This is a genomic window from Kumtagia sp. (genome assembly GCF_059502445.1).
Map to the genome: position 1 here is coordinate 110373 of NZ_JCACER010000101.1, position 56715 is coordinate 167087.

At 63.0% G+C, this 56715-nt stretch carries 55 protein-coding genes and 3 pseudogenes (2 of these 58 running past the window's edge); 15 read left to right on the plus strand and 43 right to left on the minus strand.

Features of this window, described 5'->3' with window-relative positions:
• On the minus strand, positions 1 to 121 hold the beginning of the coding sequence (locus AC5JDC_RS26495) for a helix-turn-helix domain-containing protein (RefSeq protein ID WP_495846126.1). Its footprint begins 131 nt before the window's first position; 121 of the gene's 252 nt are visible here — the first part of the coding sequence; the start codon lies at positions 119 to 121; the stop codon falls past the left edge of the window.
• 279 nt (positions 122 to 400) lie between these two features.
• Here AC5JDC_RS26495 and AC5JDC_RS26500 point away from each other — a divergent pair, with 279 nt between their 5' ends.
• Entirely contained in the window at positions 401 to 847 is a 447-nt protein-coding gene (locus AC5JDC_RS26500; RefSeq protein WP_495846128.1) for a hypothetical protein, read from the plus strand.
• Positions 848 to 910: 63 nt separating this feature from the next.
• On the opposite strand, the gene AC5JDC_RS26505 is transcribed toward AC5JDC_RS26500, so the two are convergent.
• From AC5JDC_RS26505 to AC5JDC_RS26525, 5 genes are all read right to left on the minus strand, one after another.
• A complete protein-coding gene (locus AC5JDC_RS26505; protein ID WP_495846130.1) occupies positions 911 to 1312 on the minus strand; it encodes a single-stranded DNA-binding protein in 402 nt (133 codons plus the stop codon).
• 864 nt (positions 1313 to 2176) lie between these two features.
• Positions 2177 to 2593: a hypothetical protein gene (locus tag AC5JDC_RS26510; RefSeq protein ID WP_495846132.1), complete on the minus strand. Its 417-nt coding sequence runs from the start codon at positions 2591 to 2593 to the stop codon at positions 2177 to 2179.
• Between the two features lie 193 nt (positions 2594 to 2786).
• Complete coding sequence (locus tag AC5JDC_RS26515; protein WP_495846134.1) at positions 2787 to 3755, minus strand: DUF2493 domain-containing protein; 969 nt, start codon at positions 3753 to 3755, stop codon at positions 2787 to 2789.
• 295 nt (positions 3756 to 4050) lie between these two features.
• Positions 4051 to 5088 carry a DUF7146 domain-containing protein gene (locus tag AC5JDC_RS26520; protein WP_495846136.1) on the minus strand — a complete coding sequence of 346 codons (1038 nt, stop codon included), beginning with the start codon at positions 5086 to 5088 and terminating at the stop codon, positions 4051 to 4053.
• Complete coding sequence (locus tag AC5JDC_RS26525) at positions 5089 to 9438, minus strand: strawberry notch-like NTP hydrolase domain-containing protein (protein ID WP_495846138.1); 4350 nt, start codon at positions 9436 to 9438, stop codon at positions 5089 to 5091. It abuts the gene before it with no gap.
• Positions 9439 to 9927: 489 nt separating this feature from the next.
• On the opposite strand from AC5JDC_RS26525, the gene AC5JDC_RS26530 reads away from it, so the two are divergent.
• The 3 genes from AC5JDC_RS26530 (at position 9928) to AC5JDC_RS26540 (ending at position 12672) form a co-directional block, all read left to right on the plus strand.
• Entirely contained in the window at positions 9928 to 10932 is a 1005-nt protein-coding gene (locus tag AC5JDC_RS26530) for a serine hydrolase domain-containing protein (protein WP_495846140.1), read from the plus strand.
• A gap of 222 nt (positions 10933 to 11154) precedes the next feature.
• The gene (locus AC5JDC_RS26535) at positions 11155 to 12246 is read left to right on the plus strand and encodes a DUF7256 domain-containing protein (RefSeq protein WP_495846142.1); all 1092 of its coding nucleotides are present in this window, start codon (positions 11155 to 11157) and stop codon (positions 12244 to 12246) included.
• 180 nt (positions 12247 to 12426) lie between these two features.
• Positions 12427 to 12672, plus strand: coding sequence for a hypothetical protein (locus AC5JDC_RS26540; RefSeq protein WP_495846144.1), 246 nt, complete (start codon positions 12427 to 12429; stop codon positions 12670 to 12672).
• Positions 12673 to 12788: 116 nt separating this feature from the next.
• On the opposite strand, the gene AC5JDC_RS26545 is transcribed toward AC5JDC_RS26540, so the two are convergent.
• The 10 genes and pseudogenes from AC5JDC_RS26545 to AC5JDC_RS26590 form a co-directional block, all read right to left on the minus strand.
• The gene (locus tag AC5JDC_RS26545; protein WP_495846146.1) at positions 12789 to 13205 is read right to left on the minus strand and encodes a hypothetical protein; all 417 of its coding nucleotides are present in this window, start codon (positions 13203 to 13205) and stop codon (positions 12789 to 12791) included.
• A 66-nt stretch (positions 13206 to 13271) separates the two neighbouring features.
• Positions 13272 to 13835 carry a hypothetical protein gene (locus tag AC5JDC_RS26550; RefSeq protein WP_495846148.1) on the minus strand — a complete coding sequence of 188 codons (564 nt, stop codon included), beginning with the start codon at positions 13833 to 13835 and terminating at the stop codon, positions 13272 to 13274.
• A gap of 154 nt (positions 13836 to 13989) precedes the next feature.
• Positions 13990 to 14412: an antirestriction protein gene (locus tag AC5JDC_RS26555; RefSeq protein ID WP_495846150.1), complete on the minus strand. Its 423-nt coding sequence runs from the start codon at positions 14410 to 14412 to the stop codon at positions 13990 to 13992.
• Positions 14413 to 14627: 215 nt separating this feature from the next.
• The gene (locus AC5JDC_RS26560; protein WP_495846152.1) at positions 14628 to 14792 is read right to left on the minus strand and encodes a hypothetical protein; all 165 of its coding nucleotides are present in this window, start codon (positions 14790 to 14792) and stop codon (positions 14628 to 14630) included.
• Positions 14793 to 15214: 422 nt separating this feature from the next.
• A complete protein-coding gene (locus tag AC5JDC_RS26565; protein ID WP_495846154.1) occupies positions 15215 to 15511 on the minus strand; it encodes a hypothetical protein in 297 nt (98 codons plus the stop codon).
• Positions 15508 to 15768: a DUF6117 family protein gene (locus tag AC5JDC_RS26570; RefSeq protein WP_495846156.1), complete on the minus strand. Its 261-nt coding sequence runs from the start codon at positions 15766 to 15768 to the stop codon at positions 15508 to 15510. The genes AC5JDC_RS26565 and AC5JDC_RS26570 overlap by 4 nt, the downstream gene beginning before the upstream one ends.
• A 70-nt stretch (positions 15769 to 15838) precedes the next feature.
• Positions 15839 to 16300 (minus strand): UCP036055 family protein, encoded by a 462-nt coding sequence (locus AC5JDC_RS26575; protein ID WP_495846405.1) that lies wholly within the window; start codon positions 16298 to 16300, stop codon positions 15839 to 15841.
• 98 nt (positions 16301 to 16398) lie between these two features.
• Entirely contained in the window at positions 16399 to 18528 is a 2130-nt protein-coding gene (locus AC5JDC_RS26580; protein WP_495846158.1) for a ParB/RepB/Spo0J family partition protein, read from the minus strand.
• A 134-nt stretch (positions 18529 to 18662) separates the two neighbouring features.
• A pseudogene (locus AC5JDC_RS26585) lies at positions 18663 to 18902 on the minus strand (LysR substrate-binding domain-containing protein); the annotation flags it as partial.
• 57 nt (positions 18903 to 18959) lie between these two features.
• Positions 18960 to 19922, minus strand: a complete 963-nt coding sequence (locus AC5JDC_RS26590; RefSeq protein WP_495846160.1) for an ArdC family protein — start codon at positions 19920 to 19922, stop codon at positions 18960 to 18962.
• Between the two features lie 248 nt (positions 19923 to 20170).
• On the opposite strand from AC5JDC_RS26590, the gene AC5JDC_RS26595 reads away from it, so the two are divergent.
• Entirely contained in the window at positions 20171 to 20452 is a 282-nt protein-coding gene (locus tag AC5JDC_RS26595) for an HU family DNA-binding protein (RefSeq protein ID WP_495846162.1), read from the plus strand.
• Between the two features lie 575 nt (positions 20453 to 21027).
• Here the strand turns inward: AC5JDC_RS26595 and AC5JDC_RS26600 are convergent.
• A complete protein-coding gene (locus AC5JDC_RS26600; RefSeq protein WP_495846164.1) occupies positions 21028 to 21606 on the minus strand; it encodes a GNAT family N-acetyltransferase in 579 nt (192 codons plus the stop codon).
• Between the two features lie 287 nt (positions 21607 to 21893).
• Here AC5JDC_RS26600 and AC5JDC_RS26605 point away from each other — a divergent pair, with 287 nt between their 5' ends.
• The 4 genes from AC5JDC_RS26605 to AC5JDC_RS26620 all read left to right on the plus strand — a co-directional run bounded on the left by AC5JDC_RS26605 (position 21894) and on the right by AC5JDC_RS26620 (position 25322).
• Positions 21894 to 23768, plus strand: coding sequence for a putative bifunctional diguanylate cyclase/phosphodiesterase (locus AC5JDC_RS26605; RefSeq protein WP_495846166.1), 1875 nt, complete (start codon positions 21894 to 21896; stop codon positions 23766 to 23768).
• Positions 23769 to 23842: 74 nt separating this feature from the next.
• On the plus strand, positions 23843 to 24205 hold the full coding sequence (locus AC5JDC_RS26610; protein WP_495846407.1) for a hypothetical protein: 363 nt from the start codon (positions 23843 to 23845) through the stop codon (positions 24203 to 24205).
• Positions 24148 to 24429: a hypothetical protein gene (locus AC5JDC_RS26615; RefSeq protein ID WP_495846168.1), complete on the plus strand. Its 282-nt coding sequence runs from the start codon at positions 24148 to 24150 to the stop codon at positions 24427 to 24429. The genes AC5JDC_RS26610 and AC5JDC_RS26615 overlap by 58 nt, the downstream gene beginning before the upstream one ends.
• 92 nt (positions 24430 to 24521) lie before the next feature.
• Positions 24522 to 25322: a class I SAM-dependent methyltransferase gene (locus AC5JDC_RS26620; protein WP_495846409.1), complete on the plus strand. Its 801-nt coding sequence runs from the start codon at positions 24522 to 24524 to the stop codon at positions 25320 to 25322.
• A gap of 138 nt (positions 25323 to 25460) precedes the next feature.
• Here the strand turns inward: AC5JDC_RS26620 and AC5JDC_RS26625 are convergent, their stop codons facing one another.
• The 5 genes from AC5JDC_RS26625 to AC5JDC_RS26645 all read right to left on the minus strand — a co-directional run bounded on the left by AC5JDC_RS26625 (position 25461) and on the right by AC5JDC_RS26645 (position 29084).
• Positions 25461 to 26048 carry a helix-turn-helix domain-containing protein gene (locus tag AC5JDC_RS26625; protein WP_495846170.1) on the minus strand — a complete coding sequence of 196 codons (588 nt, stop codon included), beginning with the start codon at positions 26046 to 26048 and terminating at the stop codon, positions 25461 to 25463.
• 52 nt (positions 26049 to 26100) lie between these two features.
• Positions 26101 to 26628 carry a hypothetical protein gene (locus AC5JDC_RS26630; protein WP_495846172.1) on the minus strand — a complete coding sequence of 176 codons (528 nt, stop codon included), beginning with the start codon at positions 26626 to 26628 and terminating at the stop codon, positions 26101 to 26103.
• Between the two features lie 19 nt (positions 26629 to 26647).
• Positions 26648 to 27226 carry a PIN domain-containing protein gene (locus tag AC5JDC_RS26635; RefSeq protein ID WP_495846174.1) on the minus strand — a complete coding sequence of 193 codons (579 nt, stop codon included), beginning with the start codon at positions 27224 to 27226 and terminating at the stop codon, positions 26648 to 26650.
• Complete coding sequence (locus AC5JDC_RS26640; RefSeq protein ID WP_495846176.1) at positions 27216 to 27662, minus strand: MerR family transcriptional regulator; 447 nt, start codon at positions 27660 to 27662, stop codon at positions 27216 to 27218. The genes AC5JDC_RS26635 and AC5JDC_RS26640 overlap by 11 nt, the downstream gene beginning before the upstream one ends.
• A 66-nt stretch (positions 27663 to 27728) precedes the next feature.
• Positions 27729 to 29084 carry a tyrosine-type recombinase/integrase gene (locus AC5JDC_RS26645; RefSeq protein WP_495846178.1) on the minus strand — a complete coding sequence of 452 codons (1356 nt, stop codon included), beginning with the start codon at positions 29082 to 29084 and terminating at the stop codon, positions 27729 to 27731.
• 726 nt (positions 29085 to 29810) lie between these two features.
• Between AC5JDC_RS26645 and AC5JDC_RS26650 the strand changes: the two are divergent.
• Positions 29811 to 30065 (plus strand): annotated as a pseudogene (locus tag AC5JDC_RS26650) (IS630 family transposase); the annotation flags it as partial.
• Between the two features lie 219 nt (positions 30066 to 30284).
• Here AC5JDC_RS26650 and AC5JDC_RS26655 read toward each other — a convergent pair.
• The 18 genes from AC5JDC_RS26655 to AC5JDC_RS26740 form a co-directional block, all read right to left on the minus strand.
• Positions 30285 to 31454 carry a M20 aminoacylase family protein gene (locus tag AC5JDC_RS26655; protein WP_495846180.1) on the minus strand — a complete coding sequence of 390 codons (1170 nt, stop codon included), beginning with the start codon at positions 31452 to 31454 and terminating at the stop codon, positions 30285 to 30287.
• A gap of 41 nt (positions 31455 to 31495) precedes the next feature.
• Entirely contained in the window at positions 31496 to 32434 is a 939-nt protein-coding gene (locus AC5JDC_RS26660; RefSeq protein ID WP_495846182.1) for an ABC transporter permease, read from the minus strand.
• Entirely contained in the window at positions 32427 to 33440 is a 1014-nt protein-coding gene (locus AC5JDC_RS26665; protein ID WP_495846184.1) for an ABC transporter permease, read from the minus strand. Before AC5JDC_RS26665 ends, AC5JDC_RS26660 begins: the two co-directional genes overlap by 8 nt.
• A gap of 94 nt (positions 33441 to 33534) precedes the next feature.
• Positions 33535 to 35241, minus strand: a complete 1707-nt coding sequence (locus tag AC5JDC_RS26670) for a peptide ABC transporter substrate-binding protein (RefSeq protein WP_495846411.1) — start codon at positions 35239 to 35241, stop codon at positions 33535 to 33537.
• 70 nt (positions 35242 to 35311) lie between these two features.
• On the minus strand, positions 35312 to 36331 hold the full coding sequence (locus AC5JDC_RS26675) for an ABC transporter ATP-binding protein (protein WP_495846413.1): 1020 nt from the start codon (positions 36329 to 36331) through the stop codon (positions 35312 to 35314).
• Positions 36321 to 37337 (minus strand): ABC transporter ATP-binding protein, encoded by a 1017-nt coding sequence (locus AC5JDC_RS26680; RefSeq protein WP_495846186.1) that lies wholly within the window; start codon positions 37335 to 37337, stop codon positions 36321 to 36323. Before AC5JDC_RS26680 ends, AC5JDC_RS26675 begins: the two co-directional genes overlap by 11 nt.
• Before the next feature lie 168 nt (positions 37338 to 37505).
• The gene (locus AC5JDC_RS26685; RefSeq protein ID WP_495846188.1) at positions 37506 to 37964 is read right to left on the minus strand and encodes a GNAT family N-acetyltransferase; all 459 of its coding nucleotides are present in this window, start codon (positions 37962 to 37964) and stop codon (positions 37506 to 37508) included.
• The gene (locus AC5JDC_RS26690; RefSeq protein WP_495846190.1) at positions 37961 to 38374 is read right to left on the minus strand and encodes a MaoC/PaaZ C-terminal domain-containing protein; all 414 of its coding nucleotides are present in this window, start codon (positions 38372 to 38374) and stop codon (positions 37961 to 37963) included. The genes AC5JDC_RS26685 and AC5JDC_RS26690 overlap by 4 nt, the downstream gene beginning before the upstream one ends.
• Positions 38371 to 38784: an FAS1-like dehydratase domain-containing protein gene (locus tag AC5JDC_RS26695; protein ID WP_495846192.1), complete on the minus strand. Its 414-nt coding sequence runs from the start codon at positions 38782 to 38784 to the stop codon at positions 38371 to 38373. Before AC5JDC_RS26695 ends, AC5JDC_RS26690 begins: the two co-directional genes overlap by 4 nt.
• Positions 38784 to 39587 carry an ABC transporter permease gene (locus AC5JDC_RS26700; RefSeq protein ID WP_495846194.1) on the minus strand — a complete coding sequence of 268 codons (804 nt, stop codon included), beginning with the start codon at positions 39585 to 39587 and terminating at the stop codon, positions 38784 to 38786. The genes AC5JDC_RS26695 and AC5JDC_RS26700 overlap by 1 nt, the downstream gene beginning before the upstream one ends.
• Positions 39584 to 40594 carry an ABC transporter permease gene (locus AC5JDC_RS26705; protein WP_495846196.1) on the minus strand — a complete coding sequence of 337 codons (1011 nt, stop codon included), beginning with the start codon at positions 40592 to 40594 and terminating at the stop codon, positions 39584 to 39586. Before AC5JDC_RS26705 ends, AC5JDC_RS26700 begins: the two co-directional genes overlap by 4 nt.
• A complete protein-coding gene (locus AC5JDC_RS26710) occupies positions 40513 to 41532 on the minus strand; it encodes an extracellular solute-binding protein (protein ID WP_495846198.1) in 1020 nt (339 codons plus the stop codon). The genes AC5JDC_RS26705 and AC5JDC_RS26710 overlap by 82 nt, the downstream gene beginning before the upstream one ends.
• A 12-nt stretch (positions 41533 to 41544) precedes the next feature.
• Positions 41545 to 42660, minus strand: coding sequence for an ABC transporter ATP-binding protein (locus tag AC5JDC_RS26715; protein WP_495846200.1), 1116 nt, complete (start codon positions 42658 to 42660; stop codon positions 41545 to 41547).
• A 39-nt stretch (positions 42661 to 42699) separates the two neighbouring features.
• The gene (locus AC5JDC_RS26720; RefSeq protein ID WP_495846202.1) at positions 42700 to 44124 is read right to left on the minus strand and encodes an amidohydrolase family protein; all 1425 of its coding nucleotides are present in this window, start codon (positions 44122 to 44124) and stop codon (positions 42700 to 42702) included.
• Positions 44125 to 44126: 2 nt separating this feature from the next.
• Complete coding sequence (locus AC5JDC_RS26725) at positions 44127 to 45803, minus strand: class I adenylate-forming enzyme family protein (RefSeq protein ID WP_495846204.1); 1677 nt, start codon at positions 45801 to 45803, stop codon at positions 44127 to 44129.
• On the minus strand, positions 45800 to 46645 hold the full coding sequence (locus tag AC5JDC_RS26730; protein WP_495846206.1) for a MaoC/PaaZ C-terminal domain-containing protein: 846 nt from the start codon (positions 46643 to 46645) through the stop codon (positions 45800 to 45802). The genes AC5JDC_RS26725 and AC5JDC_RS26730 overlap by 4 nt, the downstream gene beginning before the upstream one ends.
• Positions 46645 to 47544 (minus strand): SDR family NAD(P)-dependent oxidoreductase, encoded by a 900-nt coding sequence (locus tag AC5JDC_RS26735; RefSeq protein ID WP_495846208.1) that lies wholly within the window; start codon positions 47542 to 47544, stop codon positions 46645 to 46647. Before AC5JDC_RS26735 ends, AC5JDC_RS26730 begins: the two co-directional genes overlap by 1 nt.
• A gap of 291 nt (positions 47545 to 47835) precedes the next feature.
• Complete coding sequence (locus tag AC5JDC_RS26740; protein ID WP_495846210.1) at positions 47836 to 48552, minus strand: TetR/AcrR family transcriptional regulator; 717 nt, start codon at positions 48550 to 48552, stop codon at positions 47836 to 47838.
• Between the two features lie 256 nt (positions 48553 to 48808).
• Between AC5JDC_RS26740 and AC5JDC_RS26745 the strand changes: the two genes are divergently transcribed.
• The 5 genes and pseudogenes from AC5JDC_RS26745 to groEL form a co-directional block, all read left to right on the plus strand.
• Positions 48809 to 49966, plus strand: coding sequence for an acetyl-CoA acetyltransferase (locus AC5JDC_RS26745; protein ID WP_495846212.1), 1158 nt, complete (start codon positions 48809 to 48811; stop codon positions 49964 to 49966).
• Positions 49959 to 50363 (plus strand): Zn-ribbon domain-containing OB-fold protein, encoded by a 405-nt coding sequence (locus tag AC5JDC_RS26750; RefSeq protein WP_495846214.1) that lies wholly within the window; start codon positions 49959 to 49961, stop codon positions 50361 to 50363. Before AC5JDC_RS26745 ends, AC5JDC_RS26750 begins: the two co-directional genes overlap by 8 nt.
• A gap of 40 nt (positions 50364 to 50403) precedes the next feature.
• Entirely contained in the window at positions 50404 to 51558 is a 1155-nt protein-coding gene (argE, locus tag AC5JDC_RS26755; RefSeq protein ID WP_495846216.1) for an acetylornithine deacetylase, read from the plus strand.
• Positions 51559 to 51581: 23 nt separating this feature from the next.
• On the plus strand, positions 51582 to 52796 hold the full coding sequence (locus tag AC5JDC_RS26760; RefSeq protein WP_495846415.1) for an NAD(P)/FAD-dependent oxidoreductase: 1215 nt from the start codon (positions 51582 to 51584) through the stop codon (positions 52794 to 52796).
• Positions 52738 to 53155: pseudogene (gene groEL, locus AC5JDC_RS26765) on the plus strand (chaperonin GroEL); the annotation flags it as partial. The gene AC5JDC_RS26760 and the pseudogene groEL, both read left to right, overlap by 59 nt.
• A gap of 480 nt (positions 53156 to 53635) precedes the next feature.
• On the opposite strand, the gene AC5JDC_RS26770 reads toward groEL, so the two are convergent.
• The 3 genes in view from AC5JDC_RS26770 to AC5JDC_RS26780 are tightly spaced (at most 45 nt apart) and all read right to left on the minus strand, a layout consistent with a single transcriptional unit that may run on beyond the window.
• Complete coding sequence (locus AC5JDC_RS26770) at positions 53636 to 54457, minus strand: ATP-binding cassette domain-containing protein (RefSeq protein ID WP_495846218.1); 822 nt, start codon at positions 54455 to 54457, stop codon at positions 53636 to 53638.
• A gap of 10 nt (positions 54458 to 54467) precedes the next feature.
• Complete coding sequence (locus AC5JDC_RS26775; RefSeq protein WP_495846220.1) at positions 54468 to 55325, minus strand: ABC transporter ATP-binding protein; 858 nt, start codon at positions 55323 to 55325, stop codon at positions 54468 to 54470.
• A gap of 45 nt (positions 55326 to 55370) precedes the next feature.
• Positions 55371 to 56715: the 3' portion of a M20/M25/M40 family metallo-hydrolase gene (locus AC5JDC_RS26780; RefSeq protein ID WP_495846222.1), read on the minus strand. Its footprint extends 74 nt past the window's final position; 1345 of the gene's 1419 nt are visible here — the last part of the coding sequence; the start codon falls outside the window, past its right edge; it ends in the stop codon at positions 55371 to 55373.

Genomic DNA, 56715 nt, shown 5'->3' on the forward strand with positions numbered 1-56715 from the left:
GATCATTTGCCGACTCCATGCGCTTAAGCGCAGTCAGCGAAACCTTGGCCCTGTCCGCGAGCATCTCCTGTGTCCAACCCAGCAGTGCGCGCGCGGCCCGTGTTTGTCGGGCGGTGATCATGCATGATCACCTCCACCGGCACTAACCGTCACGCCAGAACTACGGCTATATTAGTCGTAGTTGAAGGGGAAGGCGAGCCATAATCGGTGTTTAAGGCCACGCAATGCAGCGAGCGAACTCCGACTGATTCGGTTGCCCTGCGATCGCCATGGGCTGATCCAGCCCGGTATCGCAGACACGCGGCGAACATGTCCAATTCGACGAACGGTCATTACCGGTCGAATCTCGACAATGCCCCATTTCTATACCAGGGACGAACCCGGCATTGGAGAGGTTTGAATGCGTGTTCTTTCTAAAGCAGTAATGTTGACCACCAGCATAGCAGCCATGCTGGTGTTGATCGGTTGCGGTTCAGCGCAAGAGACGACACTGGCCGAGGCCGAACTGGCCACGCCCAAGGTGGTGATGGAGTCGGATCCTCCTCCATCCTTCACCTATTGGGCGCCAGAGAACTCAACAATCCGCAATCATCCGCGCATTTCGGGTGTCTGGATCGCCGAGATCGAAGGGCAGCGGACGCGCTACTATTACGGCGACCAGTGCCGGGCCTCCCAGTTCCAGCACCTGGTCGGGCAGTCGCTCGATGCGCTGCCCGGGAAGCCGGCTGATGCGATCTGGCGTATGGCGTGCTCGACTTGCGCGGTGACTTCGGATCTCGACCGCGAGCGAATGAATGTGTCTTACGACAACGACTCGCGTCTGATCACCAGCATCTCTTGCGGGTAAGAGCCGGGGTGAAGAGTAAATGAAGACCCGGCGGCTTGCGCCGCCGGGCTTCCGGCACCCGCGTCAGAACGGGATGTCATCGTCGTCGATGAACTTGCCGTCGTCGTTCTGGGTCTGCTTGGCCCGGCTGAGGAAGTCCACCGTCTCGGCGATGATCTCGCAGCCGTAGCGATCAACGCCCTGCTGATCGGTCCACTTGGTGTAGTGGATGCGGCCGCGGACCAGAACCTTCATGCCCTTCTCGCAATGCTCCTGGATCGTCTTGCCGAGGCCGTTGAAGCAGGTGATGCGGTGCCATTCGGTGTCCTGCACCCGGTAGCCGTTCTCGTCGCGGACAACCTTGCCTTCCGAGTAGCGTGGGCGCGAGGTGGCCAGCGTGAAGTTGGTGATGTTGGTGCCGCCCTGGGTGGTGCGGGTTTCGGGGGCCTGGCCGATGTTGCCTGCGAGGATGACGATGTTCTGCATGGTAGTTCTCCGTTGCTTCATCCGGAGGGACCGTCCCTCCGATGATGCCCGGCCAAGACCGTCGGGAGATGCCTGCACTGACGCTGCGCGTCAGCTTGACCCGTAAGGCCCGGAGTGGAGCGGGCAGTCGCGCTTGCGCGACAACACGGTCCGGAGCCGCGCGGGTTGCGGTCAGAAACCGTACGGGATTAGGGGATCAGTCAGGAGGAGGGATTGGTCCTTCAGAGAAGCTCAGGAAGGAGACGACAGCAGACCCTTCGTCCTCATCAGCGACATGGGCTATCTAGGAGCCCTCTCTCACCACACTGGCGGTATCGCCAATTTCAACACGCGGCCGACCACTTCGCGATCACCACCAGGTTCGGAGCGCAGTTGTTTCAGCACAGGAGCGGTGATCGGGTGGACGCCGATTGAATGGAACCAGCGTCATTTCAACGGACGAGGCATCGCGCCAGCTTGCGAGAAGGTCATCAAGGACCGCCGACCGACCCGCCCACCATGAACGAGACCGGCCATGACAGGGCTGACCAGCAGCCTGGGTAAGATCCGTCGCGAGAACTGGTGTCGCCGCCAGACAGATCAAGGAAAGCGGTGCGGGTCAGGCAAGGACAATATGGCTGATCATGGCGTTGCGACTGAACGAGGTGTCGGAAACCGCGATGCTGCGAGCGCTGGGTCCTCTCATGCTGGAGACGGATCGGGTTGCCGCTAGAACTGCGGTGCTCGCGAAACGCCGCGGAGATCGTGCGTAGCGTCTCTTTTGTCTGCTGGTCGGACAACGAGGAGGCGTGCTCGACCGGCGGTAGCTCGCACCGGCACGTTGATCGTGATGGCTGTGTCGTCGGCTTGCCAAGCCGCGAACGTTCAGCGCGAATATACCGCCGTACCGAGGCCGTTGAGATTGACCATTGCGGCAATGCCGACGATCAATCCGCTGGCGCCGCAGAGCATGTTCAGAAGTATGGCGGAGTCGATGGCATTTTTCGCAACGCCGTGGACCAGGGCATAGCCGGCAATGCAGGCAGGCACGGCGAAGACAGCGAGCGCGATGAGGCGAAGGAACGGGTTCCTGGCAAAGCCGAGAACCGCGATCACCAGTCCAACCGAAAGCAGTCCGGCGCCGATGGCGGCCAGCCCCGACATGACGAAGCCGGCATCGGTTGCATAGACGTACTGGAACGCCGTGATCCCCACCATGACGGGCAAGGCGTAGGTGGCGAAGTTAAAGGCGATCACGCAAAGCGCGATCGACAGAGAGATGGCGAGCAGGATCAGGGTCATGGAAGCCTCCACAGAAATGGTTGTGGGTTACGACAGGTTGCAGCGGATACATTCCGCCTGCGACTACGCTACTGGCCGGTTCTCCAAATATGACGCTCAAAACAACAGATCGATGCACCCCGGTCGATCATAAGGGGAGCCAAAGCGACATTGCCATTGATGACCGGACCCTTGGCGCGAAGGAAGGCGGCGCTTACGCGCCGCCCTCGAACTTCATGACCGGGATGCCGAGCTTGCGGGCCTTGTCCGCAAGGTTCTCCTGAATCCCGGTGCCGGGGAAGACGATGACGCCGACCGGCAGGACATCGAGCATGGCGTCGTTGCGCTTGAAGGGCGCGGACTTGGAGTGCCTGGTCCAGTCGGGTTTGAAGGCAACCTGCGGCACCTTGCGGTTGTCGGCCCATTTTGCCGCGATCAGCTCGGCGCCCTTCGGCGACCCACCGTGCAGCAGCACCATATCGGGGTGCTTGGCATGGACCTGATCGAGCCTGGCCCAGATCAGGCGGTGATCGTTGAAGTCGAGACCGCCGGTGAAGGCGACCTTGGGACCGGCGGGCAGCATCACCTCGGTTTCGGCCCGACGTTTGGCGGCGAGGAAGTCCCGGCTGTCGATCATTGCCGAGGTCAGGTTGCGATGGTTGACCATCGACCCTGAGCGCGGCCTCCATGCCGATCCGGTTTGGCGCTCGAACTGTTCGGCGGCGACATCGCGGAAGAGTTCCATGCTGTTGCGCCGCTCGATGAAGGTCTGCCCCTCTGCCGTCAGGCGCTCCAGCTCGACGGATTTCACCTCACTGCCATCCTGTTCTCGCTGCCCGCGACGCTGAGCCTGCTCGTTATCGTCCAGTTCGCGCTCGATCCGTGCGGTGGCGCGGTGGAAGAGATTGACGGTCGACCAGAGCAGTTCGTCGAGGTCGGGCTCAAGGCGGGTGTCGCCAAGGGTGACGATCAGGGCGTCGAAGATGTCGGCGACTGCGCCGGCGACGGTATTGCCTTCGGGAAGCGGCCTTGGGTCGGGTTCATCCTGAAACGGGCGGTAGCCGTAAAGCTGGAGTTCGCTGAGGAGGTGATCGGTAGGGGATGAGGTGTGCTGCGGCTCGAAACCTACGTCATCATATTCGGTCATCATGGTGTTTGCCTTCGTCGGATCGACCGCGCCCATCGCGGCCTTCGCAGGCGACGAAAGCCGTCGGGCGGGCCGGACTGGCAGTCCTCGCGCCTCCGCGAGGGCCTTGATGGCAAAGGCCGGCTATTTTGTTTCGCGCTGCAAAGGCGGGCTTGCCCGACGGCGGAAAATAGCCGGGCGCCGCCATTGCCTTTCCGGCGCGTTTGATGGCCGATCGCCCTCTCAGAAGGCCGTGGGCAGCGGCCCCTCCGACACATTGGGGAAACACACTGACCGGATATGGCAGGTTTGGGCTGCTGCGCGGCTTATCCCCGGCGTGACCGAATCCGCCTCACGGTGCGAGAAACCGGCTGACGTCCTCAGGGACAATCTGAACCCGAAAGGCCGCCCGGAGAGCTTCGATGCCGAGCTGGCGGAGATCCTCATTGAAGTCCCCGAGTACCGGCGACAGGACAACCGCCTCGATCCCGGCGCTTGTCGCCCGCTCGACCAGACTGTCGCGCGCGACGTCCCCCGCCGGATCGAGATCACGCACGATATAGAGCCGCCGCAGCGACGCCGGGAACAGGATGGCTGCGAGGTGCGCTGCCGAGAGCGCCGACGTCATCGGCATTTTGGGCAGACCCGAGCGTGCCGACAGCACGGTCTCAATGCCTTCGCCTGCCGCCAGGACGTCATCCACTATGCCGAAACGGACGCCGTGCCCGAGGAGATGGCCCATCGCACGCCGTGGGGTATCGACAGGGGCTTTGTCGCTGCCATCGGGCAGGAGCCAGGTGCGATGCGCGCCGGTCTGGACGCCGCCAAGGTCGGTGACGGAAGCGATCATCGCGGGCCATGTTTCGGTGGGGCCATGACCTTCGGGCCGATAGTAGCAGCGCGGATGGAATCGCAGGGCTCCGGTTTCGTGCAAAGCCGTAATGCCGCGTTTCCGCAGATGCGTTTCCACGACTGTGCCAGCAATCGGCTGCGCCATGGTGAACAGACGCCGTGATGCTTCCGGCGATCCGGCTGGCGCTTTCCCCGGCCGCGGCGTGGGTTCCGGATCAGGCTCGGGCCTCGGCAGGCTGAGAAACGATCGGGCTTCCTCGGCAACGTCCTTGAAGTCGACAAGGCCGCAGCTTTCGCGGATGACATCGAGCAGGTCACCATGTTCGGCCGTGGCGGCGTCGGTCCATTTTCCTGCGGCGCCCTTGCCGGATTCCGGCCCGGTCAGGCGCACGAACATCGAGCGGCCGGGACTGTTCTGGACATCGCCGACCAGCCAGTATCGGCCTTCGCGATGACCGTTGGAGAGATAGTGCTTGCACACCGCCTCGGCCTGCCGGCCGAGACGGTGTGCCAATTCGGAGGCATCATGGCGAGCCATCTATGCCGCCTCCCGTTCGCCGATGCGCTGGACGGGATAGCGCTCCAGCACCTTGGCCAGAATAGCCGGGCCGGACGCATCGGTCGGCACGAACATCCTGAGCTTCCACGAGATGATTTCGTGGAAGAGGCCATAGGCCCGCAGGCGATCCCGCATAACGTCGGTAAAGCCCGACAGTTCGATGCGGTTCGCGCCCATGACGCGGCTGCGACGAAGTTGAAGCCCCTCGGTGAGATCGAGGATGGTTTTGCCGTCCATCAACGCCATGAAGGCATCGTCGGAAGTTAGCGTCGTCGTGCCGGTCGTCATGGCGCTCGCGACCCAGGCCGGGGACACGCGGCGACCGACGATGCGTTCGCCCTCGTCGGTCTGGAGCCGATAGACCCGCGTCGACTCGTTCGGCAGGCGCTTCCAGATCGGCAGCAGCAGGCCGCTGACGACATGGATGGTGCTGTCGACGAACTCCGGCACCTCGGCCACCTCGGCATTCCAGGCCGCCGTGAATGCGGCCTGATCGGCTTCGACCCAATGGGTGTCGCCCATCAGCTTGATGGGGAGGTTGTGCGCTTCCATCGGCCGGATCAGACGGATGCGCCGCTCGATCTCGCCATCATCCAGCATGACGCTGGTGGTCGGGATCTGCACGGCAGCGCGGCCGGAACGCTCATTGATGAGCAGCTTCGCGCGAGGATCGGCAAGGTGATCAAGCGCCTCGGTGAGCGTGACCGGACGGTTTCGTTCGCGCTGCGTGATGGTCAGCAGGCGGGCTTCGGCACCGGTGCCGGGATGGACATGGATGGTCTGGCGGTCGGTGACGACGAAGCTTTCGGCCCGCAGCGTCTCTAGACCGACATCGTAGCTGCCTGATGCGATAGCACCCTCGATCTTGGCGTTCAGCAATTGCTCGAAAGCGGTGAAGAGCACGCCCTGCAGTTCTATGGTGAGCGCCAGCAGCCGGTTCAGGAAGGTGGTGATCGGTGGCAACTCGTCCTTGATGCCGGTATCGTCCATGAGTTTGAGGCCAGTGGCGTCCTCGAACATCTGGAGCGAGCAACCCTCGACCTTGCCGCGCACCAGCAGGAGATAGAGTTGGCGCAGCGCATCGCGGGCATAATGCGATTCCAGATTGTCCTCGGGCCGGAACAGGCCCTGACCGCCAGTCTGGCGCTGGCCGCGCGTGATCGCGCCCAGCGTGTCGAGACGACGGGCGATGGTCGAGAGGAAGCGCTTTTCGGCCTTCACATCGGTCGAGATCGGCCGGAACAGCGGCGGCTGCGCCTGATTGGTGCGGTTGGTGCGGCCCAGTCCCTGAATGGCGGCGTCGGCCTTCCAGCCCGGCTCGAGCAGGTAGTGGATACGCAGGCGCTGGTTCTTCGCATTGAGATCGGCGTGGTACGAGCGCCCGGTGCCGCCGGCGTCCGAGAAGATCAGGATGCGCTTCTGGTCATCCATGAAGGCAGCGGTTTCCGCGAGATTGGCCGAACCGGCGCGGTTCTCGACAGCGAGGCGATCAACGCCGCCGGGGCTGGTCTTGCGGACGATGCGGCGCGAGCGGCCGGTCACCTCGGCCACGACATCGGTTCCGAACCGCTGGACGATCTGGTCGAGTGCGCCCGGAACGGGGGGAAGCGAGGCGAGTTTCTCGATCAGTCGGTCGCGGCGGGCGACGGCTTCGCGGCTTTCGACGGGCTGGCCATCGCGATAGACGGGGCGCGACGACATATTGCCCTCGCTGTCGGTGAACGGCTCATAGAGCTGCACCGGGAAGGAATGGGCGAGGTAGTCCAGGACATATTCCCTGGGAGTGATGTCAACGCGGACGTCGTTCCATTCCTCGGCCGGAAGCTCAGCGAGCCTCCGTTCCATCAGGGCCTCGCCCGTGGACACGATTTGGATCACGGTCGCGTGGCCGTCTTCCAGGTCGCGCTCGATCGAGCGGATCAGTGTCGGGGTTTTCATCGACGTGAGCAGATGGCCGAAGAACCGCTGCTTGGCCGATTCGAACGCCGAGCGCGCGGCGGACTTGGCCTGTCGGTTCAGCGTGCCCGAGCCGCTGTCGCCGCCGGTGATGTTGGCAGCCTGCATGGCGGCGTCGAGATTGTTATGGATGACGGCGAAGGCCCCGGCATAGGCGTCGTAGATGCGCGTCTGCTCGGGCGTGAGCTGGTGTTCGACCAACTCGTATTCGACACCATCGTAGGAGAGTGACCGGGCGGTGTAGAGACCGAGCGCCCGCAGATCGCGGGCCAGCACTTCCATCGCCGCGACGCCGCCGGCCTCGATCGCCTCGACGAACTCGGCCCTGGTCGAGAACGGAAAATCCTCACCGCCCCACAGGCCAAGCCGCTGGGCATAGGCCAGATTATGGACGGTGGTCGCGCCGGTCGCCGAGACATAGACGATACGAGCGTTCGGCAGGGCGTGCTGGAGGCGAAGCCCGGCCCGACCCTGCTGCGAGGCGGCGACATCACCGCGTTCTCCCTTGCCTCCCGCGGCATTCTGCATGGCATGGCTCTCGTCGAAAATGATCACTCCATCGAAGTCGGAGCCCAACCATTCGACGATCTGCCGGACGCGCGAAACCTTCTCGCCGCGCTCGTCGGAGCGTAGCGTGGCATAGGTTGTAAATAGGATGCCTTCCGGCAGCCGGATGTCCTTGCCCTGCGGGAAGCGCGACAGCGGCGTGACCAGAAGACGCTCCATGCCGAGCGCCGACCAGTCGCGCTGCGCGTCTTCCAGAAGCTTGTCGGACTTGCTGATCCATACGGCCTTGCGGCGGCCCTGCATCCAGTTGTCGAGGATGATCCCGGCCGACTGCCGGCCTTTGCCGGCGCCAGTGCCGTCACCGAGCATGAAGCCGCGGCGAAAGCGCACCACATTCGGTGCATCGTCGGGCGCAGCCGAGACGACATCGAAGGTGTCGTCCAGCGTCCATGATCCGGCAAGGAAGTCCGAATGGGCTTCGCCGGCGTAGATCACGGTCTCCAACTGGGCGTCAGACAGGATGCCATCAGCGGCGATATTGGCGGGAAGCCGGGGACGGTAGCTGGGCTTGGGCGGCGCGACCGAGGACATCGCCGCCGACTGCACCAGCTTGGTCGGATGGGCCGTCGATCCGGGAATACGGATCGCCTGCAATCCGTATTCTTCATAAATCGCATCGGTGATGCGGCCGCCTTCGGCTGGCGTCCAGTCGGCGGTCTCATAGGCGAGTTCGACGCCCTCGGGTTCAGCGGCAACGCGGACAGGCGCAGATGCGGCGGCGCGGGCGAGATAGCCGCGAACGGTGCGCGGTGCGTACGGAGCAGCGACGGGAACCGAGACCGAGGCATCGACCGGCAGGCGGGCCGGGACGTGCTCGCCGATCCAGCCGATCAGCGTCGCGACATCGGGTGCGATTCCCATTGAGGCCGGAAACGCAGTCGGGTCGTCGGCTGGCAGCTTGTCGATGACGGTCAGCCGCGTGTCGATGGTGGTGCCATGCTTGGCATAGACCGAGCCGTCGATGGAGGCGGTGAACACTACGCGGCCATGTTCCTGAAGCCGGAAGAAGGCATCCCGCCATGCTGGCGTATCGGGTGCGAAGCTTGATCCGGTGATGGTCACGAGGCGCCCGCCATCAGCCAGACGCGCGAGCGCAGAGGCGATATGGCGATAGGCGGCCTCGGCCATCCGGCCGGAGACGTTCGCCATGACCGAGAACGGTGGGTTCATCAGCGCGACGGTCGGCACGATGCCGGGGTCGAGATGATCGTGGATCTGGGCGGCGTCGAAACGGGTGGCGGGATTGGCCGGAAAAAGGTGGGAGAGGAGATCGGCGCGGGTGTCTGCCAACTCGTTGAGCACGAGCGATCCGCCGGCGATCTCGGCCAGGATGGCGAGCAGACCGGTGCCGGCCGAGGGTTCCAGAACCCGGTCAGCGGGCGTTATGGCGGCGGCGGCAGCAGTGACCAGCCCGAGCGGGATCGGGGTCGAGAACTGCTGGAAGGTCTGGCTCTCTTCAGAGCGGCGCGTGTGGGTGGGAAGAAGTCCTGCGATCCTGGTCAGAAGCGGCAGGCTGGCGGCCTGAGAGCCGGCTTTACGGAAAAGCGCCTTTCCGTATTTGCGTAAGAAGAGGACGGTCGCCGCCTCGCAGGCTTCATAGGCGGTCTTCCAGTCCCAGGCGCCGCTGGCGTCGGACGCGCCGAAGGCAGCTTCCATCGCGCCGCGCAGCGTGACGGCATCGATGCGTCGGCCGCGTTCAAGATGAGGGAGAAGGAGAAGCGCCGCTTGATGGATGGCGAGGGCGGTATCGACAGCAGGGACAATCGGCGCAGCCGGAAGGGTTGCGGCGGCGGAAGCATATGACATGGGAGGATCCTTGGAGAGCGGGAACGGGATGAGCCTGGGCTGTGCTCTCTCTCGACCGCACTGCCTCAAACCCGTCGCGGCCTTCCTCGAACTCTTAAAAACGGGTGTTATCGCGTAGGGTCAATCAGCAGGCTCACCGTCATCCCGCATACGGTCACCTAAGGCCGATTGAATAAACCTCCTGACCAAAAGGGGCGCCTGTATTCGTCACATCGGACAGCAGTAAGTGGTCGCTAATGCTTTCCTCACTGTACGCGAACGGAAGCAATCGACCCGATTGCCACCGTTAGATTGCGTGGAGGCTCGCCCAAGACTTGCCATTCACTGAATTCTATATGTGGCTGCTCTTTAAGCCCGCTTTCAATGTCCTTTATGCGGCGAGGCTGCTGGTGCGTGGTGCTGGACGCGGATCACCAACCTTCTCAATAGACGCCGAAAAGCCGCCATCATTGAATGCTCCACACTTTGGGGAGAGAGGGAGACGGTTCGATGATTTTACGGTTCGCTCTGCTGCTAGTCATCGGCATTCTTGTCGCAGGAAAGGTCCATGCCCAAGCGTGGGAGGACGTCAATCCGGTGGCCGCGGGCTGGTCCGCAGAGAGACTTGAGGCTGTCCGGCAACAATCGCGAACACTCAAACCCACAGCGCTGATGATCGTCCAGGACGGACGGGTTATCGCCCGGTGGGGCGACACGTCTCACAAAGTAAATATGGCATCCGTCCGCAAAAGCCTGCTCAGCGCGCTCTATGGCAACGCGGTCGCTGAGGGTCGGATCGACCTTTCGGCCAGCCTTGCTGAGCTTGGCATCGACGACAATACTCCCAGCCTTACGGCCGAAGAAAAAGCCGCGACGGTACGTAACCTGCTAATGTCGCGGTCGGGTGTTTATCATCCCGCCGCCCACGAGACCGCCGATATCAAGCGCAAGCGTCCTGCTCGCGGAAGTCACCCGCCCGGGTCATTCTGGTTCTACAACAACTGGGACTTTAACGTTTTAGGGACAATCTACCGGCAAGAGACCGGAGAGGACATCTTTGAGAGCTTCACGAGCCGGATCGCTGGACCGATCGGGATGGAGGATTTCTCGGTCAAAGATGGCCGATATGCTCACGAAAAGCTGTCCGAGCACTCCGCATATCCGATTCGGCTCAGCGCTCGCGATGCCGCCCGTTTTGGCCAGCTTTTCCTGAATGACGGGAAGTGGGGCAATGAGCAGGTCATCCCGGCGTCGTGGATCAGGGAGTCGACGACTGCCTATTCGTGGGCGAAGCGGATACGGCAGGGTTACGGCTATATGTGGTGGACGCTTCCCGAGGATACTTGGGGCCCGAATGCCTTTTATGCTTCTGGTTACGGTGGGCAGATTATTGCTGTCGTGCCGTCGAAGCGTCTCGTCGTGGTGCAGACCGTAGATCTAAAACAGAATCCGGACGGGGTTCGCACCAGCGCGTTCATCGGCCTGCTGAAAGAGATTGCTCTCGCTGCACCGTGAAGAATGTAGTGTCACCAACTTAGACAGGTGCGGCTCAATCGGTTCCTAGCAGCTTGGTGACCCCTCCAGTCCAAAAGCCGTCAATCCCCTTCCCACCCCACGGCTGTCGATCAACCTTCGATCCCATGCCTGCGTTTGATCGAATCGATCCCTCGTCTAAATAGACATTGCTATCCTCGGTAAGTTCAACGGCATTCAGAATCTACATTTAGAATATTGGCCATGCCCGACAATGAAGATGTTGTTTTGCACGATGACGGTTTGGCACTGCTGCGGCCAGGCATGTCTACGTCGGACGTTGCCGCAGCTATGGGCGCACATTGGCGGACGCCTGCGTCCCACAAAGGCGGCATCGTCGATATTCTTGAGAACAGTCATGGCGTTGTCGTGCACCTCGACAAGAAAGACGCCATCGGCCGCGTCTCGTTCGACTGGCGTTTCCAGACCGTTCCAATCGAGGGAGTTCAGATGGGAATGACCATCGACGAAGCGCGCAAGGCGCTTCCGGACATGGAGATTGGCGACGACTTGCCGATGATGCGCGGGGTTCGTGAGGGGTTCAAGAGGTTACCCGATGGCGCGCTGATGCAGGTGCGTTTTACCCTTGAAAAGGTCAATGCCATATCATTCAGCGCGAACGACGCCGAATATCGCGAGCCTTATCCGCCGCCTTACGCATCGCCGGGCGATCAACCCGGCTCTCCCTTTGCCGATGTCAATTTTAAGCTGATTGTCCTGTCCTCGCTTGTGGAGGGCAAAGTGCTCGACCTTGGGACGCCGGAGGATCTTGCATCGCATGTCCTGGGGCGCGACGTTGATCTGGAGGATGAGGGCTATGACCTCATGCCCGAGGTGCTGGAATATCTGGCGTGCTACCCACTGACCAAGGAAATGCTCGCTCAGGTGGGATCAATCAGGTTCGACGGCGGCAATAAGCTCTATCGTTTCGCATGGTATTTCTGGGGAGGCGCCGCCGACACTTTCGAAGTGTCCGACATGGGTGGCATCGAACTATGCCCAAATGTAACGAGCGTCTCGGCCACGTCGATGATCGATCGGCTCGACATCCGCAAGCTGACGCCTTTGGCTCGCCTGACGCATCTCTCGATTTCTACCGCCTTCGACAATCTGGAGGCGCTTCCCGATCTGAAAGCTCTCAAGCAGCTTCGGTTGCTCGACAACAAGACCTATGCCGACGTGATGAGGCCTGCGCATCCAACGAGAGCTTTGTTCGAGCAGATGAAGACTGGCGGCGTCGCGGTCTCGGTCGGTCCGACTTCGTGGAAGGACGATCGTCCGCCGCCCTTCGAGTAAAGCCTTCCGGTGATCCGTCTCAGCGCGCGCACGGGATGGCCGACGACAAATGCGGCTTCTGGTCGGACAGGGCGGATGAATATGAAGATGACGATGATGACGCATCTGAAGATCGCCGATGAGGGACCCGCGACGATCGCTTCATCTGGACAGCGCAAGCCAAATTCGTTCTGATAGGCCATGGCAAGTCTCGCAAAATCGTTCGCCGTGGGGGGGCTGGTGCTCGCCTGTGCCCTGTTGATCGGCCTGGCGATGTATGCGGCCTACTATTTTTCGATAGGTCGTCAGATCTCTTCGTTGTTTGTCGCTGGCGACAGGTCTCTTTGGCATCTTGTCCTGCACATCGCCGGTTTCGTGCTTGTCTATGCCGCGATCGGGTATCTCGGAACGGCTGTCTGGCGACGCTACGGAATCGGCCGCAGCTGACGGCGAGAAAGACAACAGAAGTGAGTTTTTGGACAACGTATATCTGCTGGCGCGCTAGGTTCGCGACCTGAATCGCTTCCATAGGTCGGATGGCCTGGATGGTCGTTTCGTTAACCTCAAGCATCGGCATCGCCTTCGTCCAGGACCTGGGCAAGCCAGCAGTCGGTATATGTCCAGGCAGCCGTTTCGCCGGTGGCAAGGTCGAGCGCGTGCGCCCCGCCGCCAAAAGCGTTGACGCGAGGTTTCGAGCATGTGTTTGCGTACTGAAATCCCCATCGACCCGTTAGGCCGAATTCGTTTGCGCAGCGCTTGACGAATTGGATGACATGCTCGGGATCGCCGGTCCCGTCATCGCGCATCCAGAGCTGCGTGCCGCCGTGCTCGTGCTGGATCGACAGCAGGAAGCCTTCCGACGGGGGATCTTCGGCGGCGTTCTCGTCGCAGAGGGCATTGTAGAGTTCGAATGCGCGCGCGGCGTTCTCGGCGGTGCCGACGTCGAGCAGGCAGGAGAAGTGGGTGAAATAGTCGGCCATGACAGGCTCCTGAACAAGAAAACCCAGCGCGAGGGCCGGGCGTGGATTGGGAAATGGAAAGGAAAGTCAGGCGGCCTGGCGAAGCGCAGTATGCGCGGTCTCGCGCCAGAAGCTGTCGACCAGCCGGCCCTCGAGCGCGCTGGCGCTGAACCGCAGACGTCGGGCGACCTCATGATTGCGAGCGCTGGCCTCGACCATGGCCCGGCCGCGTAACCGACTGGCTTCTGTGACCACTTTGCGGGCTTCGCCGTCGGATCGCACGGGCTCGCACCAGCCAATCGCGCCTGAACGAACCTCGCCGGCGGCGACAAGGCAGCCGTCGCGGTCCACAATGGTGATGACGCGTGGCGCGTAGCGAATGACTGCGCGGCTCCCGAACGAGATATCATCCAGGGCGATGCGCGTTTCAGCTTCGCTGATCGCTTCGGAAAGAGAACTGCATTCGGCAAGATGGATGGTGCGATCGAACGAGATCGGGTCGGCCGTCGGGTCATCGTCGACAAATGTGGCGGTGCCGATGCATGCGACGCGAAGGGGGTATCGCGCCGCGCTGCGCAGGTGCGCGACCAGTTGATCGAACGCGAGCTTTCCGGCAGGAACGGCGTGGGCAGCGTATGAGGTGCTGAGCATCGGGATCACTCCATGACAGGCAGCGGAAGCCTCTCTCCCGCTTTCAACCCGTCACGGCCAAGCCGGCCGATCTCTTCCTCTCACCGCTCGCGAATGGCGGCCGTGGCCGGCATGAAAAAAGCGCCCCGCCGGGAGACGGGACGCCTTTTCGCGATCAGTCGATGGCCTGGAATATCTCCGAGGCCTCGCGGTGGTGGGCCGAATAGCTGTGAAGCCGTTGGTAGCCTTCTGCGAGGCGGTCGGATTCGTAGCGGAAGGAGAGATGCGAGAGGGCGAAAAGCGTGGCGATGATGCCGGCTGCCTCTGCTGAAACCTCGCCGCGATATTCCGTGATCCCGCTTTCGATCCTGAACCGCGGGCGGGAGGTCGGCGCTAGGAACAAGGGGCCGTCCTTGTCCTCGTAGAAATCCCAGAAGCCACCGCCATAGTCATGCGGACTGAGCCGTTCCATGATGGAATATACCGCATTTTCGGCCACGATCAGGAGCGGCAGGCCAAAGAGAGACGGCAGGAATTTCTCGCGGCGATCTTCCGGCACGAGGGTCGCGAGGCATGGCGTGGCGGTTTCGGTGGTCATGGACTGTTTCTCCTGAGAGCGGAAGGGAAGAGGTTCGGACAGCGCTCTCCTGGCCAATCCGAACCCCTCCCGGCCCACAGCCGTCCTTTCACTCTTCTGGTGGCGATCGGTCGAAGCCATGCTTCGGCGCTGCTGCCTGTGCGTGGTGTTTGCCAACCGCGCGCCAAGGCCCGGGCGCGATGCGCTCCGGGCTGTCGAAGTGAGGCGCAGGCGCCTCACTGGAAGGGATCGATTTCGAATTCGACCATGTCCTCGTCACCGTCGAATTCGCCGGCGGGCATGGCGCCGTGGGTGCCGTCACCGGCCTGGAACACGACGATCGAGATCATCAGGGTAGCGGCGAGGCTGGCGGCGAAAGCGGTGGCATCTGCATAGGACATGGTTCCGGCTCCTGTCTTTTGGAGGCGGGGGACCATCCCCCGCGCGACAGGCGCCCGAGTGTCTGACCGGAACTGCAATCACCCTCGTGCGTTCGGCTCGTCCGAATCCGCGAGGGCGGCACGCTCGCGTAAGCCGACCCTTCACGGGTTGATTGCTGAAGAGCCGGATCAGACCAAGGTCAGCGAATGGAAGCGGGGGATGGTGTTTCGCATCTGAGAGGAGCCGGAAACCCTTATGCAGATGCTTTGCTGTACCGGCCTTGCCACGATCCAGACCTGATGACTGGCGTGCTTCCGAGCCTCACAGGTCTCATATCGCCATGGGTGAGAATGGGGCGAAGGTCGAATTCGAAATCGATCCATTCCTTTGGCAAACGGCTTCCGGCATGACGCACATCCCGTGCGCCGCATCCAGAGTGCGGTCAGCGCCAAAGACCCTCTGCGATCTCGCGGGCGATCATGGCTCTCGCCATTAGCAGGACATCATCACCGCTCGTGTGGATATGCTGATAGAAGCGGGCGGACGATCCCGCCGCCAGCCAGTCCCGATAGGCGCAATACTCGCGGGCGTTGAGCTTGAAGGCCCGCATGTCGCTGGCCCAATGCGGTTTCGGCTCGATGACGACGGTGACGCCGTCACGACTTTCTTCCCACGGAAGCGACCGCTCCGAGGGGAGATTGCGAAGGTCGTCCATGAAGATTTCGTCGACGGAGATCATGCCGCTTCCACCTTCGGGAGGAAGCCGGTGGGATCACTCGGGTCCGGCGGCAGGTAGGCATCATAGGGATTGCCATCGGCCAGATGGCCGAAGGGCGTCATGACGATCTCGCCGTCGTCGGAGCGGCTTACGGCGCACAGGACGTAGCGCGGTTCGCGTGTCGCGGCGTCGAGACACTCCATGAGGGCGAGATTGCCGTCGCCAACGGCGCGCAGCAGGGTGTTGAAATTGGTACGGGCATAATCGGGAATGGCCATGGATCTGCTCCTGAGACGGAAAAGCCCGCCGTCATGCGACAGCGGGCCGGGTGAAGGGAAAGGCACAAGGTCAGGCGGCGGCCCGGCCTTCGATGACATCGGCGGTGATGGTTTCGAGACGCGCACGGCTGTAGCCTGCTTTCGCCAGCCAGAGTTCGGCGGCTTCTTGGTCCTCGGCGAGATGCAGCAGCTCGACGTCGTCGCCGATATCCTGCACGACGCGCACCTGGCCGACGCGCGGGCGCTCGACCACGCGGAAGGTGAGATCGCTGTCGATGCCGTATGTGCGCATGACGGTGACGAGGATGATGCCGCCCTGGCCGAAGTTTCCTTCATGCAAAGTGAAGCACGGTGGGCTCGAATAGGTCGGACGTTCGCGGGCAGGTTCCTTGCGAACGAGACGGCCAACGCCGTTGCGCCGTTCCCAGGCCGCCAGCTTCCTGGTGAAGCGGGAGGGCGGTTTGGGCCGGCCGTCAGTATAGGCGATGAGGGCCCCCAAGGGGGCGATATCGAACACGAGTGACGCGGACATTCTTGGTCTCCGGATATGAAAATGGCCCGGCGGATTGCCGGGCCTGATGGAAGGAAGGAGAAGTAGCGGGGCGACCGAAGCCGTCCCGCCGGTAAGGATCATTCGGCCGCAATCAGGTGGGCCGCCTCGATGTCGCTGTGATCGACCTCGTCATCGTCACCAGAGAGGAAATCAGGCAGCACCTCGATAGCCGCCTCGGTGTCCGCCTCTTCGGGGGCCTGCGGCTCCGCGAACAGGCGCAGAGGCTCAGGCAGCCAGCCGGTGTCGGCGAGCAGACGCTCGGCCTCCTTGGCCATATCGCCCTTCTTCAGGTGCTCGATGAGCGAGGCTGCTCGTTCCCCGGCCCCCTCACGCACGGCTTCGAGGATCCGGGGCTTGGTAACGCGGCCGAGATAGTTCTCGACCGTCGGCCGCCACCCGGCGCCCTCCACCATGTCGAGGCCGGTCGCACGCGCCAGCCGGTCGGCATGGGCAATGCGCGTCTCCAGTCCATGTTGCGAGACGCCGCTTCCGCCGTAGGGGTTGGGCTTTTCGTAGAGCGCATTGACGCCGTAGGCGACGCAATGGGCGAGGAGCGCCATGCGGCTGGCGTCGTCGAGTCCGGCGATCCAGTCCCACAGGGCATCGTCGTCGGTCGGAAGATCGACCTTCCAGTCCTCGTAGCGAGCGGTGATGGCCTTGGCGGAGGGGCTGTCCTTGAGGTCCGTTCCCTGCGCCGAAAAGAAGTGATGGCGCACGGTGACCTCTAGGCATCCGCTCGGAGCGGAATAGTGATAGCGCTCCATCACCAGCCGGTGCAGCAGCGCCGTCATGGCGACATGGGGATTGTTCGCTAGCGCATCATGCAGCGCCAGCGTCCGGTGCGCCGTCAGTTCCGCAACCAGCCGTTCCGGAAGGGGCTTGATGACGTCTTCCTCCTCCTCCGGTTCGGTTGTCTGCCCGCCCACGGTGATCACAGCGCGCTGAGCGGCAGGGATCGACGAAGCTGCCCCATCGGGTTCAGTCCCATCAACGCCGTCAGCCCCCTCCACGGCTACGGGCGCCTCGTCTTCGGGGCGAACGTAGCCGCGATCGACGGACAGGTTGCCGTCGCGGTCGATGCTGATGAAGACGCCGGCGCAGGCGATGTCGGCCGGATCGTAGATCACCGGACGATCCTCGAAGGCGGCCAGAGCGGTTTCGATCTCGCCGACGCGCTCATCGACCTCCTCGGGATATTCCTCGGCCTCGGCATATTCGGCTTCCAGCGTCTCATATTCCGCGGTCAGGGCATCGAAGGTGGCCTGTTCCTCTTCAGTCAGAGACGTTGTCGTGCCGATCAGACGGCGCAGGCCGTGGCCATAGCCATAGGGGACTTCGACCCGGGCATCGACCCACTTCCAGCCCTCGGCGGCGATCGCTTCGGCTTCCGCCTTGAGCTTGTCGTCGGTGAGTTGATCGAGCAGGCTCACATCCTGCAGCCAGCCGCCATCGTCGGACTGGAACAGGTCGTTCAGCACGATGCCGCCGGCAGCCTCATAGGCGTCGATGCCGACGAACTGCGCCCGCTTGTCGGAGGCGCGTACCGTGGTTTCGGTCAACATCCGGCGGATCTGGTAGGGCTCCTTCGACCACGAATCCTTGATCGCGTCCCAGACCTGTTCCTGACGGGCATGGTCGGGATTGACGGTGAAGGCCATGAGCTGTTCGAGCGTCACACCGTCCTCCGCATAGAGATCGAGCAGAGAGGGCGCGACGGACGCCAGGCGCAGGCGCTGCTTCACGACATTGACCGAGACGAAGAAGGCTGCGGCGATCTCCTCCTCGGACATGCCCTTGAGGCGCATATCCTGGAAGGCCCGGTACTGGTCGAGCGGATGGAGCGGGGCGCGCTGGATGTTTTCAGCGAGGCTGTCGTCTTCGAGCAGGATGTCGCTGCCGGCTTCGCGCACGACGCAGGGCACGAGTGCGGTCTTCGCCAGACGCCTGGCCTTCACCAGCAGTTCGAGCGCGCGGTAGCGACGGCCGCCAGCGGGAATCTCGAACATTCCGGTCTCGTTGCCGTCGGCATCCACGACGGGGCGGACATTGAGACCCTGAAGCAGGCCGCGCCGGGCGATGTCCTGCGACAACTCCTCGATCGACACGCCGGCCTTGACCTTGCGCACGTTCGACTGGCTGAGAACCAGCTTGTTAAAGGGGATGTCGCGCGAGGACGACAGGGTGATTTTCTGAGCAGCAGTAGCCATCGGGATAATCTCCGCGACGGGCGCCGAGAGCCTCTCTCTCGACCCAAACCCGTCACGAAAAACCCCACACTCCTCTCACTCTCTGTGAGCATCGGCGGAAAACCGTGAATAAGCAGATGCGGAAACCCGCAGATCTACTTTCCGGCCACGTCCCGCCTTAGCAGCGCATCGAGCCAATCGGCGAACATCTGAAGCCGGCGGGGAAGATGCTGACGATGTGGATAGAGTAGCGTCATCGGCATAGCTTCGGCACGGTAGTCTGGCAGCACCTCAATAAGCTCTCCGGCTTCGAGATGACGGCGGACGTCAAAGGCCAGGATCTGGATGAGGCCGAGGCTGGCAAGGCAGCAGCCGATGTAGGCTTCAGCGCTATTGCGCAGTGACGCGGCCGCCCGTCGCAAGCTGCTCGCGCAGCTCGTCGATCAGGAGGATCATGCCGCCCTCCTGTGGATGATGGTTTCGGCCTCGGCGTCGGTCTGCTCGTTCTCCGGCAGGAAGGAGAGCAACCAGTCGGCTGCCTTGCTGGCCTGACTGGCGGCGCGAACGACGGCGCGGGAATCCTCGCGCATGACCTCAAGCCAGGAACCGATGTAATCGGCGTGGCGCACGGTCGGTACGATGCCGAGCGACGCGCAACTGAAGGCCGAAATTTGTTCAGCAATTAGCTCTTCGAAGGCGTATTTCTTTGAGCCGAACGAGCCAGTCAGATCGCGATTCAGCCGGCTGTGATGGCCGCTCGCGTGTCCGAGTTCGTGGAGCGCCGTGCGGTGCCAGTTGATCGACTCAAAATACGCCATCGGCGGCGGAACGATCACATAATCCTGGGATGGGACATAGAAGGCGCGGTCGCTGCCGATGCGAAAGTCGATCCCGGTCGCCTTGATGAGCGCCTCGACCCTCGGCTCGATCAGGCCGGGCGGCGTGGGTGGCGCGACAGTATGAACCTCCTCGGGCAGGCCCTCGCATTGCGCTGTGTTGAACACGGTGAAACGCTTCAGGAAGGGGATCGCCTGAGCTTCCTCGCCGGTCTCACGGGCACGTTTCTTCTCGCCGTCGGGAATGAAGCGATCGGCATAAACGACAGTGGTGCCGCGCTCGCCCTTCATGACATTGCCGCCGAGCGAGAGCGCCTGGCGAAATGTCAGCCAGCTCTGGCCAGGAAAACCGTGCTGCATGACGGCTCCCCAAAGGATGAGAATGTTGATGCCGCTGTAGCTGCGGCCGGTGCTGGCGTTCTTCGGCAGGCCGAGCGGCGCCTTCGCGGCTGACGTGCCCCAAGGCTGAACCCAGGGCACGCGGCCGGCTTCCAGTTCGGCAATGATCTTGTTGGTGATTTCGTCGTAAAGATTCGCTCGGCTCGAGCCGGTGCGCGTGGTGCGGTCATATCTGGACATCGCGGTTCTCCGCGACGGGCGCCGGAAGCCTCTCTTCCAGCCTTCAACCCGTCACGGCAAACCCGGTCCGCACTCTGACTCTCTACCCTCCAGCTCGATGAAATCCTGTGCGATAAGCTTGCTAACCGGCGGCTTCGTTTCCTCTGAACGGTTGACCTTGCATGGTTTCCCGAGAAGCGATCCTTGTATAAAATGAGTCGCCAATGGTGGGGCTCATCGACAATGTTGAAAATAGAGAGGACTGACCGGTGGCTGTAAATACGATCGATCTGGCGGAGCGCCTTGCCGAAACACATGGACTGACGAAGACCCAGGCGAAGTCCGTCGTCGAGGATGTGCTGAAGGGCATAGCCGAAGCGGCTGCAAAGGGCGAAGAGATCTCACTAAACGGCTTCGGCAAGTTCAAGGTGCAGGATAAGCCCGCACGCGAAGGCCGCAATCCGTCGACTGGCGAGAAAATCAAGATCGCAGCGTCTAAGAAGCTCGTGTTCCAGCCGGCCAAGGCGCTGAAGGATGTCGTAAACGGCTGAGGTTACAGCCGATATGCGACATGAGCCATTGCCGGCAGCGGAGCCGGCGCCGATCACCCCTGAAATGCTGATGGACCTGCTGAGGGTGGAGGCCCCGGCCGGCTCGCTACTCATTCAGGGGATCGCGCGTGATCTGCAGCCATGGAGTCGCGGCGACCGCTCCTATGTCTATGGGCGCTTGACGCTTGGCTCCGCCTCGGTGCGCTTCCGCACGGAGTCGGCGTTTGCGCCGCAGGAGGGTGAAGCCGTGACGATCCAAGGAACGCTGCGGATCGAACCAGCTAATCGCAGCGGCGAGGATTGGTGCGCCACGCATCAAGTTATGCTGGCCGGCAAGGTGGTAGGGACATGGGAACCGCGTGCGGCAGTCGAGCCGGTGTTGCAATTGCCATCGCGTGACGAGCGTTTGCCGCTGGATGAGTTCGTATCGCTCAACGGTGTCGCGAGCCTTGCGGTGTTGGTCTCGGGAACGGCGCGCGCCGACATCGCACGCACATTGTCCAAGGCGGAGCGGCCGGAATTCATGGAGGCGAATTGCTGTCGCCGCGTCGCGAGGTCAGAGACGAGGTTGCAATTCAGGCTTCCAGATCCAGTTGATAGCTCACTCCCATTTCGGACTTGCCCGAAGGAACTATCTGGGGCCGAGCGTCGCCTATCTGTTCAAATTCTGCGTCCAGGAGGACCCTCGTCGAAGCAGGGTTGTCCATAACGGTGCGAGCGCGCAGCCGCTTCAGACCCAATGCGCGGCTTATGTCTCGGGCCAGCATGAGTGCTCGGCTCGATATCCTTCGCCCACGATGTTCTGGCGTGACCCAATAGCCGACTTCCGCATCATCGGGCGTGATGTCGAAGAATACGAGACTTCCAAGGAATGCGTCTGAGTTGGCGTCGGCGATCGTGAGAACGGCTAGAGTCCCGTCGCGCAAGCCCTCAGCAATCGCACCCTCGATCATGTTGGACACGATCTCCGGCGTGTAATTCTCCAGCGGCAAGTGAGCGAAGCGTTTCACCAGAGCGTCGTCTGTTCCGGTGGCGTAGGCTTCCGCATCCGCGATCGACATCGTTCTGATGGTCACGGTCCCATCGGAGATAGGTAAGGCGGCGAGAAAATCGCAGTCTGGCGACGTGCCAGTGGTAACGTCAAGGTTAGTCATTCCAGCTTCCGGTATTGTTTCGATTGCCTTGGATGCCGCCGCAAGGGCAGGATTGAGAATTGTGGTGCTGCTCCTTCCAGCCTGTCGTTGCAAAGCCAGTTGTCCTCTGACTCTCAGGGGGTGTTGCGGGGAGCACCCCGCTGAAGGGGGTGTGCTGGCGACTATGGCGCCTGCCAGGGGGAAGGCGTTCCCACGCAATTCCGTTCATTTGCTTAAACTTTACCCTATCTGAACAGTCAATCTTAAGCCAAGGGCGACTATAATAGTCGCATTGGGGCGAAGGTTGATTGGGCGTTGGATTGTTGCAGGTTCAGAATCAAATATTGCGGATGATTGCCAGCGGGGCCTCTCTCGATGAGACGGCTCGGCAAATCTGCCGGAATCTCGAGACCCTGTTTGAAGGAATGCTCTGTTACATCCTGACGGTGGATGCGACGGGTCGTCTTCATGTCCTGGCCGCTCCCAGTCTTCCGGCTGATTTTGAAGCGCTCATCGATGGCATGCCGGTCGGTGTTGAGATTGGTGGGCAGTTGACCGAAGCGCAGCTTCGGACGCCTATGGTGGTCTCGGATCTGACGCGAGATCAACTCGGAGCGCATGTTGGCGCCTATTTCGCTGCGTTGGGTCTGAAGAGCTGCTGGGTACTGCCCGCCGCCGACGCGAAAGGGCGCAAGGCTGCGGTGCTGATCATCCACCTGCCGGAGCCGCGGAATCCCACCGAAACGGAACGCGCCTATATCGAGAACTGCGCGGAGTTGTGCGGTATCGCGATCCAGAGGCATGAGCGTGTGGTGATGCGTGAGCGACGGGCGACTGTCGATGCACTGACCGGCCTGCCGAACCGGTTCGCCTTCAACACGGTGATGAGTGGAATGCGGTGCGACGCCGCCGGGACATGGGCGCTGTTCCTCGTCGATCTCGACAATCTCAAGATCGTCAACGATACGTTCGGACATCTGGCGGGGGATGCGCTGATCGAAACGGCCGCCCGACGGATCGCCGCCTTAACAACGCCCGACAAGGTATTTCGGCTTGGTGGTGATGAGTTCGGCGTGATCATCGAGAACGCGGAAGCACTGGCTGATCTGGAGTCCGCTGCGGGTCGAATTCTCGGCGCGCTCGACAAGCCGGCCGATTGCGCGGGGCATACGATCGTGCCGAGAGCCACGATCGGCGGCGCAGTTGTCGGTGGTGATGAACGGACCGCCAACGCAGTCGCCGAGGCGGCCGACTTTGCGCTTTACCATGCGAAGGAAACCGGGCGCGGCGGTTTCGTGCGATACTGGCCGGGGATCGGCACGCGGATGACCCGTCAGATCGATGCGATCCGGAATGTGACCGCGGCTTTGGCTGACAGCCGGATAGAAGCTCACTACCAGCCGGTGGTTCGGCTGGACACCGGAGAGGTGGTGGGCTTTGAGACCTTGTGCCGGATGCGGGGCGAGGATGGATCGCTGATCCCTGCCACTGCGTTCTATGAGGCGACCAGCGATGTGAGGATAGCGGCCGATCTCACCCGCTACATGCTGAAGATCATGGCGAGCGATCTTGCGGCGTGGAGGGTGGAGAGCCTGCCGATCGACGCCGTGGGCCTCAATCTTTCGGCGGCGGATTTCCATGCGGGGGATCTGGTCGCCAAGTTCGAAGCGGCGTTCGGCGACGCGGGACTTCCGCTTGAGCATCTCATTGTGGAGATCGACGAGGCGATCTATGTCGGGCGGCGAGATCCGATCATACCAAAGCAGATTGCGAATCTTCGGTCTCGGGGCGTTCGCATCGCGCTCCATGATTTCGGCGCCGACTATGCCTCGCTGACCCAGCTACTGAATGTTCCGGTCGACATCATCAAGATCGGCAAGGGCTTCATCGAACCGCTCGGCCAGGAAGGGCCGGGCAAGATCGTAGTTAGCGGCCTGATCGATATGGCGCATCGCCTTGGGATCGAGGTTGTCGGGGAAGGCATCGAGACGGCGGCGCAAGCGCAGGAGCTTTGGGCGATGGGATGTAAGCACGGCCAGGGGTTCGCTTTCGCGCCTGGCGTAGATCGTGATGCAGCGGCGGACATCCTGCGTGGACGCCGTCGGATTCAGGAGCCGGTTTCGATGATCGCTGAAATCGTTTCCCTCGACACAGTCAGATCAAAGGCAGGCGCAGGTCGTTAGCTGGCGAGTACTTAGAAGAGCTGTGCATTGACCGATCGAATTCACCAGGATATCCGGCCGCACAGGCCGCCGACATTACCGCGTTCAAGGCGACCTGCGTCCCTGTTGGGGAGGATCAGGCGCCGCTGATCGAGCAGACCAATGAGATCGTTCGCCGCATCAATGCAGCCGCAGGGGCAGCTGTTCTCCCTGAAGCGCAGGCGATTGTCCCGAAGACAGGCCGCCTGCCGGGGATTGATGGTAAGGCGAAGATGTCGAAATCGGGCGGCAATGCCATCCCGCTCTCGGCTTCACCGGATGCAATCAGGGCTGCGATCAAGGCCATGTTCACCGATCCACAGCATCTGCGCGTCGAAGACCCGGAAACGTCGAAGGCAATGTGGTTTTCACCTATCTCGATGCCTTCGATCAGGATCAGGAAACTCTGGAGGAGTTGAAGGCGCATTATCGGCGCGGTGGACTGGGTGACCGACAGATCAAGACCCGACTTGAGGATATTCTCCAGAACCTCATCGCACCGATCCGTCAGCGCCGCGAGGAGTTTTCCCGAGAACCTGATTATGTTTTCGACGTCATCCGCCGTGGCACGAACAAGGCCCGTGAGCGGACCGAGGCGACGAAGCGCGAGGTGGTCGAAGGCCTTGGCTTGTTCGTGCTTTGATATCGTCGCGCATCTGTCGATCCGCGGTCGAACGCGATAGGCTTGGTAACAACACACGAATCAAAACGACGACATTATCGAAAGGATGAATGATGACATCCGCCGCGGCTGAAAACAAAGCGCAGTATAGCGACAGTCGTAAGCTTGCGGCGCGTGCCCGGCTGAATTCTGAATACACGATCACGGAGACGCCGTGGTTCGTGTGGGTGGCACAACAGCTTCCGCTGAAAGCGAATGACCGGGTGCTCGACGTCGGATGCGGGCCGGCCTGGTTTTGGGAGCATGCGGCAGGGCATCATCCCGATGGGCTCAATCTGGTTCTGACGGACATGTCGCAGGGCATGGTCGATGAGGCTGTGACGCGCTGTCAGGCCCTGCGGTTCGGCTCTGTTCATGGACAGCAGGCAGATGCGAATGCGCTGCCTTTCGACGATGAAGCATTCGACGCGGTCATTGCCATGCATATGCTCTATCATGTCCCGAACCCGGCCGTTGCGATCGCTGAAATGCATCGGGTGCTGAAGCCGGGTGGGATACTGGCGGTGACGACGAACGGGGCGAACAACATGCGGGGGCTCTATGAGCTCACGAGCGCCTTCGGCAGCGCGCCATCCGATCCTGCCGCAGCTGCCTTCGGCTACGACGCGGCCGAGAAGCTCCTGCGTGATAGGTTCGGCAATCTGACTAAGGCACAGCACCCTGCGAGAATGCGCGTCACCGATCCTGAGGACGTCTTCCTCGCGCTGACCTCCTATCCACCGGGAGACACTGCTAGCGAGGCGCAACTTGCTTCGTTTCGTGAAGCGATCGATCAGGTGTTTAAGCGCGGGAATGGCGTGCTCGAAGTGGAGAAGGAGACTGGCCTGTTCGTCAGCCGGAAGGCAGTGGACTGACGGTCTGCGGCGCTTGACCGATCGACGCACGATGCTGATGCACGGGGCTTCCTGCGGAACCGGGTAAAAGCGACGGAACGGACTGGCCTCGGCAGCACAGAGTTCCGTGGCAGGGCCAGAAATCGTCGCTTTGGGTGTTTAGCTACGGCCCTTCAGTTCAGACCAGAGCTTTGCGCCGCGTGGTGAAAGTCTGTAGCCGCTCTCAAGGCTCTCAGTCAGACCAAGCTCCTTTAGCTGCCGGATTCGGCGCTTGAGAGTTGGTTTTTCAACTGAAAGGGCTTGTGCGATCTCGGCTGCCGTCCGTCCCTCCTTACCGGCGATCAGGCTCAATGCTGTATCGGTCCAAGGGCCGCTTTTCGAGGTCCTGTCCATATGGGCAAGACGCTCGATCAAAGCAGTCGTATCCGCGTTGGAAAGCTCCGCATCCTGTCGTAAGGCGATGCGCGGGTCATCACCCACAATATGAAAATCGATGCGATAGAGCACGCGACCTGCGCTGCTTTGTAGAGCCGACATCAGCTTTTCACGGTTCTCAAAGCCCGCGCGAAGTGCATCTGCATCTGAAATCTCACCGGGCGTAATCGCCGCCAAACTGTCGATCGCCAAGATGCCAACGGGTGTTCTCAGCTGTCCGCGTGCTGTTACCGAGGGGCGGCTCCAGTAGCGGAAAGCCACTGTGACCTGACCTGATGCAATCTGATCCAGAATGTGGGATTTGAAGAGCACGTCTTCGTCCTTTGATCGAGCAGGTGCTCAAGGGAGCCGCCTGCGGCGTACATTAGTTTGAAGGCGGCGGGGTAAATTGCCTGGTTCGCTCGCGCTCAAGGAGTTCGAGCCGTTCTGCTTCGGTCATCAGATTGCCAGCCCACCAGATTTCTCCAGAGGCGCAGGCCTCGGGAATGGGCTCGGTGATATTGGTTGGCATGACCGGCTTATGGTCCGTGCTCGCTGGCGGCACGAGATTTCCTATGCCACCACCCATGGCGATCTCATCGCCGACATAGGCTGAGTTCCCGGTGAAGCCGTCGGTGATCTTAATCCGACCATCGTCAGTTCGTTCGATGCGGCTGTCGTGATGCCAGATGACGAAGGGACCATCGTCACCGCCGATGCGAAGGCAGCCGTGCCGGTCGAGATGCAGACCGCCGCGTGCGAGAGCCTCCATAGCCAGGTCGTTGCGGACGCTATTGCGGACCAGTACGGGCAGATCGGCAAAGGACTCTGCGGTGGTGCCGACCGCCACGTCTGAACAGGCTGAGAGCGCCAGAGCGAACGCGGCGGCGGTCATCGTGGATGCGTGCTTCAAGCCTGCGTTCCCTTTCCGGTCATTTCAGCTTTTTGAGGTTCTGGCGCAGGATTGAGGAGAACCTTTTCAGGCCCTGACGCTCCAGCGCTTCGATGAAGTCTGTGACTGACGGCGTCGTCTTGCGAAGGTTCTGCCTTGCCCGGCTGATGCTTGGGATGAAGATGGTCGGGAAGGTCGCATGAAGATCGGCAAGAAAGTCGTCCGGCGATATGGCAGCCACGCCGTGAGCACGGAGAGCCTCTGCCGGGAAATCCTTGAGGTTCCACGTCACGATGACTGAAGCCTTGCCGGCGATGGCCGCCGCCAGCACGTGGCGGTCGTCGGGATCGGGCAAGGAAAGGTCCGGGATCAGGGCTCGGTAGTCGGGAACCTCGGCATCCGGCAGGACGGCCTTCATCCTGTCGCGCGTCACTTTCAGTCGTCCGATCTCGGCTCCCGGCGAATTAGCGGCGAGATTGCGCATCCATTCGGCATGAATCTCGTCGGTCCAGCGCGCCGCGACGAGGCCGTCGAAGGCGCACTGGATCAGGACGTTGCGGAGGTGGAAGGGATAAAGAGCGCAGGCATCGTAGACCGCGACGGGCGATCTAGAGGCCATGATTGACGATCAGATCCTCTGTATCTTCGGCGAGGGCGTCGAGCGCCTTCTGGCGGGCATCAAGGCGGGCCTTTAACGTGAGGACGTCCTTCAGTAGTGCGCGGCGATGCTTTCCGACATAGCGGAAGGGCAGATCGCCGATGTCCATACGATGGACCACGAGTGGCCGGGAGATGCCGAGGAGGGTCGATGCCTCGGTCGGACTCAATTCCTGATTTTCAGTGAGCACGGCCACGCGCTCGCCACTAAGCAGGCGATCGAGCAGCGCCTCGACGACATTTGCAGCGGCCGGCGGCAAAGACAGCGTCTCCTCGTGACCATCCCGACGGCGCACATGCAGCTCGACATGATCGCCCTTGCCGAGCTTCGGCAAGGGCGCCACCCTCTTGCGGTCCCGGTCCGACAGACCGGCGAACTGGACGACATGGCTGGTCATGGCTGGTTCTCCTTTCCAGCCAATATAATGGCCGCGCCAGCTAACTGCAATAACTGAAAACTTCGGTTAGGCGGCAAGCTGCTCCCCTTGCTCTGTATTATCCTGATCAGCTGCAGCTTGTTGCAGGAAGCGGGCAAGCGCCGCTTTCCGGGAACCGCGGTCGAGGGCATAGGCCGTCTGCTTGAACGCGATCCCGTCGAGGAGGCCTTGAATGTAGCCCGCAATCGTGTCCGCTGCCATTATCAGGGCGGTGTCGAGCGTGTGGATATAGTTGCTCGTGACCGATCCCTTCGCATGGCCGACCAAGGCCGCAATGGTGACTTCTGTGAAGCCTAGATCGTTGGCGACGCTGGCGAAGCTGTGGCGGAGAATGTGAGGGGTAATGTCGCCAAGAGGCGAGTCCGCGAAAATCTTCTTCCAGTGATTGGGGAAGCTGCCAAATGCACTTTCTCCGTCTCGACCGGGGAAGACATAATCCCCGACCGCTTCTTTCCGGCGCTTCTCCAGATGCTCCACAACGGGGAGCCCTATTGGCCGGACAGAACTTCCTTCCTTGCTGTCAATCAGCCGGACGCAGCTCGCGTCCGTGTCGGCTTCTGCCCATTGCAGCGTCACCATCTCGGTACGACGGCTTCCCGTGAGAGCGATCAAGCGGATGATCTCGGCGGACATCCGATACCTTTCGTCTTGGGCTGCCTTCTCGATCAACTCGCCAAGAATGCGATACTCAGCCTCGGTCAATCGACGGGCACGCACATTGTCCTTCGGGCGCCGGACGCCATGAGCTGGATTGACCTCGATGATGCCAGACTCCACCGCATAGGTGAGGATGCCGCCGAAGAGCCCAATGGTCCGCGTGGCTGTACCGACGCCGCCCTTCACGATGGACTTCCCGCGCAGTTTCTTTGTCTTGGCAACGAGACGCGTCTTCCCGGCCATGATGTCCTTCATGGCTTTGGTTATGTCGGCTTTGGTCAGGTCCTTGACTCGGCGCGTTCCGAGGAGCGGTACGATGTGGCGATTGATCCGCCCCACGTCCGAGACGATGGTGCCAGGTTTCTTCGGCCGCCCGCCTTTACCGAGAATGAGGCCAGCTTGCAGGTCTGCCAGATATAGATCGCAGAGCTCTTTGACCGAGAGCGACTTGTGATCGATCTGCTTTTCTTCGGCAGGGTCCTCACCTTGGGCGACCCTGCCCAGCTGTGTCTTGGCCTCCTGCCGCGCAAGTTCGGGTGTCCAGATGCCGTGTAGGCCGATCGTGAAACGGCGGGAGCGACCTCCCTGGCGATACTGGATCACATAGCTGCGCTTGCCTGAAACGAAGACACGAAGCCCGAAACCGGGTAGTTCGTCATCCCAGATTACGTAATCACTAGGACGGCTTTCGGCTGCGTCCACAACCCGTTTTGTCAGCTTAGCCATGGACTTCCTCCCTCACAGACCCAACTTCTCGCGTAAGCACCACGTAAGCAGCAGGGCGAAAATCGTGGCGAAGACAAGGATAGGCGCGGCGGCGTGAAAATTCAAATTGTTTTGTGATTTCAGTAGGATAGTGCACTATAGCGGACTCCTTCGTATGAACGTCGGAGCTAGCGATAATCCCTCCGAAGGCAGAGGTCACAGGTTCGAATCCTGTCGGGTGCGCCAATTTTCGATTGCGTATCAACTAGTTAGCAATGCGCATTGTGTACCTGAAGTCCTTCAGGGTTGAGCGGCGTAAGCGTTAGGAACCCGAGTTAAGTAGAATCATGTCGCCACACTCCGCGGATTTTCGGCAAAACGGTGCGAAACCGGCACTTTCCGGCGGGTGAGCATCACAAATGAAGCTTGAGCGTTGCCCACAAAGGCAGCGCTCAAGCTGAGGTGAGTTGGACAGGAGTATGGAGTGCGGTCCTTGCAGACTGACATTTGACGGATCGCTGTCCGCAGATATGCGATGTTGACGCGCTGAGCGGCTTATCTCGTTTGGCTCGGACTTCGGTCTGTCTTCATGGCCAAGGATGCAACTGGCGAGCCCCAGCACACGCCAAATCCATCCGCTAGCGACCGACGAGGCCGCTCAAGTCGTCATTTTGGGCGGGGCGAGACATCAGCTATTTCCGCAAGCTTACGGAATCTTTCGTCGAAGACGTGAGGTGAGTTCTCTTCGCGGCGCGATTTGAGGTGGGAATATCGAGTGCGATCCGCTGGGTCGCGCGAGCGAAGGTCGGAGAGCGTACGCCGCGCCCGCAAGGTTGGCGACGCGGCTCAAGGCTCGATGCGCATGAAGCCTTCATCGTAGGGCTGATCGAGAAGCGCAAGGACATCACGCTGAACGAGATGGTCGAGCGGCTGGCTGCCGAACGGTCGGATCGGATCGGCCGCAGCGCTCTGAGCGACTGGCTTCGCGGGCGAGCCTGGACTCGCCGACGCCTATCGACTCTCGAAGCGGCGGACTGGTTCGGAGGGGGGCGGCGTCGCAATCCGCATGCGAGCTGCGTCATGCGGCACGCTGATTGACCCCTGACGCGAGAATCGCTTCAATTGCGCTACGTATGCGCTCCGGGTCTTCGATGATGCTCTTTTCGCGTCTTCGAAGACCTCGCCTCTTGCAATCAGCGATCGCGCGGACGACAGCGAGCTTCAGGCAGAACGTGCGGCTTTTCCCCGCTGTTCCACCAGGTTGGCGAAAAAGGCAGCGCCGTATGGAATGCATGCATCTGCGAAGTCGTAGCGGGGATGGTGCACTGGCGCGCTCGTTCCGTTTCCGAGCAATACGTAGGCGCCGGGCACCTTCTCCAGCATAAACGAGAAATCCTCGGAGCCGAGATCAGGAGCACCAAATTCCTCCACTCCGGACTCGCCCACGGCGCGGAGGGCCGCCTCGCGGGCAAACCGGGTCTGAGCCGGATCGTTCACGGTCGGCGCAAAGAGCAATCGGAAATCGAGTTCCGCCCTCGCGCCCAGACCTTGCGAAAATCCCTCCGCAATCCGCCGCATCGCCTGCTCGACTATCTCTCCCGTGGCGCGGCTGAAGAAGCGGGCCGTCCCGGAGACGATCGCCTCCTCCGGGATCGTGTTGTAGGCCTCCGCGCCGACCACGCGTGTGACACTCACGACAGCGGCCTCCCAGGGAGAGAGGTTACGCGAGACAACGGATTGCAAACCGGTCACCAGATGGCAGGCCGCCAGCACCGGATCGATGCCGTCCTGCGGGTAGGCGGCATGGATGCCCCTCCCTGTGACCTTGATGTCGAAGAACCCGCCCCCCGCGGCGATCGGCCCACTGCCAATGCGGAACTTTCCGGTTTCCAGCCCGGGGTGATTGTGAAGCGCAAAGATGGCGTCGCAGGGAAAGCGCTCGAAAAGTCCGTCCTCCAGCATGGCGAGCGCCCCGCCGCAGCCTTCCTCCCCCGGCTGGAAGATGAAGACGACGGTGCCGTCGAAATTCCGTGTCTGCGCCAGATATTTTGCCGCGCATAGGAGTATGGCCGTGTGGCCGTCATGGCCGCAGCCGTGCATGAGGCCCGGCGAAAGCGAGCGGTAAGGCAGATTGGTCGCCTCCTCCATCGGCAGGGCGTCCATGTCGGCCCTGAGCCCGATTCTCGCCCCGACGCGGCCTGACCTGAGCACGCCCACCACGCCGGTGCGGCCAACATTGCGATGCACCTCGATGCCGCAACCCTCGAGAAAGCTGGCGACAAGGTCCGAGGTGCGGAACTCCTCCATTCCCAACTCGGGGTGCTGATGGAGATCCCTGCGGATGGCAATGATTTCATTCAAGAAGGAATCAAAGTCCCCTGCGGTGGCCATGATCTCGCATTGTCCCTGGTTGTGACGTTTTGTGCATGGATTCAGTCCCCGCGGAGGCGCGGGTCGAGCGCATCGCGCAGCGCATCGCCGACATAGTTGATCGACAGCACGGTGAGCGAGATCGCCAGGCCCGGCCAGATGACCCGCGAAGGATTGATCTGGACGTAGTTCACGCCGTCATAGAGGAGCCGACCCCAGGTCGGGAAATCCGACGGAAAGCCAAGCCCCAGGAAGGAAAGCGCGGATTCCGTGATGATTGCCGTGGCGATGCCGAGCGTGGCCGACACCATGATCGGCGACAGAACGTTGGGCAGGATGTGGCGCGTCACGATGCGCCGCTCGCGCGTGCCGATGGCGCGGGCGGCCAGCACGAAGTCCTGCTCCTTGACCGACAGAACCGCGCCGCGGACGACGCGCGCCGTCTGCATCCAGCTGGTGATTCCGATGACGAAGACGATCAGGAGAAAGATCCCGGTCTCCGGCCCGAGCATGGCGCGCAGCGTATCGCGGAAGAGCATGATCGCGACGAGAAGTAGCGGCAGCAGCGGCAGCGCCAGGAAAAGGTCCGTGAGCCGCAGAAGAGGACCTTCGAGCCAGCGCACGAAGCCTGCGAGCACGCCCACGACCGAGCCGACGAAGAGCGACAGCAGCATGGCCGTCACCCCCACTGCAAGCGATATGCGGCCGCCGGCCAGGATTCGCGCCAGCATGTCCCTGCCGAGATTGTCGGTGCCCATGGGGTGGAGGAGCGAAACGCCCTGGTTCTTCTCGCGCACGTTCAGCGCCTGCGAGTCCACATCGTGCAGGGACGGGCCGACAAACACGGCGAGCACGATGGCGAGGAAGAGGATCGCGCCCGCCATCCCGCCGCGATGGCGGCGGAACTGGCGCCAGACGTCGCCCCAGAGGCTCCGCTGCCCGCGTTCGGCCTTTGCCGGATCCGCGGCGGCCGTCGGATATGCCTCGGTCGCCTCACTCATAGCGGATCCTCGGATCCAGCATGCCGTACAGGAGGTCGGCGATCAGGTTGAAGAACACGATGAGCACCGCGAAGATAAAGGTGAGCGTCTGCACAAGCGGGATGTCGGCGCCCTGGATGGCGGTGATCAGGAGTTGGCCGAGCCCGTTCACGCGGAAGATCTGTTCGGTGATGATCGCGCCGGAGAAGACGGTGGGGATGCCCAGCGCGATCACCGTCACGACAGGGACAAGGCTGTTGCGCAGCACGTGGATGAACAGGACGACGCGCTCCCGCATCCCCTTGGCGCGGGCCGTGCGCACATAGTCCTGGCCGAGATTGTCGAGCATGGAGGCGCGCACGAACCGGCTGAGCTGGGCCGCGTTGTAGAGCCCGAGGACGGCAACCGGCAGCACCATCTGGCGCACCTGTACCCAGAAGCTCGGCAGGTCGGTCACCTGGTGCATTGTGTCGTAGATGGACGGGAACCAGCCGAGATGGACGGAGAAGATGACGATCAGCAGCACGCCGGTGAAGAAGGTGGGTACCGAGAAGCCGACCATGGAGACGAAGGTGCCGATCTGGTCGAACCAGGAATACTGGCGGTAGGCCGAGACGACGCCGATCGGCAGCGCGATCAGGATGCCCGCCACATAGCCCATGCCCACCACCAGCAGCGTCTGCGGCAGGCGCTCGACCACCAGATCGACGACGGGGCTGCGGGTGACCCAGGAGCGGACCCGCAGCCTTTCGGCGGAGTTGCCGATCTCCATCCCGAGGATGCGCTCGACGAGGTTGAGCGGCTCGTTGACCATGAAGTGCTGCAGCCATTTCAGATAGCGGATAGGGAAGGGCTCGCCGAGACCGAGCGAGCGACGAATCTCCTCGCGCACTTCCGGCGGGATGGTGAGCGGCAGATTGCCGGTCGGGTCGTTCGGCGCGAGGTCGAGCAGCGCGAAGATGATGAAGCTGATGACGAGAAGGGTCGGCACGGCAAACGCCAGCCGCCGCAACGTATAGTTCAACATCCGGCGGTCCCCGTCCCCAAAGCGTTCAGCACTCTCACGCGGCCGGACAAATGGCCCGCATCGCCTCGATGCGGGTCATTTGTCCGGCGTCCCGCTATTTCCTACGCGTCCAGTCGGCCGCGTTCCACAGTTCGGAATCCCAGGCGTTCATGCGCACGCCTTCGAGCGTGAGCGAATGCGCCGACATGCTGCCGCGATGGACCAGCGGAATAATGATCCCCTGCCCCACCAGCACGTCATTCATGCGCTTGGCGGTTTCCGCCCGCGCCGCCAGGTCGGCGGTCTGGGCCATCTCCGCCACCAGCGCATCGTACTCGTCGCTGCAGAAGCGCTGCATGTTGTTGCCCAGCCAGTTGTTGGCGGGGGTGGGTATCTCGTCGCAGTGCCAGTAGGAGAGGTACCGTTCCGGATCAGTGCCCGGAAAATTGTTCGTGTACATCTGCACGTCGGCATAGAATTTGTGCGCCGTGTCAGGGCTTCCCGGATCGCCGCCGAAGAACACGGCCGCGTCGACATTGCGCAGTTCCGTCTCCATCCCGATCTGGCTCCACATGTCCTTCACCAGCGCCTGTGTGCCCTGGCGGACGGAGTTGGTGGCGGTCTGGTAGAGAAGCGAGAGACGCACTCCATCCTTTGCGCGCACGCCGTCGCTGCCGCGCACCCAGCCCGCCTCGTCGAGCAGCCTGTTGGCGCCGTCGATGTCCTGCTTCAGGCACCAGTCATTGGCGGTGGACGCATAGATCTCCGGGGCGGAGAGGAGATTGCACGTAGGCTTGCCGGCAGGGCCGTAGCCGACCTCGACGATCGCCTCGCGGTCGATCGCCATCGAAAGGGCGCGGCGCACCGCCGGATCGGTGAGGAAGGGATGCGGGCCGCCCTCGCGGGTGGATCGCAGGGCACCTTTGGCCGGCGAGGGATCACTCAGGTTCACCTCGATATATTCCACCGAAGGACCGAACGCGGTGGCGAGCGTGCCGCGGCCCGCCGCCACCATCTGCTCCAGGATTTCCGGCTCCACGAGCAGGCTCCAAGCATAGTCGAACTCGCCGGTCTCCAGCACAGCGCGTGCGGCCGACGCTGCGTCGCCGCCCCCCTTCAGCGTGACCGTCGCAAAGGCGGGCTTCGCGGGGTCGCGGTACTGCGGGTTTGCCTTGAGAGAGACGACGTCGTTCGCCCGGAATTCGGTCACCGCGAAGGGGCCGGTTCCGATCGGGTGGAAGTTCTGCTCGGTGCATTCGGGCGCCTTCGGACCCAGGCAGCCTTGGAACTGCGCCTTCTGGATGATGGGCGATTCAGAGCCGACAAAGGGACCGTAGGGGAACGGCTTCGTCACCGAGAAAGTGACCTTCACGGTAAGGTCGTCGACGGCCTCCACCTTCTCGACGTCGGTGAACTTTGCCGCCTGCTGACAGCCGCCGTCGGGATGCATGCAGTATTGTGCCGTGAAGACGACGTCATGGGCGGTAAACGGCGTGCCGTCCGACCATTTGAGGTCCGGCTTTATTTTCCAAGTGATGGATTTGAGATCCTTGGCGACGCCTCCGTTGGCGGGCGTCGGTATTTCGGCGGCCAGCGCCGGGACGATATTGCCCGCCTCGTCATAGCTGGCCAGCGGCTCGATGACGAGCGAGGCGCCGTGCACATCCTTGTTCCCGCCCGACAGGAACGGGTTCAGGATCGACACTGCCTGCCAGTAGAGAATGTTCAGGTGGCCGTCGCTGCCGCGGTCGGCATGAGCTGCGCCCGCGCTGACCACGGCGATCGTCGCTGCTTGTGCCAGTATGGCTATCAGTCTTTTCATCTTGTCTTCCCCTCTTTTGATTATCCTTGGTAAGCACTCAGCCGCGGCGGCTGCGTCTGCGATGCCCTTCTCATTGCGCAAAGTGGCAGGCGACGCTGCGTCCACCCGGCAGCACCCGCCGCTCCGGTTCCACGCGCGCGCAGAGGTCCACGGCCTGCGGGCAGCGCGTGCGGAAACGGCAGCCGGAAGGCGGAGAGAGGGGGCTCGGTATCTCGCCCTTCAGAATGATGCGCTGGCGCGAGGCCTCGATCTTCGGATCGGGAGCCGGCACTGCGGAAAGCAGCGCCTGCGTGTAGGGATGCTTCGGACTTTCGAAAAGCTCCCGCACACCGGCGAGCTCGACCATCTTGCCCAGGTACATTACCGCCACGCGGCTGGCGATATGACGGACCATCGACAGGTCGTGGCTGATGAACAGATAGGTCAGGCCGAGCTTTGCCTGCAGATCCATGAGCAGGTTCACCACCTGCGCCTGGATCGAAACGTCGAGGGCGGCGATCGGCTCGTCGCAGACGACGAAATCGGGGTCGAGCGCAAGCGCGCGGGCAATGCCGATACGCTGGCGCTGGCCGCCGGAGAATTCGTGCGGATAGCGGCTCGCGAAGTCGGGATTGAGCCCCACCGCATCGAGCAGCGCGCGCACGCGTTCCCGGCGCTGCGCCGGCGTGAAGGAACAATGTTCGACAAGCGGCTCGGCCACGATGGCGCCGGCGGTCATGCGCGGGTTCAGGGAAGCCTGAGGATCCTGGAAGATCATCTGCATCTTCGGGCGCAGCGTGCGCAGGCTCTCGCCCTCGAGCGTGGCGATGTCGCGGCCGGCGAAGCGGATGCGCCCTGCCGTCGGCCGGTAAAGCCGCAGGATCGTGCGCCCGGCGGTCGATTTCCCGCAGCCGCTTTCACCCACGAGCGCCAGCGTCTCGCCGCGCCTAATCTCGAAGGTGAGACCATCGACGGTGCGCACCGCGCCCACCCGCCGCCGCAGCAGGCCTTTGTACACGGGGAAATGCATGGTCAGCCCCTCGACCTCGACCAGAGGGGGCGCGACGGCGGCCGGCTGACCCTCGCGCGGGAGCAGCACTTCAGTGCCCATGATGCACCTCAGCCACGGGGAGTTCGCGCCAGCAGGCGACGTCATGGCCGGGCGCCGCCTGCACAAGCGGCGGGTTCGCCACCAGGCACCGATCGAAGACTTGCGGGCAGCGCTGCGCAAACGGGCAGGAAACCGGCTCCTGGAGCATCAGCGGCGGCTGCCCGCCGATCGCCCGCAGCCGCTCGCCGGGCACATGGCGACCGGGCAGCGTGTCGAGCAGCGCGCGCGTATAGGGATGACGCGGAGCCTCGAACAGATCGGCCGTGGCCGCCTGCTCGACGACTTGGCCGCCATACATGACCATGATGCGATCAGCGATACCCGCGGCCACGCCAAGATCGTGCGTCACCCAGATGATCGCCATGCCGAGCCTGCCGCGCAGGTCGCGCACGAGTTCCAGTATCTGCGCCTGCACCGTCACGTCGAGTGCCGTCGTCGGCTCGTCGGCGATCAGAACCCGCGGCTCGCACGCCAGCGCCATGGCAATCCCCACGCGCTGGCGCATGCCGCCGGAAAAGACATGCGGATAGTCGTCGAGCCGATCGGCCGCCGAGGGAATGCCGACGAGTTCCAGAAGCTCGACTGCACGCTCGCGCGCTCGCCTGCGGCTCATGCCCAGATGCCTGCGCAACGGCTCCATCAGCTGATAGCCAACCGTGAAGACCGGGTTGAGCGAGGTCATCGGATCCTGGAAGACAAAGCCGATGCGTGCGCCGCGCACCCGGCGCAACTCCTCCGCGTCGAGCGTCATCAAATCCCTGCCCTGGAAGAACACCTCGCCCGTAACGGCCGCCGGCGGCATGGGAAGCAGCCTGACGAGCGACATCATGGCCACGCTCTTGCCGGAGCCGCTCTCGCCGACCACGGCGAGAAGCTCACCCTCCCCCACATGGAAGCTCACCCCGTTGACCGCGTGGATTGTCCCGTCCTGCGTATGGAAGACGGTCTTGAGCGCGACGGCGCGGAGAGCGCTCGCCTCCCAGTCGGAAGCAGACGGAGCATTCATTTGCCGGCGCATCGTTTCCGTCGAAAAACTGATATTGGCATCATATTCAATTCTACATACCTGTCAAATCCTTCAGAGCCGCCGAAGACGCAATCGTTTCACACATGCATGCGGCGAGAAATCTCGCGCTTCTCCTCGCCGGCGCATCGTTCATTTCCGCGACGAATGTCACGGCGCGCGCAGATTGAGATCGTAGCGGATGTAGTCCTTGCGCTCGGCGACCTTGTCGTAGAGGCGCTGCGCGGCGAAATTGTCGGACTGGGTCATCCAGAATATCTTGAACCATCCCCTCGCCCGTCCGATCTCCGCGACACGCGCGATCAGCGCCTGGGCCATGCCGCGCCCGCGGGCCTCGGGGCACACATAGATGTCCTGGAGATAGCAGACGTCGCCGCGGCTCCAGGTGAACGGGAAGGCAAGGAAGAGGACGAAGGCCCGCGGCCGGTCATCTGCATCGGCGGCGAGCAGGCATTGGAGCGCATGCTCGGTCTCCATGATGCGCTCCCAGTTGAGCGGGCCCATCGCATGATTGCCGGGCTCCGACGGCGCAAGCGCCACGAAATCCTCCCACATGGCGAGAAAGGCGTCGCGGTCTTCCGCACGTGGCCCTCGCACCATGACGGTCATCGCCGTTTTCCTTCCATGTTGATGGTGACACAGGCGGTGCCGGTCACGACCACATCGTCAACACTCCGCGAGAGGCTCAGAACAAGGTCCGCCAGCCGCTTGCCATTCTCGCCGTCACGTTCCGCAGCGATCTCGCAGCGCGCCGTCAGCACATCGTCCGGCCAGACCGGACTTAGAAAGCGAACCGCAAAGCACCGCATCACATCCGGGCCGAACCATCGCACGACCGCGGAGGCAAGAAGTCCCGCCGAAAGCATGCCGTGCCCCATCACGTCGGGTAGTCCGGCGGCCTTGGCGAATTCAAGGTCGTGGTGCAGCGGATTGAAGTCGCCAGAGGCTCCGGCATAGCGCACGAAATCCGTCCGCGTCAGCGGGTCATAGGTGATCGGCTCGGGTGGAGAGAAGGTCACAAGCTTCCCTCCCCTTTCTCGATCGAGGTCATGACTTCGCGGCAGAGGAGCTTGCCCATGGCTGCCGAGCGGTATTCGAACTCGACCCTGACGATGCGCATGCGCCCGCCGCGCCGCCCCTCCTTCACGTCGTCCGAAAGCATCCGCGCACTGCAACGCAGGAGATCGCCGGGGCGGATCGGTGCGAAATATTCATAAGCTTGCTCGCCGTGCACCGTCCGGGCGCGATCGAGCCCCAGAACCTCCGTCACGAGCCTTGCGACCAAACGCGCCGATGGCACCATGGTGAAGGTGGGCGGGACTGAGAATGGTTCGGACTCCGGATGCCGCACGGCCCGCGCGAATTCTCGCAGCTTGCCGTGCTCGACCGGAAAATCCCATTCGGCAATGATGTCGCCGGGTGCGATCATCAATAGCCTCTTTCGAACAGCCGGCCACGGCGGGAGACAAGGAGCAGCACCGCGAGCGCCAGCAGATTGAAGGCGATGAGAAGCGTGGCGACTGCGGTGATGGTCGGGTTCACCTGAATGATGAGTTCGGCAAACATGCGCTTGGGGATCGTCAGGTGCGCGCCGGAGATGAACAGCGTCACCACCACCTCGTCGAAGCTCAGCACGAATGCAAAAATCCAGGCGGCTGCCGCGCTCGGCCAGAGATTGGGCAGAACGACGCGCGCGAGGATGGTAAGCCGGGAGGCGCCCAGCGTCGCCGCCACCTGCTCGATGCGGATGTCGAAGCCTCGGATGGCCGCCTGCATGATGAGCACGACATAAGGAACCGCCAGGATGGTATGGCCGAGCACGAGTCCGTGGAATGTGCCGAGGATGCCAAGCCGCGCAAAGGCTATGTAGAGCGCTACTGCGGTGATGATGGCGGGCACGATCATCGGCGCCATGAAATTGGCCTCAAGCAACCGCCGGCCGCAAAACGCGCCACGGGTGAGCACATAGGCGGCAAGCGTGCCGCAGACCAGCGCGATGGTGCTTGATATCGTGGCAAGCACCAGCGAGTTTATGCCCGCCTCCACCCAGATGTCGCTGCCGAACAGGCTCTGGTACCAGCGCAGCGAGAAGCCGGGCGGCGGGAATTCGAGCGACTTGGCATCGGAAAAGGACATCGGCGCCACGACCAGCACCGGCAGGAGCAGGAAGACCAGCACCGCGAGCCCGCAGACCGTGAGCGACAGGTCGGAGAGGAAGCGCCGCGCGGTCATGCGTTCTTCTCGCGGAGCCACTGATAGACGGCATAGAGCGAGAGCGTGACAACCATGAGGACCACAGAGACGACGGCCGCGATTTCCCAGCGGGCGAAGCGGTTGATCAGAAGATCCATCATGTTGGCCACCAGTGGCACGCGCCCGCCCCCGAGCACCGCAGGGGTGATGTAGAAGCCGAGGCTCAGGATGAAGACGAGGATCGCCGAAGCGGCGAGCGTCGGCAGCGTCAAGGGAAAGAAGACCTGCCAGAAAATCCTGAACCGGCTCGCCCCCAGCGTTTCGGCCACCTGGAGGAGACGCATGTCCACGCGCATCATGGCCGCAAACAGCGGCAGCACCAGGAAGGGGAGGAGCACATTCGTCATGCCGACGAGGATGCCGAACTCGTTGTAGAGGAACTCGATCGGCCGCGAGACGACACCCGCCCACATGAGCAAGCGGTTTATGAGACCGGCGCTGCCGAGGATGACGATCCAGGCATAGGTTCTGACGAGGATCGAAACCCAGAAGGTCGTCACCACCAGGCCAAGCACGACGATCCGCCAACGCGGGGGAAGCTTCGTCGCCCAGTAGGCGAGCGGATAGCCGAGCAGGATCGTGGCCGCCGTCACCTCCAGCGACAGGAAAAAGGTCCGCCAGATGATGCGCAGATAGGCGGTGGCCTCGAGGAAATCCCTGAAGTGGCCGAGCGTGAGCGCGCCGGTCTTCGGATCGCTGATGCTCCAGTAGGCGGTGTTCAAGATCGGCAGGTCGAAGATCAGGACGATGAGCAGAAGCATCGGCAGCAGGAGGAAGAAGAGCTCCCACTGACGCAGGCTGGCACGGCGACGCGCGGGGACGGCGGTCGCTTCCGCCGCCACATCATGCGCCGCCGCCACTGTTTGCGAAGCAACCGGTCCGCTCTCGTATGAGCCGGGAAGCGTCACTGCAACAGCTTGAACTCGTTCCAGCGGCGCTCGACCTCGGCGGCGTTGTCGTGCCACCATTTGCCGTTGATCAGCCACTGGACTTTCTTGTTCTCGCTGTAGGTCGGGAACGTCTTCGCCAGCTCTTCCGGCACCATCTTTTCGAGATCCGGGCTCGCTCCGGGATAGGGGATCATCTCGACGAGGCATTTCTGATTCTCAGGCACCGATTGCGCCTGTATCCAGCGGTAGAGCATGTCGCGCTGCTCGTCGCTGATGCCCTTGGCCACCATCCACCAGGAGATGTCGAGCATACCCTGGTTGAAGGTGTAGGACACACCTTCCTGGTCGGCCACGCGCCCCGACCAGGCGATGGCGTATTGCGCTTCCTGGTCCTTGAGCAGTTGTGCCGGCTGCGCGCCGGACTGCCACCAGATGGTGTTGTCCTTTACCCGCTCCAGCGTCTTGAACGCGCGGTCGAGGTCCAACCCCTTGCTCACCTCCTCCGGCGTCACGCCATCACCCATCGCAGCGAAAGCAAGCACGAACTCGGGATAGTCGGGGAGCACCCGGCGACCGGGAAACTTTTCGGTGTCGAAGAAATCGACAAAGTTCCGCGGCGCCGGCACGTCGGAGCGCCAGGCCATGATGGTCGAATAGTATTGAGCGCCGAAGCCGTATTCGTGCTTGGCTTCATCGAACATGGGCTGCGGGTTGAGCTTCGCCCAGTCGATCGGCTCGAGAAGATCAGCGGCGATCAGGCGATAGAGATCGCCCGTCGACCCGTCGGTCGTGGCATTGGTTATCACGCCGGACGTGGCCTGCGCCTGCATCTTGGCAAAGCCGCCCGGCGTTTCAGCGACGACCTTGATACCCGCCTCCTTGAGCAGTTGCTCTTCCACGCATTTGTGCAGAGCGTCGCCATACTCGCCGCCTGAATGCATGACATGAAGTTCTTTCACCTCCTGCGCTTGAACCGGCATGGCCAGCAGCGAGACGGTGCAAAGAAGCGCGAAGTTCCCCAGATATTTTTTCATTTTCAGCACCCTTCATCGTCCAACGACAGAGACTTTTTCCGTCCGCCGCTCTGTCACGGCGGCATTTCCATCCGCGGGTATGCGGTCTGAGTTATCGGGCAGGATCCACACCCGCTTGGGATCCCAGGAGAGGGAGACGCCGGCGCCGGCGACATGCCGGCCGCGAGCGCCCGCGACATTGGCGGTGAGCCGCCGCCCGCTCTTGAGTTCGATCAGGTAGCGTACGGTCTCGCCCAGGAAGACCACGTCCCGCACGATGCCGGCGAGGTGCCCGCCTTCGCCCCCGGCACGGATATCCTCCGGGCGAAGGAGGCCGCATACGCGCGCGCCATGTGCAATGTCGGTCGGCGCGCAGGGGAAGCGTTCGCCGTCGGGCGAGACGATGTGCCCGTCGTGATAGCTGCCCTCGATGAAGTTCGCCATGCCCAAAAAATCGGCGGCAAAGCGCGTGCTGGGACGGTGATAGATCTCGTCAGGCGCGCCCACCTGCTCGACGCGGCCCTTGGAGAGCAGCACCACCTGGTCCGACAGCGACAGCGCCTCCTCCTGGTCGTGGGTGACCATGATGGTGGTGATGCCGAGCTTGCGCTGGAGCTCGCGGATCTCCAGCCGCACCTCTTCCCGCAGCTTGCGGTCCAGCGCGGCGAGCGGCTCGTCAAGAAGAAGGATGGCAGGCTCGAAGACGATGGCACGCGCCAGTGCCACGCGCTGCTGCTGGCCGCCGGAAAGCTGGTGGGGCTTGCGTTGCCTCAGCCCCTCCAGCCTCACGAGCCTGAGCGCTTCGCCGACCCGCCGGGAAAGCTCCGCCGCCCCCATCCCGCGGACGCGGAGCGGAAAAGCGACGTTGTCGAAGATCGACATGTGCGGGAAGAGAGCATAGCTCTGGAAGACGAGGCCGATGTTGCGCTCGGCGGCCGGCACGAAGGTGATCTCCCTGTCGCCCAGATCGATCCGCCCGGAGGTTGGTCGCGTGATGCCGGCGATCAACGACAGCATGGTGGTCTTCCCCGAGCCGCTCGGCCCCAGCACTGTCGTGAATTCGCCGGATTTCACCGAAATCGAAACGTCATCTATGGCCCGGACGGGGCCGTAGGCTTTGGTGACGTGGGTGAACCGCACATTCGTCATCAGACCATCTCTTCCGGCAGCCAGGCGCCCGGGACAAGTTCACGTGATTACCGGCCAAACACTCCTCGGTTTCGTTCCGGCGCGGGCGGCGGTGCTCGCGGCCGAGCGCCGGGCCCGCGCATAGATCTCGCCCTCGTCGAGCCGGACGAGCCGCCCGCCCCGCACGACGATCTCCCCGTTGCACAGCACCGTGTCCACGCCCTTGGTGCGCGAAACGAGCACCAGCTGGCGCACGAGATCGACATTGGGCTGCGCGTCGGGAAGCGCATTGCTGCGCACGACGATATCGGCCTTCTTGCCGGGCTCGATGCTGCCCACCTCCTCCTCGAGCCCGATGGCGCGTGCGCCGCCGAGCGTGAACATTTCGAGAATCGCTTCCGAAGGCAGATACTCGCCCCATTCGCGGCTGACGAGGTAGGCGATGAAGCCCAGGTCGCCAAAGGCCCAGGCCTTGGCCACATCGGTACCGAAAGCGATGGCCGTGCCGCGGCGGTGGAGCGCGGGAAACGCGCTGCGGCCGGTCTGCGAAATGGCATAGTACATGAAGTTGCCGGGGTGCCAGACGAGTGCCATGCCGCTTTGCGCCACCGCCTCGATCTCCGCCTCCTCCAGGATGTTCATGTGGGTGAAGACGCTGTTCGTCCCGATCAGCCCCGCCTCGGCGAAGTGGACCATTGCCGGCTTGCCGAAGCGCTTGCGATCGTAGTCGGCGTCGGCGACCATCAGGTTCTGGTGCTGGTGATAGACGGCGCCTTCGCTGTCCGCCAGGCGCTTGGCTTCGCGCAAAAGCTCGTCCGTCGCGCTGCCGACGCCGTAGAGCGCCACGTGGCCGCGCGCCAGCGCGTCGGGATCGCGATTGCGCTTGAGCTGACCGCCCAGCCCCCGCCGGGCACGGGCGCCGTCGCACGGGGCCCGCGGAATCTCCGCCGCCATCGGCTCGCCGCCGACGATGTCCCACAGCATGCAGTCGGTGACGGATGAGCGTATGCCGACCGAACTCGCCGCTTCGGCCACGAGGTCGGGCCAAAAACTCGTCGCCGCGTCGACGAAGCCGGTAAAGCCGTTGCGCACGAGCTCGCAGGCCGCCATCAGAGCGCTCGCATATTCGTCCTCTTCCGTGAGCGCGTTGATCCAGCGGACGAAGACGCCTGGACCGGAGCCGGCCTCGGGCGACGGGTTGGGATTGTCGGTGATGGAGCCGCGGCTCAAATGCAGCCCGGCGTGGTAGTGGCCGTCGATGAAGCCCGGATGGACGATCCCGCCTTGAGCGTCGATCCGCTGGCGGGGCTTCCAGCCCGGCTCGATCTCCCGCGTCGGGCCCACGGCGGCGATGCGGCTCCCCTCAATCGCGATCGCACCGTCAGCGAGGATGGTGCGCCGCCCGTCCATGGTCAGCACGCAGCCATGGACGACGAGGATGTCGCAGGGCTTAATCTGTCCGCCGGCTCCCCCGACCGTGGCCATGGTCAATCTCCGAACGTTCCGGTTTCGCGGTCCCAGGCGCCCGACCGCAGGTCCGCCTTCGCCTTGGTCAAGCTCTGCTTCAGCACGCGCATGGAGGGCGTGCGCTCGAAATCCTCCTCGCGGTATTCGATAAAGCGCGGGATCTTGAACGCGGCGAGCCGTGCCTTGCAGAAATCGATGATCTCCTCGGGCGGGAGGTCCGCCATGGTCTTGCCCGCCTTGATCTGCACGTAGACTTTCACCTCCTCGCCGCGGAGCTGGTCGGGCACGGGCACCACCGCGACCTCCAGCACCAGCGGATGCGAACGCAATACGGCCTCGACCTCGGCGGCGGAGATGTTCTCGCCGGAACGGCGGATGATCTCTTTCTTGCGGCCGACGAAATAGAGCAGACCCCGTTCGTCCCGGCGGGCAACGTCGCCCGAATGGTACCAGCCGCCGCGGTTGGCTTCGGCCGTGGTCTCCGGGCGGTCGAGATAGCCGACATAAAGGTCGGGGCCGGCGATCAGCGCCTCGCCCGCGTCTCCCGGGGCGACATCCACGTCATTGTCGTCGACCAGCCGGATGAAGACACCCGGCGGCTCCAGGCCCATGGTGCCGGTGCCGACCAGTTCGTCGGCGAGGTGGTGCGGCACGCGGCTCATGATGCCGCCCTCCGTGCTGCCATACTGGTTGTGCCAGTGGAAGCCGTAGCGGTCGATCATCTCCTGATGCAGTTCCTTCGGCAGCCCGGCATGGATGGCGAGCCGGATGCGGTGGTCCCGCTCGGCCGGCCCAGGCTCGCCCTTGAGCAGCAGCGCAGGGATGGAGGCGATGGAAAGGATCTCGGTGGCGTCGTACGTGGTCACGACGTCCCAGAAGCGCGAGACGGAGAAGCGCCGCATGGCGATCAGCGTGCCGCGCGAGGCGAGCGAGGTCAGGAGCTGGATAGCCGGGTCCGCATAGTAGAAGGGCAAGCAGCAGAGCTGCCGGTCCTGCCAGCCGCGGCGGAACAGGCGCAAGTCGATGTCGATCACGCGCAGCCACCAACCGTGGTGCAGCATGCAGCCTTTGGGCGCGCCCGTGGTGCCCGAGGTGTAATAGACGGTGATGACGTCCTCGCGCCGGCACTCGGCCTTCTTGAAATCGAGAGGCGTGGCCGCGTTCTCGTAAGAGGCGAGCCCGTCGGGCTCGTCGCCATCCACGATGATCATGTGCCCCAGCGCCGGAGACTGTCCGCGCACCGCATTGATGACGGCCTGCTGCGGCTTGCCGAATATGGCTGCCACGGGTGCTGCGTCCTTGACGATGTGGCCGGCGTCGAACTCCTGCGCCGTGGGCGGGATCGACACCAGCGTGGCGCGGTTGGCGATGATGCCGAACAGCGCGATCATGAATTCGAGCCGGTTGTCGAGCATCACGACCACGCGATCGCCCGGCTTCAGGAATGTCTTGAGATATCCCGCAAAGCCTTGGCAGCGGCACAGGAATTCCCGCCGCGTCATCACCGGCCCGTCCTCGACGATGAGGATTGGCCGTTCGGGGTCCTCAAGGCAACCGTTGGTGACGATCTCGATCACCGTCTGCTGCGGCACGGCACTCCACTCCGCAGCCACATTCTGGTGCTTTACCCAGTGAGCGGGGCGATCGAAGCCCGTGGTATCGATAGGGGCGAGGGTATGATCCAAGGTCTCGCTCATCTGGACACCTGCGCATAACCGTTCTTGATGACGAGATTGCCCTCGGCGTCGCTCGCCTCGAAACCGGCGAGACCGCCCTCGCCCGCCCAGTGCTCGACCCGGAGCGTCTGCCCGGCGAGGAGATAGAGCGGATGGACGAAGCGGCAGCCGAGGCGCCTGAGGCGTTTGCTCTCGCCGCCGCAATGGCGGTCGACGATGGCGCGCGCCGCGAAGGCCAGCGTGCACATCCCGTGGACGATGGGCGCGGGAAAGCCTGCCGCCTGCGCCGCTTCGGGATCGATGGTATAGGCCGAATAGTCGCGCGCGGCATCCGCATAGCGCCGCGTCTGGTCGAGCGGGAGGGGGTAGGTGTCGGCAACGCCCTCGCCCCGCGGCACCTGCGGCCGCTCCGGGGCCTTTTCGCCGCGTGCATCGCGGCCCCCTGCCTCGCGCAAGAGGCACGTGCTGTACTGGGTGCAGACAGGCTCGCCGGCGTGGTCTCGCGTATACGAGCCGATGACGACCGCAGTTCCGGCCGACGTTCCGCGCGCGCCGATCAGCGTCGATACGGTGAAAAGCCGCTGGCCGGGCACAATCGGCCGGTGGAAGACGAAGTCATGCTCGCCATGCAGTATGAGCCCGGACGCGGTTTTCTGAAGCACTTCCACCATGCTCTGCATGACGGGAATGTGAGCGAAGACGGGCAAGGCGTATTCGCCGGCCAGATGTCGGGGATTGGTGTCGTCGACCGCACGCGCGAAGGAGGCGAGCCGGTGGCTGCTCGTGCGAAACTCCTCGGAATCCCGCGACATGCCGAGCGGCACGGAAGCGATGTCGAACGGTTTGGGCGAAAGCACATCCATCACGCAAGTTCCTCGACGAAATCGGTCAACCCTGGCTGCCTGGGCAATCTGCCGGCAAGGGCGCGAGAGAGATCCGCCACGCGCCAGCAGCCTTCCGTGCGTATGTCGACCGCAATCGCACTCGGCGCGATCACCTCGACGCGGTTGCCATAGGCCTGGAACACCTGGCCCGTTGCCGGGCAGTCCTCCATGGCCAGCCAGCAGATGAGCGGCGCCACGTTCTCGGGCGCGAACACATCAAACTGCCCCGCCGGCGGCGGCTTCAGCGATGTCTCGATGCGCGTGCGCGCCGAAGGCGAAACCGCATTGGAGCGGACGCCGTATTTCACGCCCTCCAGGGCCAGCGTGCGGGAAAGCCCCACCACCGCCAGCTTGGCGGCCGCGTAGTTGGCCTGGCCGAAATTGCCGACGAGACCCGCGAGAGACGTGGTGTGCACAATCGAGCCCGCCTTGCCCCTGCCGGCCTTGGCCTCGTTGCGCCAGTAATTCATGGCGTGGCGCGCGGGGGCGGCGTGGCCCTTGAGATGCACGCGGATGACGGCGTCCCACTCCTCCTCCGCCATGTTGGCGAAGAGCCGGTCGCGCAGGATGCCCGCGTTGTTGACGAGCACCTGAAGGGCGCCGAAGGTGTCGATCGCCTGGGCGACCAGGTCGGCGGCCTGCTTCCAGTCCGAAACGTCGTGTCCGCTGACCACCGCCCGGCCGCCGGTTGCCTCGATCTCCGCCACCACTTCCTGTGCCGGGCTCGGATCGATCCCGTTCCCCTGGAGGTCGCCGCCGAGATCATTGACGACGACCGCCGCGCCGTGGGCGGCGAGGGCAAGCGCGTAGGCGCGGCCGAGCCCCCTGCCAGCTCCGGTGACGATCGCTACGCGTCCGTCCAGCGCGAGCGCGCTCATGGCCGGCACTTTCCGCGACATTGGCGCCGGCTTTCCGCTCCGCCGAACCGTCTTGCTCTAACTGCCATACCCGCGCCCGTCCCTTCGCGACCGTCGGGATCGTGGAGATGCGCGCGCCCTTTGGCGTCCTGCGCTCCTCCGCGTTCTCCTCCTGCAATACAGACCAAAATGAATATGATTTCAATATCAATTTTGTCGTATCCGGTCGGAAAATCCTGGTCGCTCGTGGCGGAGATCCGTTCCCGCTCAACGGGTGCTGCGCGCTGCCACAGCGGCCGCAAACCCGTCGGGTCAGCGCAGAACTGGAGGGTCCTTACAGTAGACGGCCCTGTACCAGAGCACCGACAGCATCATGGCGACGGCCTCGGGGTCGAAGCTGTTCTCCGCCTGGGTGTTCTCCCTGCTCACGATCTCGGCGTAGAGATAGTGGAACACCATTCCCTCCAAGACCCGCGCCACCTTCATGGCCGAGCCGGGCATGTCCTCTCCGTAATTGCCGCGGAGGGCGATTGAGCGGGCGAGCTTCTCTATCCACTTCGCATGGCGGGGCCGCCACTGCTCCTGGAACTCCGGCAGTTGCGTCTGCAACTGCACATGACACTGCATCAGTCCCGGATTGGCTTGGTAGGCGGCGATGAAGAAGCGGTTGGTGTTGTGGATCGCCTCGAAGTCGCCGGTGCCCCGGCCCACCTGCCGCGCCCGCTCGTAGAGGTGGTCGATAAACTCGAGCACGACCTCCATCGCGATCTCGTTCTTGTCGCGGTAATAGACGTAGAAAGTGCCGAGCGCCACGCTGGCATAGGTGCAGACATCCGAGACCCGCAGGTTCTGGTAGCCGATCTCCTCCAGCGCCCTGGCGGCAGCGATCTTGAGACGATACCTCGTCCGATCGCCCTTGGACGCGAAGGAAATCGAATTCAGCCCCTGGGAGAGGTAATCAGCATACCTGATCTCGCGCCCCTCGACGAAAGCTGTCCCCTTCGCGTTTCGTTCAGCCGCAACCGCCATCGAAGACCTCCTTGCCCGGGTATCGCACCTGCTGTCGTGAATATCAACGTACCACCAAGCCGGGTCGGACTAGTAATTGATATTGACTTCATATTCATCTAATATGATTCTCGGCGCGTTTCCAGCCGCGGCACAAGGTGCTGCGGGAGGAGGCCGCGGGTGGGCGGCCGCACCGGTGGAGAACTCGCTTGCATCTGCTCCTTTCAGCCAGGACCGCAACCCGGACGCGCGGCGGGACGGCGGGGGAACGCCTTCCGTGACGAGACTGGCCGACACTCCGATCTACATCGTCGGTGCAGCCGAAACGCCGCTCGGCAAGGTTCCCGACCAGAGCGAGTTCTCGATGGTGGCGCTCGCCGCGCGCGAGGCCCTTTCGGAGGCGGGACTGGGGTTCCGCGACGTGGACGCCCTCTTCACCAACTATATGGGCGAAGAGGGCTCCGTGCAGCTCGGCGAGTATCTGGGCATCCGCCCGCGCTATGCCGAATCCTCCGACATGGGCGGCGCCTCGTTCGAGTTCTTCGTCCACCACGCCATGCTGGCGGTGGCCGCCGGCCGCTGTGATGTGGCCCTCGTCGGCTACGCCTCGCGCCAGCGCAGCCGCCGCAACCGCAAGCGCGCCGCGGACGCCATGGACGGCTCGCTGGCCGCGCAGTTCGAGGCCCCCTTCGGCATCCACTTCCCGATCGGCCACTATGCGTTGAGCGCGGCACGCTACATGCACCAGTACGGCGTCACGCCGGAACACCTGGCGGAGGTGGCTGTCGCCGCGCGCGAATGGGCGAGGCTCAACCCCAAAGCCTGGAGCCGCGATCCGCTTTCGATCGACGACGTCATGGCCTCGCCCCTGATCAGCGATCCCCTGCGCAAGCTCGACTGCTGCCTCGTCACCGATGGCGGCGGGGCGATCGTGATCGCCCGCAAGGACCGGGCGCGCGACGCGGCCAAGCGGCCGGTACGTATCCTGGGCGCCGGCGAGAGCCATGTCCAGTGGCATGTCGCGCAATGTCCTGACCTGACGGTGACTCCTGGAATTGTCTCCGGACGCGAGGCCTTCGGCATGGCCGGCATCTCGCCTGGTGACGTCGACGTGTTCGAGCCCTACGACAATTTCACGCATGGCGTGCTGCTCTATCTGGAGGATCTCGGCTTCTGCAAAAAGGGCGAGGCGGGGGACTTCATAGCCGGCGGCCGCTTGAGGCCGGGCGGCGGATTGCCCAGCATGACTTCCGGCGGCGGGCTCTCCTACTGCCATCCCGGCGCGCTCGGCATCCTGCTTCTGGTGGAGACCGTCCGCCAGCTGCGCGGCGAGGCGGGCGCGCGTCAGGTGCCGGATGCCCGCATCGCCGTCGCCCACGGCACGGGCGGCCTTGCATTCTCGACAGCCTCGACCGTGGTGCTTGCCCGTGACTGATGCCCCCTCCCTTTCCGACCTCGGCATTGCCGACCCGACCACGGAGCCATTCTGGAAGGCCTGCCTCGAGCGCCGGCTCATCATCCAGAAATGCCGGAGCTGCGCGTCGCACCAGTTCTACCCCCGCCCCTTCTGCCTCTCTTGCGAGAGCGACGCCTTGGAATGGGTCGAGGCGAAGGGCAAAGGTACGGTCTACTCGCTGACCACAGTGCGCATTCCGGTCATCGAGGCGCTCGAGCCGCCCTACGTGCTGGCGCTCGTGGAACTCGACGAAGGGCCGCGACTGCTCACGAACATCGATGACGGGCCGGCCCGCATCGGTGACCGGGTAACGCTCGCCTGGCGCGAGCGCGGCGGCCTGCCGCCGCTGCCGATCTTCAGGCCAGCGGGCAGCTGAAGCGATGCCGGCGCAGGCAGGCCCAAGCCGGGCGGAGTGCGTGGCGGTCATTCGCGACCTGGTCGCCTTCCCCACCGTTTCGCGCGATCCCAACCGGGACCTCATCGCCTATGTAAAGGCTTTCCTGGATCGCCACGGTGTGGAGAGCGAGCTTGTCTGGAATGCGGAGCGCACGAAGGCAAATCTCTGGGCGACCATCGGACCGGCCAACCGGCCGGGCGTTGTCCTTTCCGGCCATAGCGACGTCGTGCCGGTCGACGGCCAGGACTGGAGCTCCGACCCCTTCACCTTGCGCGAGGCGGACGGCCGACTTTACGGGCGCGGCACCTGCGACATGAAGGGCTTCGTCGGCATCATGCTCGCCTTCGTGCCCTTCCTCGTCCGCCGCGACCTCAAGGCACCCGTTCACTTCGCCATCTCCTATGACGAGGAGCTCGGCTGTATTGGTGTGCAGAGCCTGATCGACCGCCTTGCCGCCTTGCCCGTCAAGCCCAAGCTCTGCATTGTCGGCGAACCCACCTCGATGCAGGTGGTCGTGGGGCACAAGGGTGCCGGGTTCTACCGCGTGGCGCTCTCCGGCCGTTCCGCGCATTCGAGCCTTGCGCCGGCCGCCGTCAACGCCGTCGAATATGCTGCGGAGATCATCTGCATAATCGGCGAGATGGCACGCGAGCAGCGCGTGAGCGGACTGCGCGACGATGGCTACGACGTGCCCTATTCGACACTGTCGGTCACCACGGTCGCGGGCGGCAACGCGGCCAACATCATTCCTGCCGAATGTGCGTTCCAGTTCGACATTCGCGCCTTGCCCGCGGTGGATACGCGAGAGCTGATCGGCCGCCTCGAAGAGCGCATCGAGCGCGAGATCCTTCCGCGCATGCGGGCGGTCTCGCCGCAGAGCAGCGTCACGATCGAACCTGTCGCCGAGCTTGCCGGGTTCGACACCGACGCCTCCCACCCGGCGGTCACCTTCGTGAAGCAGCTTGTGGGCCGCAACGACCATGCCAAGGTGGCCTACGCCACCGAGGCAGGTCTCTTCAGCAAAGCGGGCATCGTCTCCATCGTCTGCGGGCCGGGTTCCATCGAGCAGGCGCACAAGCCGGACGAATATCTGGAACTCACCGAAGTCGATCGCTGCCGCAACGTCTTGCAGCGGCTTCTCCTCCATCTGGAGCGCGCGGAACTGCCGTGGTGACGCAACAATTCGACGCCGTGGTCGTGGGCGGGGGGATAGCGGGCGCTGCAAGCGCCTACTATCTGCGCCGGCAGGGCCTCTCGGTCGCCCTGATCGAACAGCATGCGCCCGCCTGGGGCGCTTCGGGGCGCAATCCCGGATTCCTTTGGCTACAGACGAAGGCGGCCGGCACGGCGATGGAGTTTTCCCTTGCCGGTCGGCGAATTGTCGAAACCCTTGCCGGCGAGCTCCCCGATTTCGGCTTCCGCGCCTGCGGCGGCCTGATCACCTACCGCGACGAGGCCTTTGCCGAGGCCGCCCGCGCGTTTGTCGCTGACAGGGCGCAAGCCGGGCTGTCGCTAAAGCTGCTTGACCGTGAAGAGTTGCACTCGCTCTGTCCGCAGATCGGACCGCAAGTGTCCGGCGCGGTCTGGAACCCGCTCGATGCGCATCAGGACACGCCCCTGCTCGTCCGCCGCCTGGTGGCCGCCTTCAGCGACGCCGGCGGACGGCTGATCGCGCCCGCCCGTGTGACGGCGATCGAGGTGGAGAAGGGCCGTTGTCGCGGGGTGCGCCTTGCCGGCGGCGATGTTCTCGCCTGCGCAACCGTCGTGGTGGCCTGCGGCCCGTGGTCCAACGAGCTTCTGGCGCCGCACGGCCTCGGCGTCCCCTTTCAGTGGACCAGGTTCGAGGCCGCTTCGACAGGCGCGGCGCCGTTCCGCATCGGACGGGTCGTGGCGGGCCAGTCGCTGTTCCGTTTCTTCACCCCGCCCGGCATGGACGCGGCCGCCTTTCCGCGCGATCCCTCCGAGCAGATCCGGCCCGCCCTCGGCTTCACCGAGCAGATCGCCAGCATGCCCGACGGGTCGATCCAGTTCGGCTGCGCCTATGAGATCGGCAGCAGCCACGACCAGCCGACGGTTGCGGGCCAGGCGATGGCCTGCTCCATCATGAGCAGGAACTTCCCTGCCCTGTCGGAACTGCCGATCACCAGACAATGGGCCGGACTCGTGGCACAGACCCCGGACGGACTGCCGGTGATCGATGCCGCCTGCGGCATCGAAGGCTTGATGCTCAATACCGGGCACTTCTTCGGCAATCTCGCCGGCGCCTTCTCCGGCAAGCTGCTGGCCGAGGCGGCAACCCGCTCAGACGCGTCCTATGACATCACGCCCTTCGCTTTGAGCCGTTTCACAGGGCGAGGGCATGCAGTTCGACCGCGGTTATCTCTCGCCGTATTTCATCACAAATCAGGATAAGATCGGGTCGAGCTCGAAGAGCCCTATGTTCTGATCAACGAGAAGAAGCTCGGCAATCTGCAGGCGATGCTGTCGATTCTCGAAGCCGTGGTGCAGTCTGGCAAGCCGCTGTTCATCATCGCCGAGGATGTCGAGCGCGAGGCGCTGGCCACGCTGGTCGTCAACAAGCTGCGCGGCGGCCTGAAGGTTGCTGTCGTCAAGGCCCCCGGCTTCGGCGATGGCCGCAAGGCCATGCTGGAGGACATCGCCTCCCCACCGGCGGCACCGCCATCTCGGAAGATCAAGCTGGAAACGTCACGCTCCAAATGCTCGGCCGCGCCAAGAAGGTCGTCATCGAGAAGAAGAACACCACGATCGTCGTCCCAAACGACATAGTCCGAGGATTTGATTTTTGGTGGTATCGACCGTTCGTTTTGTCAGCTTCGCCATGCATGGTCGTTCCCTTGAGAGATTCCACGCGTAAGCAAAGCGCAAGCACGGCAGGGCAAGGTTTCGGTCGGTCTATCGTAGCCTTGGCATTGATCTAATTCAAATTTGGTTTGTGATTTCAGCAGCATAGCGCGCGATCGGATAGAAATGGATAGTTTCGGGGGGAAACTTATTATCATCTCGTTGGGCACGGCTTTTGAAGCCGCGGCGCCGACATATCATAAGTCCTTCCCCGCAACCGCCCGCAGGGTCGGCGTCAAGTGCACTTAGGAGACCGAGGCAGGACCGAAAGGCCCGATATTTGCCGCCACCCGCAGAGCGCGCCGCAGCTGTCTTCGAGCACGGTTAATCGAACTGCATTCGGATGATCCGCGCCTATGGAGTTTGGCGCGACATGACGGCAAGCGATACTAGTTTCCGGTCTTCAGCCGTTGGCGTATTTTCGCGAGATCTATACGGGGGGAAGCCTGGAGCAGGGTTTTCGTGTAAGCGTGCTGCGGGGAAGAGAAGAGTTCCGCGCAGCTCTTCATTTCCACGGCATCCCCTCTGTGCATCACCATCGCTGTATCCGCGAAGAAGCGGACCACGGCGAGGTCGTGGCTGATGAAAACGTAGCTTAGGCTGTAAGCTTCTCGGAGTTCCGCCAGCAGGTTGAGTATCTGTGCCTGCACGGACAGATCGAGAGCGGAAACGGGTTCGTCCAGGATCAGGATTTTTGGACGCAGCATCAGTGCTCGGGCGATGGCTACGCGTTGCCGCTGCCCGCCCGATAGCATGTGAGGATAACGGGTGGAATAGCCGCCGCCCAAACCCACTCTCTCCAACATCTCGGCGACGAGCCTTCCCCGCTCACGTCCATCGATTCGCATATTGATGCGCAACGGCTCTTCCAGAATCGTGTTGATCCTTTGCCGCGGATTGAGCGAGCTGTACGGGTCCTGAAAGACCATCTGGATGTTTCGACGGACGTCAGTTTCGACTGCCCGTCCAGGCGAGACTTTCTTCCCTTCGACCAGGAGGTCCCCTGCCGTCGGCGGGTCAATCATCGCAAGGATGCGCGCGAGCGTTGTCTTGCCGCTTCCGCTTTCGCCGACGACGGCAAGCGTTTCTCCACGCTTCAGTGCGAAGCTGACATTATTGACTGCGGTGATCGTTCGCTGGTCGCCGAGCAGGCCGGGCGAAATGTGGTACTTCCGTACAATCGACCGGCATTCGAGGATTGGTGCCGTCATGTTCGAATTCTCAAAACAGGCCGGAAATGACGGGCAGCCTGGTGCCGACCGCGTTTTCCGGGAGAGCCGACAGAAGGGCCTGGGTGTACCGGCTCTGCGGGTTTTCGAAGATTTCGATGACGTCCGCGCACTCCATCATCTTGCCGCGGTACTGCACGAAGACCCGATCGGCGACCTCGGACACCACGCCCATATTGTGGGTGACGATGACCATCCCCATCCCGCGAGACCGCTGTAGCGTCATCAGCAGATCGAGGATCTGCTTCTGAATGGTCACGTCCAGGGCAGTCGTGGGCTCATCCGCGATCAGAAGCGACGGCTCGCATGCCAGCGCCATGGCGATCATGACCCGTTGACACTGGCCGCCGGACATCTGATGGGGAAAGGAAGACAGTCGCTCGGCAGGCATCGGAATGCCAACCCGGTCGAGCATGGCAATCGTCCGGTCACGTCGAGCGCTTTGATCAAGTGGCGTATGGCGTCTCAGAATCTCATCGATCTGAAAGCCGATCGTGTAGCAAGGATTGAGACTGCCGATCGGATCCTGGAATATGACACCGATTTCCTTGCCAAGGAGTGCTCGCCGCTCAAAAGCCTTCAACGCCAGGACATCCCTGCCCCTAAAGACGATGCGGTCGGCGGTAACCCTCGCACCCGGAGTGAGGAGCCCCAATATGGCGTGCATCAGCACCGACTTGCCCGAACCGGATTCTCCCACCACTGCCAGGATCTCGCCTCGCGCCAAATGCAATGAAATCCCATCGACGGCGCGGAAGACGCCTTGCCTGGTCTCGAACTCGACAACGAGATTATCGACCTCCAACAGGTGTGCGTTGCCGGCATCTGATGCCCCCCTGACCTCGGCCACGGCGTTCTCCTCGTTCAGGTAGAGGGGCCACAGAGAATCCATCCGCTACCTTTCGGTCCTGCGCCACTTGAGATCGACCCGAGATACCTCTTCTAGGATCCTGGCCCAGGATCGCGTCCCCTTGCGCATGGAACGCACATCGTATTTTTCATTCGGCGCATGGATCGCGTCGTCATCGAGGGCGAAACCCACCATGATGCTGTCTAGCCCGAGATGGTCCTTGAACCATCCGATCGCGGGTATCGAGCCGCCAGATCCGGGAAATTTCGGCTGCCGCCCCCATTCGGCCTCCAGCCCCCTTGCCGCGGCGATCAGGAACGGATTGTCCTCTTTGAGCGCGTAGGCGCCGCAGCCGTCGTCGCCTTCGAACGACACGCGGCAGTCAGAAGGTACTTGCGACACCACGTGTTCGCGAAACAGCCGGCGGATCACGTCGGGCTTCTGGGATGCCACCAGCCTGAACGACAACCGCGCCCAGGCTTGCGACGGCAGGACCGAACGGGGTGGACCCTGATTGCCGCCACCGACGCCATTGATATCGACCACCGGCCGGGCCCATGTCTGCTCCATAGCCGTGTAGCCGGTCTCGAGCACAGGTATCGACAACCCGACATCGCCGAGCGCAGCATCCGCGGCCGAGCCAAGTTCGCGCCATTGCTGCCGTACGGAGGCCGGAACTTGCTCGACCTCATCGTAGAAGCCCGGGATGGCCACTCGATTGTCGGCATCATAGAGGCCAGCCAGTATATTCGACAGCACGCGCAGCGGATTGGCGGCGACTCCGCCATATGTTCCGGAATGAAGATCGCGGTTGGGCCCGTGAACGATCACCTTGTCATGGAACAGCCCCTTGAGACGCGTGGCGATCGCAGGTGTGTCGCGGTCCCACATGGCGGAATCGCAGGCGAGGACGACATCCGCGGCAAGGTCGCCGGCTTGCTCTATGAGGGTCCGCTCGAGGCTCGGCGAGCCAGCCTCTTCCTCGCCTTCGAGAAAGATGGTGACGTTAACGGGCAGTGTGCCTGTGTGTTCAATCCACCCGCGGCATGCCTCAAGGAACGTGAATATCTGGCCCTTGTCGTCTGACATGCCCCGGCCGAGCAGGCGTTCGGTCCCGTCCTTGGCGACATCGATCTTTGGTTCGAAGGGCGGATTGGTCCACTTCTCGATCGGGTCGACCGGCTGGACGTCATAGTGTCCGTAGAAGAGCACGTGCGGCTTGGTCGTATCGTTCAAGTCTCCCAAGATTGCGTAGACCACCGGATGACCGCCCGTTTCCATGAGCCGGGATTGGAAGCCCAGAGAAGACACATAATCCGACAGCCAGAGGGCGGCCCTGCGGCACTCGCCTGCGAGGGCTGGATCAGAGGACACGGAGGGGATACGCGCC

Coding starts and splice junctions, on each gene's coding strand:
- AC5JDC_RS26500 (WP_495846128.1), top strand. CDS start 401: ATGCGTGTTCTTTCTAAAGCAGTAATGTTGACCACCAGCATAGCAGCC.
- AC5JDC_RS26505 (WP_495846130.1), bottom strand. CDS start 1,312: ATGCAGAACATCGTCATCCTCGCAGGCAACATCGGCCAGGCCCCCGAA.
- AC5JDC_RS26510 (WP_495846132.1), bottom strand. CDS start 2,593: ATGACCCTGATCCTGCTCGCCATCTCTCTGTCGATCGCGCTTTGCGTG.
- AC5JDC_RS26515 (WP_495846134.1), bottom strand. CDS start 3,755: ATGGGCGCGGTCGATCCGACGAAGGCAAACACCATGATGACCGAATAT.
- AC5JDC_RS26520 (WP_495846136.1), bottom strand. CDS start 5,088: ATGGCTCGCCATGATGCCTCCGAATTGGCACACCGTCTCGGCCGGCAG.
- AC5JDC_RS26525 (WP_495846138.1), bottom strand. CDS start 9,438: ATGTCATATGCTTCCGCCGCCGCAACCCTTCCGGCTGCGCCGATTGTC.
- AC5JDC_RS26530 (WP_495846140.1), top strand. CDS start 9,928: ATGATTTTACGGTTCGCTCTGCTGCTAGTCATCGGCATTCTTGTCGCA.
- AC5JDC_RS26535 (WP_495846142.1), top strand. CDS start 11,155: ATGCCCGACAATGAAGATGTTGTTTTGCACGATGACGGTTTGGCACTG.
- AC5JDC_RS26540 (WP_495846144.1), top strand. CDS start 12,427: ATGGCAAGTCTCGCAAAATCGTTCGCCGTGGGGGGGCTGGTGCTCGCC.
- AC5JDC_RS26545 (WP_495846146.1), bottom strand. CDS start 13,205: ATGGCCGACTATTTCACCCACTTCTCCTGCCTGCTCGACGTCGGCACC.
- AC5JDC_RS26550 (WP_495846148.1), bottom strand. CDS start 13,835: ATGCTCAGCACCTCATACGCTGCCCACGCCGTTCCTGCCGGAAAGCTC.
- AC5JDC_RS26555 (WP_495846150.1), bottom strand. CDS start 14,412: ATGACCACCGAAACCGCCACGCCATGCCTCGCGACCCTCGTGCCGGAA.
- AC5JDC_RS26560 (WP_495846152.1), bottom strand. CDS start 14,792: ATGTCCTATGCAGATGCCACCGCTTTCGCCGCCAGCCTCGCCGCTACC.
- AC5JDC_RS26565 (WP_495846154.1), bottom strand. CDS start 15,511: ATGATCTCCGTCGACGAAATCTTCATGGACGACCTTCGCAATCTCCCC.
- AC5JDC_RS26570 (WP_495846156.1), bottom strand. CDS start 15,768: ATGGCCATTCCCGATTATGCCCGTACCAATTTCAACACCCTGCTGCGC.
- AC5JDC_RS26575 (WP_495846405.1), bottom strand. CDS start 16,300: ATGTCCGCGTCACTCGTGTTCGATATCGCCCCCTTGGGGGCCCTCATC.
- AC5JDC_RS26580 (WP_495846158.1), bottom strand. CDS start 18,528: ATGGCTACTGCTGCTCAGAAAATCACCCTGTCGTCCTCGCGCGACATC.
- AC5JDC_RS26590 (WP_495846160.1), bottom strand. CDS start 19,922: ATGTCCAGATATGACCGCACCACGCGCACCGGCTCGAGCCGAGCGAAT.
- AC5JDC_RS26600 (WP_495846164.1), bottom strand. CDS start 21,606: ATGACTAACCTTGACGTTACCACTGGCACGTCGCCAGACTGCGATTTT.
- AC5JDC_RS26620 (WP_495846409.1), top strand. CDS start 24,522: ATGACATCCGCCGCGGCTGAAAACAAAGCGCAGTATAGCGACAGTCGT.
- AC5JDC_RS26635 (WP_495846174.1), bottom strand. CDS start 27,226: ATGGCCTCTAGATCGCCCGTCGCGGTCTACGATGCCTGCGCTCTTTAT.
- AC5JDC_RS26640 (WP_495846176.1), bottom strand. CDS start 27,662: ATGACCAGCCATGTCGTCCAGTTCGCCGGTCTGTCGGACCGGGACCGC.
- AC5JDC_RS26645 (WP_495846178.1), bottom strand. CDS start 29,084: ATGGCTAAGCTGACAAAACGGGTTGTGGACGCAGCCGAAAGCCGTCCT.
- AC5JDC_RS26655 (WP_495846180.1), bottom strand. CDS start 31,454: ATGGCCACCGCAGGGGACTTTGATTCCTTCTTGAATGAAATCATTGCC.
- AC5JDC_RS26660 (WP_495846182.1), bottom strand. CDS start 32,434: ATGAGTGAGGCGACCGAGGCATATCCGACGGCCGCCGCGGATCCGGCA.
- AC5JDC_RS26665 (WP_495846184.1), bottom strand. CDS start 33,440: ATGTTGAACTATACGTTGCGGCGGCTGGCGTTTGCCGTGCCGACCCTT.
- AC5JDC_RS26670 (WP_495846411.1), bottom strand. CDS start 35,241: ATGAAAAGACTGATAGCCATACTGGCACAAGCAGCGACGATCGCCGTG.
- AC5JDC_RS26675 (WP_495846413.1), bottom strand. CDS start 36,331: ATGGGCACTGAAGTGCTGCTCCCGCGCGAGGGTCAGCCGGCCGCCGTC.
- AC5JDC_RS26680 (WP_495846186.1), bottom strand. CDS start 37,337: ATGAATGCTCCGTCTGCTTCCGACTGGGAGGCGAGCGCTCTCCGCGCC.
- AC5JDC_RS26685 (WP_495846188.1), bottom strand. CDS start 37,964: ATGACCGTCATGGTGCGAGGGCCACGTGCGGAAGACCGCGACGCCTTT.
- AC5JDC_RS26695 (WP_495846192.1), bottom strand. CDS start 38,784: ATGATCGCACCCGGCGACATCATTGCCGAATGGGATTTTCCGGTCGAG.
- AC5JDC_RS26700 (WP_495846194.1), bottom strand. CDS start 39,587: ATGACCGCGCGGCGCTTCCTCTCCGACCTGTCGCTCACGGTCTGCGGG.
- AC5JDC_RS26710 (WP_495846198.1), bottom strand. CDS start 41,532: ATGAAAAAATATCTGGGGAACTTCGCGCTTCTTTGCACCGTCTCGCTG.
- AC5JDC_RS26715 (WP_495846200.1), bottom strand. CDS start 42,660: ATGACGAATGTGCGGTTCACCCACGTCACCAAAGCCTACGGCCCCGTC.
- AC5JDC_RS26720 (WP_495846202.1), bottom strand. CDS start 44,124: ATGGCCACGGTCGGGGGAGCCGGCGGACAGATTAAGCCCTGCGACATC.
- AC5JDC_RS26725 (WP_495846204.1), bottom strand. CDS start 45,803: ATGAGCGAGACCTTGGATCATACCCTCGCCCCTATCGATACCACGGGC.
- AC5JDC_RS26730 (WP_495846206.1), bottom strand. CDS start 46,645: ATGGATGTGCTTTCGCCCAAACCGTTCGACATCGCTTCCGTGCCGCTC.
- AC5JDC_RS26735 (WP_495846208.1), bottom strand. CDS start 47,544: ATGAGCGCGCTCGCGCTGGACGGACGCGTAGCGATCGTCACCGGAGCT.
- AC5JDC_RS26740 (WP_495846210.1), bottom strand. CDS start 48,552: ATGGCGGTTGCGGCTGAACGAAACGCGAAGGGGACAGCTTTCGTCGAG.
- AC5JDC_RS26770 (WP_495846218.1), bottom strand. CDS start 54,457: ATGACGGCACCAATCCTCGAATGCCGGTCGATTGTACGGAAGTACCAC.